This window comes from Sphingomonas sp. BK036 (assembly GCF_004216825.1).
GTDB lineage: Bacteria > Pseudomonadota > Alphaproteobacteria > Sphingomonadales > Sphingomonadaceae > Sphingomonas.
This window is the reverse complement of record NZ_SGXR01000003.1, coordinates 1029224-1086894: the sequence shown is the minus strand read 5'-3', so window position 1 is coordinate 1086894 and position 57671 is coordinate 1029224. Positions and strand designations below refer to the sequence as shown.

46 protein-coding genes (2 of these 46 running past the window's edge) are annotated in these 57671 nt (G+C 66.8%); 26 read left to right on the top strand and 20 right to left on the bottom strand.

The window, feature by feature from the left end:
- The 4 genes from EV283_RS19310 to EV283_RS05025 form a co-directional block, all read right to left on the bottom strand.
- A protein-coding gene (locus EV283_RS19310) for a nuclease (protein WP_207223030.1) crosses the window boundary here: on the bottom strand, positions 1-343 show its start. The gene continues 647 nt to the left of window position 1, outside the view; the window shows 343 of its 990 coding nt (coding positions 1-343); it begins with the start codon at positions 341-343; its stop codon lies beyond the left edge, outside the window.
- Between the two features lie 17 nt (positions 344-360).
- A complete protein-coding gene (locus tag EV283_RS05035) occupies positions 361-1542 on the bottom strand; it encodes a YdcF family protein (protein ID WP_242615784.1) in 1182 nt (393 codons plus the stop codon).
- Positions 1539-4058 carry a TonB-dependent receptor gene (locus EV283_RS05030; RefSeq protein ID WP_130323154.1) on the bottom strand — a complete coding sequence of 840 codons (2520 nt, stop codon included), beginning with the start codon at positions 4056-4058 and terminating at the stop codon, positions 1539-1541. The genes EV283_RS05035 and EV283_RS05030 overlap by 4 nt, the downstream gene beginning before the upstream one ends.
- A 152-nt stretch (positions 4059-4210) precedes the next feature.
- Positions 4211-5224: a N(4)-(beta-N-acetylglucosaminyl)-L-asparaginase gene (locus EV283_RS05025; protein WP_130323152.1), complete on the bottom strand. Its 1014-nt coding sequence runs from the start codon at positions 5222-5224 to the stop codon at positions 4211-4213.
- 199 nt (positions 5225-5423) lie between these two features.
- On the opposite strand from EV283_RS05025, the gene EV283_RS05020 reads away from it, so the two are divergent.
- Both EV283_RS05020 and EV283_RS05015 read left to right on the top strand, forming a co-directional pair.
- Positions 5424-8507, top strand: coding sequence for a TonB-dependent receptor plug domain-containing protein (locus EV283_RS05020; protein WP_130323150.1), 3084 nt, complete (start codon positions 5424-5426; stop codon positions 8505-8507).
- A gap of 137 nt (positions 8508-8644) precedes the next feature.
- On the top strand, positions 8645-8854 hold the full coding sequence (locus EV283_RS05015) for a hypothetical protein (protein ID WP_130323148.1): 210 nt from the start codon (positions 8645-8647) through the stop codon (positions 8852-8854).
- A gap of 118 nt (positions 8855-8972) precedes the next feature.
- Here the strand turns inward: EV283_RS05015 and EV283_RS05010 are convergent, their stop codons facing one another.
- Positions 8973-9242, bottom strand: a complete 270-nt coding sequence (locus EV283_RS05010; protein ID WP_056412501.1) for a hypothetical protein — start codon at positions 9240-9242, stop codon at positions 8973-8975.
- Positions 9243-9434: 192 nt separating this feature from the next.
- Between EV283_RS05010 and EV283_RS05005 the strand changes: the two genes are divergently transcribed.
- From EV283_RS05005 to EV283_RS04995, 3 genes are all read left to right on the top strand, one after another.
- On the top strand, positions 9435-10667 hold the full coding sequence (locus EV283_RS05005; RefSeq protein ID WP_130323146.1) for a hypothetical protein: 1233 nt from the start codon (positions 9435-9437) through the stop codon (positions 10665-10667).
- Positions 10668-10884: 217 nt separating this feature from the next.
- Positions 10885-11235 (top strand): hypothetical protein, encoded by a 351-nt coding sequence (locus tag EV283_RS05000; RefSeq protein ID WP_130323144.1) that lies wholly within the window; start codon positions 10885-10887, stop codon positions 11233-11235.
- 305 nt (positions 11236-11540) lie between these two features.
- Entirely contained in the window at positions 11541-12398 is an 858-nt protein-coding gene (locus EV283_RS04995; protein WP_130323142.1) for a serine hydrolase, read from the top strand.
- A 146-nt stretch (positions 12399-12544) separates the two neighbouring features.
- On the opposite strand, the gene EV283_RS04990 is transcribed toward EV283_RS04995, so the two are convergent.
- From EV283_RS04990 to EV283_RS04970, 5 genes are all read right to left on the bottom strand, one after another.
- Entirely contained in the window at positions 12545-14038 is a 1494-nt protein-coding gene (locus tag EV283_RS04990) for a tryptophan halogenase family protein (RefSeq protein WP_130323140.1), read from the bottom strand.
- Positions 14039-14047: 9 nt separating this feature from the next.
- Positions 14048-15082, bottom strand: coding sequence for a cupin-like domain-containing protein (locus EV283_RS04985; protein ID WP_130323138.1), 1035 nt, complete (start codon positions 15080-15082; stop codon positions 14048-14050).
- A 2-nt stretch (positions 15083-15084) separates the two neighbouring features.
- Positions 15085-15804 carry a SapC family protein gene (locus EV283_RS04980; RefSeq protein WP_130323136.1) on the bottom strand — a complete coding sequence of 240 codons (720 nt, stop codon included), beginning with the start codon at positions 15802-15804 and terminating at the stop codon, positions 15085-15087.
- Between the two features lie 131 nt (positions 15805-15935).
- Positions 15936-19130 (bottom strand): TonB-dependent receptor, encoded by a 3195-nt coding sequence (locus EV283_RS04975; protein WP_130323134.1) that lies wholly within the window; start codon positions 19128-19130, stop codon positions 15936-15938.
- A gap of 569 nt (positions 19131-19699) precedes the next feature.
- Positions 19700-21124 (bottom strand): coniferyl aldehyde dehydrogenase, encoded by a 1425-nt coding sequence (locus EV283_RS04970; RefSeq protein WP_130323132.1) that lies wholly within the window; start codon positions 21122-21124, stop codon positions 19700-19702.
- 170 nt (positions 21125-21294) lie between these two features.
- Here EV283_RS04970 and EV283_RS04965 point away from each other — a divergent pair, with 170 nt between their 5' ends.
- From EV283_RS04965 to EV283_RS04930, 8 genes are all read left to right on the top strand, one after another.
- Entirely contained in the window at positions 21295-22530 is a 1236-nt protein-coding gene (locus tag EV283_RS04965; protein ID WP_130323130.1) for an amino acid deaminase/aldolase, read from the top strand.
- A 69-nt stretch (positions 22531-22599) separates the two neighbouring features.
- Complete coding sequence (locus EV283_RS04960; RefSeq protein WP_165391692.1) at positions 22600-24858, top strand: TonB-dependent receptor; 2259 nt, start codon at positions 22600-22602, stop codon at positions 24856-24858.
- Positions 24855-26021 (top strand): MFS transporter, encoded by a 1167-nt coding sequence (locus EV283_RS04955; protein WP_130323126.1) that lies wholly within the window; start codon positions 24855-24857, stop codon positions 26019-26021. The genes EV283_RS04960 and EV283_RS04955 overlap by 4 nt, the downstream gene beginning before the upstream one ends.
- Positions 26018-27289: a D-arabinono-1,4-lactone oxidase gene (locus EV283_RS04950; protein WP_130323124.1), complete on the top strand. Its 1272-nt coding sequence runs from the start codon at positions 26018-26020 to the stop codon at positions 27287-27289. The genes EV283_RS04955 and EV283_RS04950 overlap by 4 nt, the downstream gene beginning before the upstream one ends.
- A gap of 101 nt (positions 27290-27390) precedes the next feature.
- Positions 27391-27978 carry a TetR/AcrR family transcriptional regulator gene (locus tag EV283_RS04945; RefSeq protein ID WP_162236992.1) on the top strand — a complete coding sequence of 196 codons (588 nt, stop codon included), beginning with the start codon at positions 27391-27393 and terminating at the stop codon, positions 27976-27978.
- A gap of 104 nt (positions 27979-28082) precedes the next feature.
- Positions 28083-28418, top strand: a complete 336-nt coding sequence (locus EV283_RS04940) for a hypothetical protein (protein WP_130323122.1) — start codon at positions 28083-28085, stop codon at positions 28416-28418.
- 3 nt (positions 28419-28421) lie between these two features.
- Entirely contained in the window at positions 28422-29078 is a 657-nt protein-coding gene (locus EV283_RS04935) for an SOS response-associated peptidase family protein (RefSeq protein WP_107956625.1), read from the top strand.
- 107 nt (positions 29079-29185) lie between these two features.
- The gene (locus EV283_RS04930) at positions 29186-29707 is read left to right on the top strand and encodes a hypothetical protein (RefSeq protein ID WP_130323120.1); all 522 of its coding nucleotides are present in this window, start codon (positions 29186-29188) and stop codon (positions 29705-29707) included.
- 101 nt (positions 29708-29808) lie between these two features.
- On the opposite strand, the gene EV283_RS04925 is transcribed toward EV283_RS04930, so the two are convergent.
- The 6 genes from EV283_RS04925 to EV283_RS04900 all read right to left on the bottom strand — a co-directional run bounded on the left by EV283_RS04925 (position 29809) and on the right by EV283_RS04900 (position 37253).
- On the bottom strand, positions 29809-31992 hold the full coding sequence (locus EV283_RS04925) for a penicillin acylase family protein (RefSeq protein WP_130323118.1): 2184 nt from the start codon (positions 31990-31992) through the stop codon (positions 29809-29811).
- 76 nt (positions 31993-32068) lie between these two features.
- Positions 32069-33457 carry an HWE histidine kinase domain-containing protein gene (locus EV283_RS04920; protein WP_130323116.1) on the bottom strand — a complete coding sequence of 463 codons (1389 nt, stop codon included), beginning with the start codon at positions 33455-33457 and terminating at the stop codon, positions 32069-32071.
- Positions 33458-33582: 125 nt separating this feature from the next.
- Positions 33583-34287 carry a dihydrofolate reductase family protein gene (locus tag EV283_RS04915; protein WP_130323114.1) on the bottom strand — a complete coding sequence of 235 codons (705 nt, stop codon included), beginning with the start codon at positions 34285-34287 and terminating at the stop codon, positions 33583-33585.
- Positions 34288-34464: 177 nt separating this feature from the next.
- A complete protein-coding gene (locus EV283_RS04910) occupies positions 34465-34803 on the bottom strand; it encodes a hypothetical protein (RefSeq protein WP_130323112.1) in 339 nt (112 codons plus the stop codon).
- An 80-nt stretch (positions 34804-34883) separates the two neighbouring features.
- Positions 34884-36371 carry a glycerol kinase GlpK gene (gene glpK / locus EV283_RS04905; protein ID WP_130323110.1) on the bottom strand — a complete coding sequence of 496 codons (1488 nt, stop codon included), beginning with the start codon at positions 36369-36371 and terminating at the stop codon, positions 34884-34886.
- 15 nt (positions 36372-36386) lie between these two features.
- Complete coding sequence (locus EV283_RS04900) at positions 36387-37253, bottom strand: MIP/aquaporin family protein (protein ID WP_242615783.1); 867 nt, start codon at positions 37251-37253, stop codon at positions 36387-36389.
- 172 nt (positions 37254-37425) lie between these two features.
- Here EV283_RS04900 and EV283_RS04895 point away from each other — a divergent pair, with 172 nt between their 5' ends.
- The 5 genes from EV283_RS04895 (at position 37426) to EV283_RS04875 (ending at position 45045) form a co-directional block, all read left to right on the top strand.
- Entirely contained in the window at positions 37426-38478 is a 1053-nt protein-coding gene (locus EV283_RS04895; protein WP_165391691.1) for a helix-turn-helix domain-containing protein, read from the top strand.
- A gap of 112 nt (positions 38479-38590) precedes the next feature.
- On the top strand, positions 38591-39682 hold the full coding sequence (locus EV283_RS04890) for an efflux RND transporter periplasmic adaptor subunit (RefSeq protein WP_130323104.1): 1092 nt from the start codon (positions 38591-38593) through the stop codon (positions 39680-39682).
- Between the two features lie 3 nt (positions 39683-39685).
- Positions 39686-42736, top strand: a complete 3051-nt coding sequence (locus EV283_RS04885) for an efflux RND transporter permease subunit (protein WP_130323102.1) — start codon at positions 39686-39688, stop codon at positions 42734-42736.
- Positions 42729-44150, top strand: a complete 1422-nt coding sequence (locus tag EV283_RS04880; protein ID WP_130323100.1) for an efflux transporter outer membrane subunit — start codon at positions 42729-42731, stop codon at positions 44148-44150. Before EV283_RS04885 ends, EV283_RS04880 begins: the two co-directional genes overlap by 8 nt.
- 70 nt (positions 44151-44220) lie before the next feature.
- A complete protein-coding gene (locus EV283_RS04875) occupies positions 44221-45045 on the top strand; it encodes a MipA/OmpV family protein (protein ID WP_130323098.1) in 825 nt (274 codons plus the stop codon).
- 65 nt (positions 45046-45110) lie between these two features.
- Here the strand turns inward: EV283_RS04875 and EV283_RS04870 are convergent, their stop codons facing one another.
- A complete protein-coding gene (locus tag EV283_RS04870) occupies positions 45111-46067 on the bottom strand; it encodes a bifunctional methionine sulfoxide reductase B/A protein (protein ID WP_130323096.1) in 957 nt (318 codons plus the stop codon).
- On the opposite strand from EV283_RS04870, the gene EV283_RS19055 reads away from it, so the two are divergent.
- The 3 genes from EV283_RS19055 to EV283_RS04860 all read left to right on the top strand — a co-directional run bounded on the left by EV283_RS19055 (position 46066) and on the right by EV283_RS04860 (position 47930).
- Positions 46066-46224: a hypothetical protein gene (locus EV283_RS19055; protein WP_165391690.1), complete on the top strand. Its 159-nt coding sequence runs from the start codon at positions 46066-46068 to the stop codon at positions 46222-46224. The genes EV283_RS04870 and EV283_RS19055 overlap by 2 nt on opposite strands.
- Positions 46215-47393: an aspartyl/asparaginyl beta-hydroxylase domain-containing protein gene (locus tag EV283_RS04865; protein WP_242615782.1), complete on the top strand. Its 1179-nt coding sequence runs from the start codon at positions 46215-46217 to the stop codon at positions 47391-47393. Before EV283_RS19055 ends, EV283_RS04865 begins: the two co-directional genes overlap by 10 nt.
- Before the next feature lie 195 nt (positions 47394-47588).
- Positions 47589-47930, top strand: a complete 342-nt coding sequence (locus EV283_RS04860; protein WP_130323094.1) for a hypothetical protein — start codon at positions 47589-47591, stop codon at positions 47928-47930.
- A 95-nt stretch (positions 47931-48025) separates the two neighbouring features.
- Here the strand turns inward: EV283_RS04860 and EV283_RS04855 are convergent, their stop codons facing one another.
- Both EV283_RS04855 and EV283_RS04850 read right to left on the bottom strand, forming a co-directional pair.
- Positions 48026-49318 carry an aspartyl/asparaginyl beta-hydroxylase domain-containing protein gene (locus EV283_RS04855; protein WP_130323092.1) on the bottom strand — a complete coding sequence of 431 codons (1293 nt, stop codon included), beginning with the start codon at positions 49316-49318 and terminating at the stop codon, positions 48026-48028.
- Between the two features lie 15 nt (positions 49319-49333).
- A complete protein-coding gene (locus tag EV283_RS04850; protein WP_130323090.1) occupies positions 49334-49591 on the bottom strand; it encodes a hypothetical protein in 258 nt (85 codons plus the stop codon).
- A 213-nt stretch (positions 49592-49804) separates the two neighbouring features.
- Here EV283_RS04850 and EV283_RS04845 point away from each other — a divergent pair, with 213 nt between their 5' ends.
- Positions 49805-50785 carry a hypothetical protein gene (locus EV283_RS04845; RefSeq protein ID WP_242615781.1) on the top strand — a complete coding sequence of 327 codons (981 nt, stop codon included), beginning with the start codon at positions 49805-49807 and terminating at the stop codon, positions 50783-50785.
- A gap of 363 nt (positions 50786-51148) precedes the next feature.
- Here the strand turns inward: EV283_RS04845 and EV283_RS04840 are convergent, their stop codons facing one another.
- The gene (locus tag EV283_RS04840; protein ID WP_130323088.1) at positions 51149-54232 is read right to left on the bottom strand and encodes a TonB-dependent receptor; all 3084 of its coding nucleotides are present in this window, start codon (positions 54230-54232) and stop codon (positions 51149-51151) included.
- 252 nt (positions 54233-54484) lie between these two features.
- Between EV283_RS04840 and EV283_RS04835 the strand changes: the two genes are divergently transcribed.
- The 4 genes from EV283_RS04835 to EV283_RS04820 all read left to right on the top strand — a co-directional run.
- The gene (locus EV283_RS04835; RefSeq protein ID WP_130323086.1) at positions 54485-54994 is read left to right on the top strand and encodes a hypothetical protein; all 510 of its coding nucleotides are present in this window, start codon (positions 54485-54487) and stop codon (positions 54992-54994) included.
- Positions 54995-55126: 132 nt separating this feature from the next.
- Positions 55127-55801 carry a cell wall hydrolase gene (locus EV283_RS04830; protein WP_130323083.1) on the top strand — a complete coding sequence of 225 codons (675 nt, stop codon included), beginning with the start codon at positions 55127-55129 and terminating at the stop codon, positions 55799-55801.
- A gap of 52 nt (positions 55802-55853) precedes the next feature.
- A complete protein-coding gene (locus EV283_RS04825; protein WP_130323081.1) occupies positions 55854-56417 on the top strand; it encodes a septal ring lytic transglycosylase RlpA family protein in 564 nt (187 codons plus the stop codon).
- Positions 56418-56773: 356 nt separating this feature from the next.
- On the top strand, positions 56774-57671 hold the 5' portion of the coding sequence (locus tag EV283_RS04820; RefSeq protein ID WP_130323079.1) for a helix-turn-helix domain-containing protein. It continues 89 nt past the right edge of the window; only the first 898 of its 987 coding nucleotides appear in the window; its start codon is at positions 56774-56776; its stop codon lies beyond the right edge, outside the window.

Genomic DNA, 57671 nt, shown 5'->3' with positions numbered 1-57671 from the left:
TGCGCTTGATCTTCTCATGCTGTTTGAAGACCGCGATGACGAATTCATAGCGGGAGCGGGGGATCGGCTTCAGGAAGGTGAACTGCTCGCGGAACCAGCCATGGTTCGGATCCTCCGCGATCTTCGAGAAATTCTCGGACGCATTACGCCAGGCGTCGGGCAGCGACGCCGATCCGGCGATATAGTCGACCTGGCGCCGCAGGAAGACCGGGCCGTCGTCAGGGATGGACTCGATCGCGGCGCGGTCGATCACGGCATGCGCGGTGCCACCCCAGGCCTGCGCCGAAGTGGGGATCAGGGTCATGGCAAGACCGGCGATCGTGGCGAGCAGGGCAGGGCGCATCACAGGTTCCAGACGGATCAGGGATCGAGGGGATCGCGCGGGTCGACGCGCAGCGATAGTGGCGACGCGCGAAACGCGAGTTCGGTCGGCGACACCCGCTGGCCGACTTGCCCGGGAGCATAGCCCAGTTCGGCCACATTGCGTTGCGCGAACGCGGCGCTGGCGATCGTCTCGCTCTGGCCCGGATTGCAGACGATCACCGCGTCCTTGTCGAGCGGTGCGCCCAGCGCGACGAGCAGGCGCGTGGCGTTGCGCAAATTGGTCGTGGTGTGCCGGGCATAGGGTTCGACGACGATCGCGTCCGCCGGCACGCCGTAGCGGTCGATCAACGCCGCCCGCATCTGCTCCGCTTCGGTAAAGCGGGTCGCGCGGGGATGCGCGCGTCCGCCGGTGACGATGATGACCGCGATGTCGCCGCGCGCATAGCGCTCCGCGGCGAGGCGGATATGGTATTTTCCAAGCGGGCTGAGTGCGGCGTTGGGTGTCTCCGGCCCGACGCCGGTGACGATCATCGCGCTATAGCGCCACCGCGTCCAGTCGAGTGACCGCGCGCGCTTCACGGGCGCGGTATTCAGTCCAGCCATCAGCGGATCGAACCCGATCGCGTCGGTGCGGTCGCTGACGTCGAGCAGTGCCAGTGCGAAGTCCATGCTGGTATCGAGCGCCTGTATCGATCGCGCGCGCGGTGTGCGCGACAGCCAGTCGGCGGCCTGCAATCGCGCACGCATCTCCATCGGGTCGATCGGGCCTGCCCCATCGATCTGGGGGTATCGCGGCACCTGGCCAAGGCCATAGGTGCGCAGCACGGTGTTGATCCCCTCGATCTCGCGCCTGGCCTGTGCCGCGCTGCCGTCGTCGGCGGAAGACGTGCCTTCCGGTACTGCCGTGGCGAGGACCGAGGTCTCGGACTGGGTCCAGACCAGCGCCTGCACGATGCAGCCCAAATCGTCGGCGCACGCGGCCCGCCGCTCGGCCCGCGTTGCCAGCATCGCCGCGACGTCCGGTTTCGCCTTCAGCTGCGCGACCCCGCCCGGATCCGTGCCGATCGCGTCGAGCAGCGGGAACAGCCGGTGCGACAAGGCGCCGATGACCCGGTCGCTGACCGGGCCCGCTTGTGCGTGAGCGACGACCGGCGCTGCACTGGCCGGCGCGCCCGCAAAGCCGAGGATCGCGGCTGCAAGCGAAAACCCGAACCTCACCAGGATTTACCGACGACGAGACGGACATTCCGGCCGAAGATCGGACGGCCGTAGATCGCTTCGGAGCTGCCCTGACCACTCAACTGATCGGTCCGCGTGTTGCCCTCGGTCAGGCCATGCGCGTTGAACAGATTGTCACCGACTACCTGCACCTGCCACGTGCCATGGCGCACCGTCACGCCGGCGCCGGTCGTGCCGTAGGCCGGCAGCGCGGTATTGTTGTACAGGTCGACGAAGCGCTTCCCCATATAGGTGTAGCGGCCATAGACCGACACCGCGTTGTCGCCGAGATCGAAGTCGAAGCTCGGGCGGATGTTGCCGTAGATCTTGGGCTGCCGAACGATCTGCTTGCCCTCCGCCTGGACGGGATCGGCGCCGGTCGAGCTCCGGAAGTTCTTGTACTTGGGATCGCTGATCGTCAGCGCGCCGTTGAGCGAGAACCATGAGGTCAGCGCGAGCGATCCGTCGAATTCGACACCCTTGACCTGCGCTTCGCCGATGAAGGGGATGTTGACGTCGTTGCGCCCGGTCGACGGGTCGAACGCCAGGAACGAGGCGTTGAGCGGATCGAAATTGGTATAGAAACCGGTGACGTACAGATAGGACCGGCCCGCGGCCAGCTTCAGCCCGGCCTCATATTGATCGGCGATCGTGGTCAGGATCGTCGGGTTGATGCTCATCACCGTCTGCACGCTCGGCGGTGTCTCGAGATGCGAGGCGCGACCATAAACGCCGATGTGCCGGTTGAAGTCGTAATTGGCACCCGCCGTCCAGTTCGTGACGTGCGGCTTGCCCGTCTGGTTGATGATATTGCCCGTAAACGCGCGCGTGGTGTCGTCGGCCAGCGTCGCGCCGTTGCCGAGATCGGCCTGCCCGGTCAGCGCGGCATAGCCGGTGTAGCTGTAGCGCTCGTGGCGGATGCCCGCGTCGAACCGCAGCCCGGGAAGTATTTCCCAGGTGTCGTTGGCGAACAGCGCGATCATCTTCGCATCGGAATTGCCGCGCGTCAGCGTCGCGGCATAGTTGAGCACGCCCTTATCGGTGACGGACCCGATGCGCGTTCCGGCGGCGTTATACGCGATCAGGTCGAGCGTCCGTGGCTTGCCCGCCACCTCGATCAGGTAATTCTGGTAGATCGTCCGGCTGTCCTCGCCGTAAAGGCTGCCATATACACCGAGCTTGAGATCGTGGCTGCCGAAGCCGGTTTCGAACTTCTTGGCGACCGACAGGTTGACCTGGTTCGAATAGAATTTCGAGTGGATGTCGCGGTACTGGCCCTGCAGGACGAGGCCGGAGGCGGCATAGGGATCGTAGACCGTGTCGGTGCCCGCGAGCACATAGCCGAGCGACGCGACGGGTCCGAACGCGGTCGTTGCCCGCGCCCGGTAGCCACTGGCGAAGCTGTTCGCATCGACCGGGTTGGTGGTCGAGTAGAAGGCGTTGAAATCCAGCTTGCCCATCGTGAAGCCGGCCTTTGCCGACACCAGCCAGCCGTGGAACTCCGCGTCGTACTGCGTGCCGATGTTGATCATCCGCATGTGGCGACCATCGGCAAGGTCGCTCGCCTGGTTCTGGACCACGCCCGCGCCATCGCGGTAGCGCAGGTTGACGTTGCGCAGCGCTGGCGAGTTCATCGTGCCGGAGAAATAGTCGATGTAGCGATCGAGCGAGACCGCCGGATTGCGCGGGTCGGCGGTCGGGATCGGCAAATAGAACACGTTGTGATCGTTGACATAGTTGACGCTGAGACGGAGCGAGCCGTTGTCGAGATCGTGCTTGATATTGGCGCGGAACTGGCCGCCCTTGTCGTTGGGAAAGCCGTTGTCGCGGTAGCCGTCGTGATAGCGCACAAAGCCACCGACCGCGTAATAGGTCTTGCCGCCGAGAGGCCCGGACTGGACGATGTCGGCGCGGTAGAGACCGGTGTCGCCGATCGTCACCTGCGCCTTGCCGCGCACCTCGTCGCGCCCCGTCACCTCGATCGCATTGACGATCGCGCCCGAATAGCTGGCATAGACAGGGGCGGGGCCGCCGCGGACGACCTCGACCCGCTCGGTCATCAGATCGGGCTTCAGGATCGCGTCGCCGCGGAAGAACACGCCGTCATTCTCGTGGAACAGCGGCAGGCCGTCCTGCTGGAAACTGACGAAGCCACCATCGTTCGGCAGGCCGCGGATACGGTAGATGTTCTGCACTTCGCCGCCGGTGATCTCGGTCTGGAAGCCGGGCAGCTGGCCGATCAGGTCGGCGAAGTTGACCGGGGCGATCTTCTCTATGTCGGCCTGCGAGACGACGTTGATCGCATAGGACGCATCGAAGCGGCGTTGCGCGCGAGTCGAGCCGGTGACGATGACGTCCCCCTTGCTCTCCTCTGGAGCCGCGGACTGCCCGCTTGCCGGAGCGGGATCGGCCGCCGTCGCCGAAGCCGCATCGGTCGCCTGCGCTCGAGCCGGCATGGCGAAGGCTGCGGACATCGCGAGAAACGCGGTGCCGGTCGCGAGAACGGATTTGAGCATGGGCCCCCCAAGAGCGCTACGCCGCCGAAGCGGCCATCACGGTCCCGTTGGTGTCCAAATGTTACAGCTTCAATTATCGGACCAAAAAAATACCAATTTCGCTAGGGCGTAACTTCTGAAGATGCGGCCGAGACCGGCCTCGCACGCTCCTGTTACGCCTGAAAAAGCGAGCGCGCCTTGCGTATCGATGTCGTTCCGCTCGCATCGGTCACCGCATAGGTAAAACCGGGCAGCAGGCAGTAGGCGCCGACATTGCCGTGCGGGTCGAGCGCGAGGAATCCGACCTGAACGCCCCGGATCGCGTCGCCGCGCAATTTGGCGATGTGGCGGACGACGTCTTCGCACGCCTTTTGCGGGGTGGCGCCGGCGCGCATCGAGGCGACGACGCGTGCCGATCCGGCGACGCGCGTCACTTCCTCGCCAAGCCCGGTCGATGTCGCCCCGCCGACGCCGGCCTCGACGTACAGGCCCGAGCCGACCTGCGGCGAATCGCCGACGCGGCCGCGCATTTTGAACGCCATGCCGGACGTCGTGCACGCCCCCGCCATGCGGCCGTCGAGCGTACGCGCGAGCAAGCCGATCGTGTCGTGATCCAGCGCGCCGCCGGGCGTACGGGTGATACGGTTCTCGCTATTGGCTTCGGGCTGGTACTTCGAAGTCTTGAGCCAGTCGCGCCACGCCTTTTCCGCTTCGGGCGTGAGCAGCTTTTCCTGCGGAAACCCCTGCTCGCGCGCGAACGTCGTCGCGCCTTCGCCGACCAGCATCGTGTGCGGCGTCCGCTCCATCACACGCCGCGCGACCGAGATCGCGTGCGTCGTATTCTCCAGCGCCGCGACCGCGCCGACGCCGCCGGCATCGTCCATGATGACCGCATCGAGCGTGACGTGCCCGTCGCGGTCGGGATAGCCCGAATAGCCGACGCTATGGTTGTTCGGGTCAGCCTCCGGCACCATGCCGCCTGCCTCTACCGCGTCGATCAGCGATCCGCCTGCGCGCATCCTGGCAAAGGCGGCGGCGTTCGCGGCGGCGCCGAAATCCCAGGTGGACAGGAGGATCGCGCCGGCGGCCGCCGGGGTGGAACGCTGCGCGGCGCGCGCGAGGCCCGCGGTAAAGGGCAGTGCGCCAAGGCCGCTCAGCGCCGCCAGCATCGACCGTCTCGTCGTCACAGTTTGATCCCCCGTCCGAATGTCCACCGACGCTATCGCAGCGATCGCCAGGGCACCAGTTATAACGCGATCCCGTAACACCTCATCGCGAATGTATTAGATAGGTATTGTTCGGGTATTGACTAATATGACAAATCCACGAAACCTGCCGTCCGAACCGGTCAAGGCGTCAGGGCGCAGCCGGGTAAGGGATAATCATATGATCTTCGACCAGACTGTGTCGCGTATCGCTCTTGCGGGATCGCTGCTGTTTTGTGCGGTCCCCGCGATGGCGCAGGATGGCGCGGCTGATCCCGCACAGGCTCCGACGCAGGCACCGGATCCGGCACAGACACCGGCACAGGCCAAGGTCGAGGCGGATGCCGCAACCGCGGTTGCCGGACCCGATCGTGCGCCCGCGTCGGACGACACGGTCGTCGTGACCGGATCGCGCATCCAGCGCCCGAACATGACGTCGGCCGCGCCGATCACGTCGGTGACTTCGCAGGACATTCGCGCGCAGGCGGCGGTCAATGTCGAGGACGTGCTCAACCGCCTCCCGCAGGTCGCGCCCGACAGCCAGCAGACCTATGCCGATTCCGACGGCCGCCAGCGCATCAAGCTGCGCAGCCTCGGGTTCGAGCGGACGCTGGTGCTGATCGACGGCAAGCGCATCGGCACGCAGAACGGCCAGGATGTCGGCATCATCCCGCCCTCGCTGCTCGAGCGGGTCGACGTGCTGACCGGCGGCGCCTCGTCGGTCTACGGATCGGACGCGGTCGCGGGCGTCGTCAACTTCGTCCTCAAGAAGGATTTCGAAGGCCTTCAGATCGACGGCAACTATAATTTCTACAACCACAACAACAAGGACACGGTCGTGTCGTCGCTGGCGCGCGCGAACGGGTTCAACAGCGCGCGGGGGCTGTCAAACGACGGCGGCCGCGCCGATATCACGCTCACCGCGGGCAAGAAGCTGTTCGACGGCGCGCTGCGCATCAACGGCTTCGTCAACTACAAGCACACCGATGAAGTGCTGCTGTCGGACCGGTCGAACTCGGGCTGCTATCTCACGCAGACGAGCCTCAACGCGCCGCTCTCGTGCGGGCTGACGCCGAACAGCTCGACCAGCGGGCTGATTTCGCCGCTGGACGGCGAAGGTGTCGCCAAGGGGCAGTATGTCAACAACCCCAACGGCACGCGCACCTTCGTGGCGTACGGTCCCGGCGCGGGCAATGCGTCGAACTATTTCAGCAACTATGCCTATCAGCGGCCGTCGGAGCGGATCAACGCGGGCGGCTTCGTCAGCCTCGACATCGCGCCGGACGCGGAGCTTTACGCCTCGGGCATCTGGTTCCGCGACAAGTCGTCCAACCGCTATCCCGGGATTGCCGGCGGTCAGGTGGACGTCAACTGCAACAATCCGTTCCTTTCGGCATCGCAGGCCGGCACGATCTGCGGCGCGGCCGCCGGCACCGCCGCGACCGCGCCGATCGACGTCCGCTACCGCCTGGGCGAGAACAACGATCAGGCCGATCAGTATCTGAACAAAGGCCTGCGCCTGACGGGTGGTCTGCGCGGCAAGGCCGGCGACGCATGGACCTACGATATCGGCGGCGTCTATGCGCGCAACAGCCAGGACTACACGCCGACCTTCGTCAACCAGGCCAACCTGCAGAATGCGATCACCGTCGGCGGCACGCGCGCCGCGCCGACCTGCGCCACCACCACCGATGCCGCGTGCGTGCCGTTCGATGCGTTCAGCGCGGGCAACACCAATCCGGCGCTGATCGACTATCTCTTCGACCGCGGCACGTCGAAGACCGTCGGCACGCTGTACGACGTGCAGGCCAACGTCACCGGCGATCTCGGTAAATACGGCATCACGTCGCCGTTCGCCGAGCAGGGCGTCGCGATCGCGCTGGGCACCGAATATCGCAAGGACACGCTGAAATCGACCGCCGACGCGGCCTATCGCGCAGGGCTCGGCGGCACCGACACCTATCTCAAGCAGGACGTCTGGGAAGCCAATGTCGAGGTCCAGGCACCGCTCGTCGAGCATAAGCGCTTCGTCGACCTGCTGCAGGCGAACGGCGGCTACCGCGTGTCGAAGTACAGCAGCAATCCGAGCACCTTCAACACCTGGAAGATCGAGGGGCTCTACGCACCGGTCAGCGACCTGACGTTCCGTGCGTCGTTCAACAAGGCGCAGCGCGCGCCGACGGTGACCGAGATCCGGCAGGCGACCAACGTCGAGTTCGCCCGCGGCGGTTCAGGCACGATCAACGATTTCTGCGCCCCGACCGTCACCACCGACGCGAACGGCGGCATCACCTATGGCACGCCGGTCGCCTCGCGCGACGTGTGCCGCGCGACCGGCCTGTCCGATGCGCTGTACGGCAGCCCCACGCTGATCTGTCCGGGTGATGCCTCGACCGGCGCGACGGGTTGCACGGTGCGGTCGGGCGGCTTCACCGCCGAGCCCGAGACCGCCTATACCCAGACCTACGGCCTGATCGTGAAGCCGCATTTCATCCGCGGGCTGGTCTTCTCGGTCGATCGCTACCGGATCAAGATCAACGACTCGCTCGGCTATAACGATTACAGCTACTATACCGACGGCTGCCAGCGTTCGAACGGCGATGCGTTCTTCTGCCAGGGCATCGTCCGCAACCCCGGCACCGGGACGCTCTACTCGCCGGCATCGGGTAACCCGACCACGGGCTATATCCGCCAGGGTACGACCAACTATTACACCTCGATCGCGCAGGGTTGGGATTTCCAGGCGCAATATGCGCTCGACCTGGCGACGGCAGGCAAGATCGACTGGAGCTTCAACGGCTCGCTGACGACCTTTGCCGGCGGTCAGGATTCGCCGGTCCAGCCCGAGCGCAACTGCGTGGGCTATTACGGCAATGGCTGCGGCCAGCTGATCCCGAAATGGTCGCACGGCCTGCGCACGACCTATACGACGATGGACAAGGTGTTCAGCGCGTCGTTCAACTGGCGCTATGTCGGTTCGCTCACCAATGCCGACAATTCGGGCGATCCGGCGATCGGCGGTACGCCCGAGCGGGAACGCACGAGCTATTACCACATCGCACCGCAGAGCTATTTCGACCTCGCGCTCAACTTCGCGATCGACAAGGCGTTCTCGCTGCGGCTGATCGCGAACAACCTGCTCGACAAGAGCCCGCCGATCGTGCCGGACTCGTACAATGTGGCGCTCGCGCGCACCAACACGATCCCCTCGCGCTACGACTCGCTCGGCCGCAACATCGCAATCGGCGCCACCGTCCGGTTCTGACGCGCACGACAAGACATGGAGGGCTCGTCGGCGACGGCGGGCCCTTTTTCGTGTCGGCGGGTCGCGCGCGGCACGGATTCGCTTTTTGATGCCGTGCCACATTGACCCGAAGGAGCATCGAAGGCCATCAGCGGGCTATGACCAAGAGCAAGGGACGTACCGGCGCACATGCGCGTGCCAATATCCAGCCGCCGCCGACACCCGTCGAAGTGGACGCGGCCAAGCGCGAGGTGGCGCAGATCGAAGGGCGTCTTGCCGGCCTGGCGTCCGGGCACCCGTCGGTGAAAATCTGGAAGTCCCGCCTCCGCCTGGCCCAGGCCGTGCTCGCGCGGGCGCCGTCCGGCTGAGACACCGGCCGCGCTCTGCGCGTGCGGGACGCAAAAAGGGCATCCGAGTCGCCCCGGATGCCCCAATTACACAGGCCGCTTGGAAGCCGCCTGACTGAACGTCTAAGACCCCAGGGTCTTAGATGCCGTTCGACAGATTGGTATCCGCGTCGTTGGTGCGCATGTCGTCAGCCTGGTTCTGACCGGTCGCGCGCACGGCGTCGGCCTTGTTCTCGAGCGTTGCTTCGGCGGCTTCGTTGCCCGTGGCGTCGGCAGCGTCTTCGAGGTTGTCGGCGACGGCTTCGGTGTTCGACTCGATCTTGTCAGCAGCCTGCTCGCGCGGGCTGGTGTTGCAGGCTGCGAGCGAGAGCAGACCGGTGGCGACGGCGACGGCGAAAATTTTCTTCATGATCAACCCTTTTCTTGGTGGCGTACGGATACACGAGCACGGTTCGAATTCAACGCCTATCCGACGGATGGGGTATGGCTGGTGAGCGGCGCGCCAGGTCTTGGGCCGGTGCACTTCGTTCGTTTCGGTTGCGACTCCAGCGTGCACGCGGCGTGGCCTGCGCTATCATTTCCCGATAGTGGGAGGACAGCGATGAGTCGGAGCACACAGCCCAATGATGGCTTGACGGGATTGCGGCCGGTCGTGACGCCGCCCCCGTTTGGCGTGATGCCCAATGCGGCGCATCAGGATGCGCTCGGTTTCATGAAGGCGGACACGTTCGCGCTCGCGGTCGTCGAGTTCGACGACCAGGGGCGCTGCTATGATCGCGCTCAGCTCGACACGGTGTCGGACCGAGTCGAAACCATGCGGACCGGGCGCGAGGACGTTATCCTGCTGCTGTTCGTCCATGGCTGGAAGCATGACGCGCGCAGCGATGACCCGAACCTGTCGTCATTCCGCGTGGTGCTGGCGCAGACCGCTGCCTATGAACGATCATCGGCAGCCGCCGCCGGCGGTGCGCCGCGCCCGGTGATGGGGATCTTCGTCGGCTGGCGCGGCCTGACGGCCTATGGCCCCAGCGACATCGTCGCCGATACGACCTTCTGGGGACGCCAGGCCGCCGGGCACCGGGTCGCGGTTGGCTCGGTGCGCGAATTATTCGGTCGCCTGCGCCATTATCGCAACTCGCGCCTCAAGAATGGCGGTGCGCCGCTGCTGGTCATCGCCGGGCATAGTTTCGGCGGCATGATCGTCTATTCGGCGCTCGCCCAGTCGCTGATCGAATCCGCGTCGGCACCCGTCGAGACGGTCATCCCTGCTTTCGCCGATCTGGTCGTGCTTGCAAATCCGGCCATTGAGGGCGCGCGCTACCTGCCGATTTACGACCTGGTCTCCAGCACGGCGTTCAAGGGGCGCACGAACGTGCAATTGCCGGTCTTCGTCTGTATTCAGGCGACCAGCGACCAGCCGGTCGGGACGTTCTTTCCGATCGGCAACTTCGCGAACCGGCTGGAGGAGGCAACGATCGGCGGGCTTGAGGAACGCTGCGTGACTCACGCGATCGGTTTCATCGACGAATTCCGCACGCACAAGATCGCCGGACCGGACGGCAACGCCCCGTTCGTGCTCACGCCCCCGCAAATCGAGCAGCCCGATCCGTTCTGGGTCGTCGCTGCGGCAAAGGCGGTGATCGACGGGCATAGCGGTATCTGGCAGGCGCCGTTCCTGTCGTTCCTCAAGGCGCTGGTCTTCCAGCAGGTCGCCCGCTCGCAGGCGACGACCATCGCTGCAGCCTCTTTGAACGACGCCATCGCCGCCAGGAATGAGAAGGCGCCGAGCACCGGCGGCAATCTCGCCGAATTCGCGAAGGAAATCGGGCTCTGAGCCTCACGCTGGACTTGGTTGCGCCGGCCTTCTGCTGCCCCTTGGGGGGCGAGGCCGGCAGTTTGGCCACTGTGTCACGTCGCTGCATCTGCGGCTGCTGCTGGTGAGCAGGTCTTCGCCGAATTGGGCAGGGAACCGCGCTGGCCGCCGGCAGTAGTAGTGTGTAGCTAGTGTACGCGAAGGTGTATGTCTCGCCGGCCTGTATTGGAGAACGGATGTGAAGATCATTCTCACCGCGCTGATTGCGATGTGTGCAACATCGCCGTCCTATGCACAGTCCTCACCTTACCGAGGCTCGCCAACGCTAAGTCCGTCGTTGATGGCTTCGCCAGAAGCCGGAACACGCGTCGCTGACAGCCTGCCGGGTCGAAGCTCGCTCGAGACGCCGACGATGCGCAGGCAAAAGCGTAACCAGGCACTTGCGTTGCGGGAAGAGGCGTTGAAACTACAAGCGCAGGACGGCGGGACGCTGTCCGAAGACCATAAGCGCTATATTCAGCGCAAGTCTGCGGCAATACTTTCCTATACCGATACCCGAGTACCTGGGTTGGTTCAGCCCGCAAGGTAGACCGCAAGGGAACGCTTTCCACGACGTCGCTATGCAACCTCCAACCCGATCCGCCGCTGCCCAGGACGCGGATGTACTGGAGGCGAGCAAGCCAATGCGATCGGGTGTTTCCAAGCGCCCGGCGGTCAAGGACCGGAACGTGCTGCATGGCTGGCTCGGGCGTCTTGCTCGCGAACTTGCCGCGCGGTACCTACACCGTCCTGACGACCCACGGCCGTCCGGACTTTATCGGCATGTGACACGAAGTGTTCAGGCTTGCGCACTATGATGAGCGTGTCCCTGAAGGACACACCCGAGGACGATCGATGCGCGTGCCCCTGCTTACCCGTCTGCTTTTGTCCAGTATCGCCGCAAGCCTCCTCGTCCCGGCACCCGCGGCCGCCAGCTCGCCCGAGCTGATCGGGCTCGAGCGTGAGCTGAGCAAGCTGATCGCGGCGCGCTCTGGTGACTATGGCATCGCCGCGCTCGACCTGCGCGACGGCTCGACGGTCTCCATCAACGGCGACACCCCGTTCCCGATGGCGAGCACGGTCAAGATCGCCATTGCCGCCGCCTATCTCGCCGAGGTCGATCAGGGCCGACGCAGCCTGGGCGACATGATTGCGGGCCGCCCCGCGGCGAAAGTCATGGAGCTGATGATCATCCGCAGCGACAACCAGGCGACCGACCAGTTGCTTGCCGCGCTTGGCGGCCCTGTCGCGATCCAGCGGTGGCTGTCGTCGCAGAATATACCGGGCATCCGGATGGACCGGAGCATCGCCCAGTTGCTTCGGGAGCGCGGCCACCTTGCCGACATCAAGGATGTTGCCACGCCGATTGCCATGGTCACGCTGTTGAACAAGCTCGACAACGGTACCGTATTGGCCCCGCAGAGCCGCGCCTTCCTGCTCGGACTGATGGGCCGATGCGCGACGGGAACCCGCCGGATCCGCGCGCTGCTTCCCGCAGGCACCCGGGTCGAGGACAAGACGGGCACGCTGGACGGTATCACGAATGACGTGGGGTTCATCACCATGCCCGACGGCCGCCGCGTGGCGATCGCGGTGTTCGCGCGCGGTGGACGCGATCGGCAGCCCGTCATCGCCGAGGTCGCGCGCGTGATCTACAACCGCTTTGCGGACGGTGTTCGCAACGCGCTCGCAATCTTCATGCAGATGCGCTGATCAGGGTTTAGCAGAGCATCACGCCGGCAATCCGGGGCGCTGGTGGACCGTGCGCGGCTCCGGACTCTCGGGGCGGCCGCGTAGCGAAGTCGAACGCCGCGATCGGTCCGAGCCCGCTCGCGGCGTTCGGGCCGACCGATCGGATCCTACGCGGCGCGCGGCGGTCTCAGAAGGTGGCGATCGAGAAACTGCTGGTGCGTCGGCATGGCTGCGACGACATCGGTGATGTCGCTGCGCATCTTGGCGAGCACGCCGGTGAGTTGCGGCCCACCCATGATGGTGCCCAGGCGGTGGTGATCGCGTGGCATCAGCCGCTGGCCGAGCATCACCTGCACCCAGCTGGCGACGCGGAACAGGTCCTCGCCGCCCTGATAGGCCTGCGCGGCCTCGGCGAACAGCGCGATGCGCTCGACCAGCGTGTCGGGGATCGGCATGTCCCGCCGCGCCGCCCAGAATGGCTCGGGCCGTTCGTTCAGGTGATAATGGAGGATGATGAAGTCGCGCACGCGCTCCAGCTCGGCCTGCGCCTGTTCGTTGAACCGTGTCACCGCCGCGGGTGCGATGCCGCCGAACGGAAACGCCTGCATCAGCCGCGTCACGCCGGTCATGACGAGGTGGATGCTGGTCGATTCGAGCGGCTCGACGAACCCGCTGGCCAGGCTGAGCGCGACGCAGTTCCCCATCCACACCTGCCGCCGGCGACCGGTGCGGAAGCGGATCAGCCGCGGTTCGGTCAGCGGCGCGCCGTCGATCGCGCCCAGCAGCCGCGCATGCGCTTCGTCGTCGGACAGATGCTCGCTGGCATAGACCAGGCCATTGCCCACGCGGTGCTGCAACGGAATCCGCCAGCGCCAGCCTGCGTCGTGCGCGATCGCGCGCGTGTAGGGATGCGCGGGGCCGGTCGCCGCGCTTTGCACCGCCAGCGCGCTGTTGGTGGGCAGCCAGTGCGACCAGTCCTCATACCCGGCGGCATAGGTGCCCTCGATCAGCAGCCCGCGGAAGCCGGTGCAGTCGATGAACAGGTCGCCTTCGACCCGCTCGCCCGAGTCAAGGACGAGCGCTCGGATGAACCCGGTCTCGCCGTCGCGATCGACGCTGGCGATGCGTCCCTCGATCCGTTTCAGCCCGTTCGCCTCGCTGCGCGCGCGCAGGAAGCGGGCATAAAGACCGGCATCGAGGTGATAGGCGTAGTGGATCTCGCCTTCGCTGGGGAGCGCGAACCGCTCCGCCTTGGCCGCCTGAAGCTCGAGGCAATAGTCGCCGATCTCGCTCGGATCGCCCGCGGCTTTGGCGGCAAGCCAGAAATGGTGAAAGTCGCCCATCCAGGTCGATTTGCCGAGGTCGCCGAACGAATGGATGTAGCGATCGCCGTCGCGCGCCCAATTCTCGAACGAAATGCCGAGCTTGAACGTGGCTTGCGTCGCGCGCATGAATTCGCGCTCGTCGAGGCCCAGGATCGCGTGGAAGGAGCGCATCGTCGGGATCGTCGCTTCGCCGACGCCGATCGTGCCGATCTCCTCGGATTCGACCAGCGTGATGTCGAGCAACTGCCCCAATTGCCGTGACAGAGCGGCGGCGGCGAGCCAGCCTGCGGTGCCACCGCCGGCGATGACCACTTTCTTGACGCGCTGCTCGGTCATGATCGGCTCCTATCGATTGATGCGCTGGAGGATTTTGGCGCGCAACCGCCGCGCCGACATCGCATCGAGCGGCGCAAGCTCGCCTCGTGCAAGCTCGGGCAGGTGCGCCCCCGCCTGGTCCGCGGGACCGAACACATAATGGTCGAACATCGCGCGCCACGCCTGCTTCTCGTGATCGGGTCGGTCGCGCAGCGACAACAGGCCGTGGAGCAGCGTGTTCATCGGCGTATCCATGAACCGCGGCACCGCGTTCCACCAATAGTTGATCATCACGTTGAACGCGTCCAGCGCCTCGACATTGTGCCACCACAAGGCCGGGTAGAGCAGCACGTCGCCGGGCTCGATTTCGGCGATTTCGGCATGCGCCAGCGCCTCGGCGAAGCGCGGGTAGCGGTCGAAATCGGGCGCGCCGAGGTCGACCATGCTGACCACCTGTCCGCCGGGCGTCGGCTCGAGCGGTCCGGGATAGAGGTTGGCGACCTGCTCCGGCGGGAACAGCGTGAAGCGCCGCCGGCCGACGAGGCAGCACGCCAGGTTGTTCGACATGTCGTAATGCGTCGAGGCGATCGTACGATTGCCGATCCAGATGCTGACCAGCGGTGGGTGCTCGGCGAGCTGCGGATCGCCGAACGGCAATGCCGCCTGCGCACGAAGGCCGGGCAGATACAGGTCGATGTCGGTCGAGCCGATATAGATGGTGGGGGCATCCGCATCGTCGAGGGTGGTGAGGATCTGATCGAGATAGCCGGACAGCGACCCGCTCTCCCGCCTGAAGTTCAGCCCAGCGCAATCGTCGGCATAGCCGAAGCGGCCGCCGATCACCGGATCGCCCAGATACGCGGTGACCGGACGCCCCCCGTCGAACTGCTTGAGCCACGTCATCGCCGGCGCGGCACCGTCCAGCCCGACCGCCACCAGCGGCAGGTCGCGCGCAATCCCGCGCAGGATCACCGGGCGGCCGTCGGCGACCAGATCGGCGACGGGCACGCTGGCCGCGTCCGTGCCTTCGATCACACGCGTGCGGCGCGTGATACCGGCTTCCATGCTCAACCGATCTCACTCAGCAGCGGCTGCTTGCGGGCAATCAACTGCTGGATATTGCCGAGCGATGCCGCGGCGAGGATGGCGAGACGCAGCACGCCCGAGGCATGCAGCCGCTCGAGCGGTTCGCCCGTCAGCGCGGCCATCTGCTCGATGTCGACGACCAGCACGTCGGGAATCGTATAGCGACGCTCTTCGCTGACATCGACGGTGAGCGTTACCGGCGTCAGGAGCCCGGCCTCGTCGAGCGCGGCATAGGCGGCCGGCGCGGTGTCCATCCCCTCATACAGCAGGCGCAACACGCCGGTGACATGATCGAGGTACGGCGTGTTGCCGCCATGTTCGAGGAAGAGCGGCAGCCCGGCATCACCGCCGACGCGCGTGTCGTCGAGATCGACCTGCAGCATCGGCTCGCCAATGTCGTCGCCGGGTGCGCGCACCATCCCGATCGAGAAGGGGCCGCGCTGGTGACTGGCGGGCACATAGCGGCTCGTCCAATAGTCGTCGGCGAGATAGAGATTCTCGTCGCGGTCGAGGCCCAGCAGCGCATAGGCCTGCACGCCCTTGTCGCGACGGCGAAAGATGATGGCGAATTCGCGCTGCACCTGCTCGAACTCGGCGGGGAAGATCAGCGCCTGATTGGCGGCGTCGCCGAACGCGGCGCCCGCGCGCGGGGTTATGCGCAGATCGGCATGGTCGATATTGTTGATCTGTACGAGGTTCATCCGCTCCGGTCCCGCTTTTCCACAAACTCTATCAGCGCGGTGGCGACCGACAAAAGAAAAAGGCCGCTGCAGCACGTCGCGGCGGCCCTTCTCGCGTGTCGGGCGTGGACCGAGATCCACGCCCGCAGTCGTCAGAAGCGGTAGCGCGCGCCGAGATAGAAGCGGGGCTTGAGTTCCTGCACATAGACCAGGTTGGTCTCGGTGCGGGCATATTGGCGGAACGGCTCGCTCGTCAGATTGACTGCCTCGAGCGAGACCGAGATGTCCTTCGTGACGTCGTAGCTCAGGCTTGCATCCAGGGTCCCGAACGCGGCGGTGAAGAGCGGGTTGCGGTTGACGCCCTGGTTGGTCGCGGCGAGATATTTGTCGCGCCAGTTATACGACACGCGCGCCGAGATACCGTTCTTGTCGTAGATGGCGGTCAGGTTGGCGCTGTCGCCAAGGCCCGTGAGTGCGAAGATGTTGACGTTCGGATCCGCATAGGGGTCCACGTTCACGTCGCCGCTGACCTTGGTGTACGAGGCGGCAAAACCGAAGCCGGTATCGCCGAAGAAGTTGGTCCAGGCGATTTCGAAGCCGTGAATATTGGCCTCGCGGTTGTTGATCGGCTCGCTGATCGCAAAGTTGACGAGCGGATCGTTGGAGTCGCCGACCAGGTTCACGTCGAGCGCGAGCTTGTTGTAGAACGCACCGTTGAGCTTACCCGTGGCCGGGTCGAGCGCGCCCTGAAAGGCTGCCGTCGCCGCTGCCCTGTTACCCGCATTCTGCTGGAGCAGCGCGGTATAGGCGAACAGGTTTTCGTCGGTCTGGGCGATTCCGTTGGAGCGGAGATAGTCCAGCGCCGTACCCGACCGCGACCCTACTGCGCCCGACCCCGGATCGCGCAGCCCGAACAAATTGCCGCTCGACACCTGGTTGCCGACGAAGTTGCGCACGTTCTTGTTGAAGAAGCCGACCGACACGAAGCTGGTTGGCTTATAGTACCATTCGACCGACACGTCGAAATTGTCCGACACCAGCGGCAACAGCCCCGGATTCTGGCGCGATGCAGGCGCTGCGCCCGCGCCGAGCGCCGTTGGGCGGTTCGGTGCGTTCGCCGAGACCGAGGCGAACAGATTGCCATAGTCGGCCCGCGCGAGCGTCCGGCTGAACGAGGTGCGCGCGACCACATTGTCGAGCACCTCGATGTTGAAGTCGAGCGAGGGCAGCAGGTTGTCGTACTTCGCCTTGACGTTCACCGCGCCGCCGGCGGCGCCGCCGAGGACCGCGAAGTCGTTGTCCGACTGCCATTCGAGCGCAGTCGGGATCGACTGGAGTGCCAGCGAATTGACCCTGGTCTGCTCGTACCGCGCGCCGATCAGCGCGTTCGCACGGCGCCCGCCAATGTCGCCGGTCCAGTTCAGCTGGCCATAGACCGCCCAAGTCTTCTCGCCGACCGTATCGTCCGTCGATCCCACCAGGACCCGGCCACGCCCGGGGACGTTCGCGTAATAAGGCGAGAAGACGTTGAGCAGGTCGACCGCGTCCCCGCGGAACGCGACCAGTGCCGAACCGGTCGACGCCGGATCGAACTTGTCGAATTTGCAGGTCAGGCAATAGGTGCTGACGAGATCGCCCGCGAGCTGGCTGACGAGCCCGGTGTCGGTGATGCCCCAGTCGCCCAGCAACTGCTGCGTGTTGGAACTGGCCGAGCGGGTCTTCGCATCGACATAGTTGCCGCCGAACACGAAGCGGCTCTCATTGCCCAGATCCCAGCCCAGTTCCGCGTTGAACTGATTGACCCGCGATTCCTGCTCCGAGAAGATCTCGCGAGCGATCTGCGTACCCATGTCGCCGATGTCGAGGATGTTGTTGCAATTGCCGCCGCGGCCGCCGTTGGTGGCGTTGCAGTCGTTCAGCGTTTCCGACTGTTGCGGGAAGCCGCTGGTGAAGTCGACCTTGTGCGTCGCGCGGACCGGGGCGCCGATCGAGATCGTCGTTGCCGACGTGCCGTTCGCATTGTCCGGATCGGTGGTCGATTTCGAATGGTTCGCGTCGAGCTTCAGCGACAGGGCGTCGGTGAAGTTCCACTTCAGATTGCCGCCGAACGAGTACAATTCGGTCTTCGTAGCGAAGCGCTGCTGCTCGTATCCCTTGTCCGCCTGCTTCGACTCCGCCAGGATCACGGCGGACTGCATCTGCTTGTTGTCGTCGAACGTGATTTCGGTGAAGGGCCGCTGGAACCAGTTGGTCTGCTCGCTGCGCTCGTCGCTCAGCTTGTTCCGGGCATACAGGCCGTCGATCGTGATCTCGAGACGGTCGGTCGGCTTGAACTGGATGTTCGCCTGGCCATTGAGCCGCTCGCGACGGTTCTCTGAGAACTGGTACCGGCTGTCGTTCGGGATCTGCACATAGGGCGTGGTTGGCGAGTTCGTGATCTTGGTCGCCGCATCCGTGTACACGCCGTTGCGCGCCAGGACATCGGCCACCGGCACGATGTTCCAATAGTTCGGATTGGACTGGACCGACGTCGATTCGCGCAGCTGGTAGCTGCCGAAGACGTTGACGCCGAAGGTTTCGCTCGGATTCTTCCAGTTGATCAGACCCGACAGTTCGGGCGTGACCTTTTTGAGGTTGGCCTCGGCATTCTCCACCGAGGTGTCATACAGCGCCTTGGCGCCGATCGAACCCGACAGGCCGTCCTCGCGCGCATCGAGCGGGTGGCGGGTGACGACGTTGATCGCCGCGCCGATGCCGCCCGACGGGATGTTCGCCCGCCCGGTCTTGTAGACCTCGAGCGTGGCGACGCCCTCGGATGCGAGGTTCTGGAAATCGAACGAGCGGCCGGTGCCGACCGCGAACGCGTTGCCGGTGCTGGTATCGATGCTCGTCGAGGCGAGCTGGCGACCGTTCAGCGTCACGAGGTTGAAGCCGCCGCTGAACCCGCGGACCGCGACCTGAGAGCCTTCGCCATTGGCGCGCGTGATCGACACGCCGGTGATCCGCTGCAGCGATTCCGCCAGGTTGGTGTCGGGGAACTTGCCGATATCCTCGGCCGAGATCGCGTCGACGACGCCTGCGGAATTGCGCTTGATGTCGATTGCGCGATTGAGACTGGCCCGGATCCCGGTGACGACGATATCCTCGGTCGTGCCGGCCGTGCTGTCACCGGGTGTCCCGGAGGGGGCCGCCGTCGATTGGCCGGACGGCTGCACGGCGATGGATTGATCGACCTGGCCGGTTGGCGCGGTGCCCGACTGCGCGATGGCGGCGCTCGATGCCGCGAGGCCTGCCATGACCGCGATGGTCGATACCGAATGCGCGAGCGCGCGCGGAACTGTGATCATAAATCCTCCCCCGATACCCGGCCGCCCTAATCAGACCGGAATGCACACGGTCGTTGCCGCGTATGATAAGGCTACCATTGGGCGGGGCAGTGTCAACATCGGAAACATGGGGGGCGACCTGCGCTTTAACTGAAAGTTATTTGGGTTAATCGTAGGGGCGAGAAAAGCGTGTTTGATTCCATGATTTTAGCCGTAACCTTGCTGCTCGGCTTCTACGAGGCAGCAGTGGGGCCCTTCGCGATTTCCTACGAACATTTGCAACGTGTGACATCGCGGGCACTATTATGGCGCGACCGTGATTGATCCACGTAAAGAGCGCTATCTAGTCTGAGTCGATAGGCCGCGGACGGTTGGTGTTCATCTTGTCGTCCGATACGGCGCTTCTTCGTTGAAGAGTGTGGTAGCGGTACAGGGCGGGGCCGTCATGGAAGCGCCGCGGTCGCGTACGTCGTTCCCGCCGCTCTATAGCGATCGCCAACTTTGGTCGCGGCGCTGCGCCGGGAGCTGGGGATTCCCCAAGGCGGTGGCGCAACGCGTTCCAACGAACCGCACAGCCTCGCCCGCGACCTTCACCGGGTGTCACCGATCGGCTTCAGCCCTGCGAGCAGGCGCATCGTCAGTCGCGCGGTCGTCCCCCATGGCGGCCCGAGGCGTTCGAACATGGTGATCGGTCCGGCCTTGTGCACGGCGCGCGCGTGACTGAACCGGAGGAAGCCGTCATGGCCGTGATACGCGCCCATGCCGCTGGCGCCGATCCCGCCAAAGGGCAGGCTGTGCTGCGCGACGTGGAGCAACGTGCTGTTGATCGTGACGCCGCCCGACGTCGCGCCGTCGAGGATCCTGCGCTGCATCGCGGCGCCATCGGCGAAGCAATATAGCGCGAGCGGGCGCGGGCGCGCACGGACGAACGCCAGCGCCGAGTCGAGCGTAGCATAGGGCTTTACCGGCAGGACCGGGCCGAAGATCTCCTCGCGCATCAGTATGCAGTCGTCGGGCGCGCCGAGCACGACCGTCGGGGCGATACGGTGCCCGGTGGGTGGCGCCGACGGATGCGTGAGGATTTCGCCGCCGCCGCGCCGCGCCTCCTCGATCGCGTCGACCAGTCGCCGATGGTGCCGCGCGTCGATGATGTTGCTGTAGTCGCCATTGCCCTCGATCGTCCGATAGCGCTGGAACGCTGCCGACAGCACGGAGTCGGCAAAGTGTCGTGCCGAGGCTGCCGGGACTAGCGCGTAATCGGGCGCGACGCAGGTCTGGCCGGCGTTCAGATAGCGACCAAAGGCGATCGACCTGGCGGCGCGGTCGATCGCGAAATCGGGGGCGACGATCGCCGGCGACTTGCCCCCCAGCTCGAGCGTCACTGGCGTCAGATGGTCGGCGGCGGCGCGCAGGATATGGCGACCGACATTGGTCGATCCGGTGAAGACGAGGTGATCGAGCGGCAGTCCCGACAGCGCCTGCGACACCGCGACGTCGCCCGGCACGACGGTCAGGCGGTCGGCGTCGAACCGCTCGGCCACCAGACGCGCGAGGACGGCGGCGAAGGCGGGGGATGCTTCGGACGGCTTGATCAGCACGCGGTTGCCCGCGGCCAGCGCGTCGATCGCGGGCCCGAGCGTCAGGAACAGCGGGTAGTTCCACGGCGCGATCACGCCGACGACGCCGAGCGGTTCGTACCGCACCCAGGCGCGACCCGGTTGCAGGCTGAGGTCGACGCGGCGCGGGGCGTCGCGCATCCACCGCGTCAGACGCGACCGCGTGTGGCCGATCGCCGTCACGAGCGGCACGATCTCGAGGATATCCGTTTCTGCCTGCGACCGTCCGCCGAAATCGTCTGAAATCGCGCGCACCAGCGCGGCGCGCCCGTCGATCAGTACCCCGCGCAGCGTATCCAGCAGCGCCTGACGGACCGGCGCACTCGCCGCGGTCTGGTCCCGCGAGGCGCGATGTTGACGATCGAACGCAGTTTGCAACGCCTGCAGGTCGGGGGTCATGGCAATCCTCTCGATCAGGGTCGCGTCGGCGACGTCCCGAGATCCTATTGCGCGCCAAATCGCATAACAAGAGCGATGATCATATTTAGGTATAGCGAGGATCACAAACGCTGATAGGATGATCGCATCGACTCGCCAAAGAGGTCGGTGGAACGATGGGGAGCAGGACGATGGTCAACCGCGACACGGTGCCGACAGCAAGCGCTGGTGCGTCGACTCTCGATCCTTATCGGCGCTTCGCAACCGCGCTGTCGGGGCTGCGGCTTCCTGCCGCGTTCGTCGATCTCGATGCGATCGACCGCAACGGCGAACGACTGGGCGCGCGGGCGCAGGGCGTTCCCGTCCGCCTCGTCACCAAGTCGATCCGCTCGGTCGCGATGCTCCGCTATTTGCTCGACCGTTTTCCCTATTTGCAGGGCTTGCTGTGTTTCTCGCCCGCCGAGGCGGCGTGGCTGGCGTCGCAGGGATTCGACGATCTCGTTATCGCCTATCCGACGGTCGAGCCCAGCGAGATCGCGCTTGTCGCGGCGGCGGTGTACGGCGGTGCCTCGATCACGCTGATGGTCGATCATGCCGACCAGCTCGAGGTCATCGACCGTTGCGCGGCCGCGGCGGGGACGACGCTGCCCCTGGCGATCGACATGGATGCCTCGACCCGCTTTCCGGGCCTGCACTTCGGGGTCTATCGGTCGCCGGTCGCGACGGCCGAGGCGGCACTCGCGCTGGCTGCGGCGATCGCACGACGGCCGCATCTCCGGCTCGACGGCGTGATGGGCTATGAGGGGCAGATCGCCGGGCTCAACGACGCGGTTCCCGGCCAGGCGGTGCGCAACCGCATCATCCGGACGCTGAAGGCGCGATCGATCCGCGACGTCCATCGGCGGCGCGGCGCGATCGTCGCGGCGCTCACCGCCGCGGGGCATCGGCTGCGCTTCGTCAACGGCGGCGGCACGGGCAGTTTCGAGAGCACCGCGCGCGATCCGAGCGTCACCGAGCTGGCGGCGGGATCGGGCTTCTATCTGCCGGGGTTGTTCGACCATTATGCCGTCACTCTCGGCGAGCCCGCGGCGGGGTTTGCGCTGCCGGTGACGCGTCGCCCGGCGCCGGGGATCGTCACCTGTGCGGGCGGCGGCTATCCCGCGTCCGGCCCGATCGGTCCGGATCGCCTGCCCAAGCCGTGGCTGCCGACCGGGGCGACGCTGATCGAGAACGAGGGCGGCGGCGAGGTGCAGACGCCCGTCCGGCTCGACACCGCCGACGCGCTGCCGCTCGGCGCGCCGGTCTTCTTCCGCCACGCCAAGGCCGGCGAGCTGTGCGAGCGGTTCGACACGCTGCTGCTCGTTCGCGGCAACGCGATCGTCGACCGAGTCGCGACCTATCGCGGCGACGGACACTGCTTCTTCTGACCTTCAAACACAGGCGGGCCGTCGACCGAACCCGCGAGGACTGACGCCAACGCAAAAAAGGGGATGACGATGATGAAACGGTCTGTCTTGCACCATAGTGTAGTCCTCGCCGCGCGCGCCATGTCGGCCGAGGCGCACGCGCAGCAGACCGCCGCCGACCAGCCCCCCGCGGTCGCCGACGGCGATATCGTCGTCACCGCGCAGCGCCGATCCGAACGCCTCCAAGACGTGCCGATTGCCGTCACCGCGATCACCGGCGACGATCTGCGCGAACGCCGCATCGCCGACGTGCTCGACCTGTCGGGCCGCGTTCCCGGGCTCCAGATCCGCTCGGCGGACAATGGCGCCAACCCGCGCATCTTCATCCGCGGCGTCGGCCTCAACGACTTCAACCCGGCGACGGCGAGCGCGGTCGGGATCTACGTCAACGGCGTCTATGTCGCTTCGACGCTCGCACAGCGCGACGCGTTCTTCGATCTGGGACAGGTCGAGGTGCTGCGCGGACCGCAGGGCACGCTGTACGGCCGCAACACGACGGGGGGTGCGATCAACGTCACGACTCGCCAGCCGGGCAATACGCCCGAAGCCGATCTGTCGCTCGATTATGGCCGGTTCAACGCGGTGACGCTGCAGGGCGGGATCAGCGCGCCGGTCGCGACCGACCTGCTGGCAGTGCGCATCGCCGGCCTCTATCAGCGCGACGACGGCTATATGCGCGACACGCTGACCGGCGACCGCGGCAACAATGTCGACCGCTGGGCGCTGCGGGGCAGCGCGCATTTCACGCCGTCGAGCACGATCACCGACGACCTCACCGTCAATGCGAGCCGTTCGACCGGCGGATCGCTTCAGGCCTATGCGCGCACGCTGATCCCGCAGACTGCGGCGGCGACCGGCGCCGACGGGCTGTGCACGCCCGCCTTCTACACCTCGGGTCAGTGCACCAACATCCTCGGCTACGCCAACACCAGCCGCAATCTGTACGAAGGCGCGTATAGTTTCGAGGGGCGGGACCGGGTCAGCCTGTTCGGCACCGGCAACACGCTGTCGCTCGATCTCGGCCCGGTCAGCCTGATCGCGGTGACCGGATTCCAGCACGCCAGCCGCAACGACCAGGAGGATACCGACGCCAGCCCGGTGCCGGTTATCGCCGCCTCCTATATCACCCGGCAGGACACGTTCAGCCAGGAGCTTCGGCTCCAGTCGAACGGTCACGACCGGCTGCGCTATGTCGCCGGCGTCTATTATGCGCACGATCTGATCCGCAACGACTCGTCGCTCGACGTGCTGCCGGTCCTGCGCGCTCCCACGCCCGACAATCCGAGCGGGGTCGATCTTGCCGCGGGGATCGGGGACTTTGCCTGGCCGTCGCGGCAGGTGACGAACAGCTATGCCGGTTTCGGCCAGGTGGATTTCGACGTGACGCCGCGGCTGACGCTGACCGGCGGGCTGCGCTATTCCGCCGACCGCAAACGCTTCGACTATCGCGCCGAGGCGGCGGCGGGAGCGATCGCGCTGTTTACCTTCGCCGACACGAAGACGTTCGGGTCCTGGTCAGGGCGTGCCGGGCTGCAATATCGGTTCACCGACTCCGCCAACGTCTATGCGAGCTATAATCGCGGGACCAAGAGCGGCGGCTTCTTCAGTGGTTTCGCGCAGGATCCATCGCTGATCGGCCCCTACAAGGACGAGACAGTCGACGCGTACGAAGTCGGTGCCAAGACGCAGTGGCTCGATCGACGCCTCGGGCTCAACCTGTCCGCCTTCTACTACGATTACAGCGATCTGCAGGTCTACACGTCGGTGGTGCAGGGGCTGATCACCACGCAGCTGTTCACCAACGCGTCGGCAGCGCGGATCTACGGTGCCGAACTCGAACTGACCGCGCGACCGGTCGACGGGCTCAATCTCAGCGCCTCGACCTCGCTGCTCAGCGCGACCTATCGCGACTTCATCTCGCAGGGCGCGGATTATTCGGGCAATCGCTTGCCCTCGGCGCCAAAGGTCAGCGTCCAGGGCAGCGCGGAGTATCGCAGGCCGATCGGCACCGGCGCGGTGATCGCCCGCGCCGACGTCTCCTATCGCAGCAAGGTCTTCTTCGACACGAGCAACGACGCCCGGCTGGGCGACCGCGCGCGCGCGTTCGTCGACGGGCGGCTCGGGTGGCAGTTCGCCAAGGACCGCTACGAGATCGCTTTGTGGGTCCGCAACATCTTCGACGTGCCGGTCATCTCCGACATCACGCCGCTGCCCGCGCTCGGCTTCGACGCCGTCGTCGTCGGCCGGCCGCGGACCTGGGGCCTGTCGCTGCGGGCGAACTATCGATGACCGCGAGCGGCACGACCCGCTCGGCCTATGTCGCCGCTTTCGTCGTCGGGGTGTACGGCATCCTGATGGCGGGCCTTGCGCCGCTGCTGCTCGGCACGCTCGTCGCGGAGGGGCATCTGACCGCGGCGCAGCTCGGGCTCGCCGCCACGGCTGAGCTGGTGACGATGGGCCTTGCCGCGGGCGCGGCCGGGTTCCTGGTCGAGCGCGTGTCGCCGCGGCTGCTCGCCTTGGGCAGCGTCGTGGCGATCATGATCCTCGACGTCGCGACCACCCGCGCGACCGGCGGGACCGTCACCCTGCTGCGTGCGCTGGCCGGCGCGCCGAGCGGCGTGCTGATCGCGCTGGTGACCGCGATGATCGTCCGGTCGGCACAGCCCGCGCGGCAGGCGGGCTTCTATCTCACCATCCAGACCGTGGCGCAGCTCGCGTGCGCGGCACTGATCGGTGGACTGGTCGCGCAGAAGCACGGCGCGGCGGCGGGATTCCTCACGATTTCCGCGCTGGGGGTGCCGGTGGCGATCGTCGCGCTGTGGACGCCGACGCGACTGGCGCGCTTCGTCGGGGAACAGGGCATGGGGCTTCCCGATGTGTCAGGCTGGCTGGCGCTCGCGGCGGCGTTCTGCTTCTTCGCGGGCATCCTCGGCATCTGGATCTATCTCGAACCGCTCGCACGCCAGGCCGGACTGTCCGCCGACACCGGCGGACTGGCGATCGTGCTTGCGCTGGCGGGACAGGTCGTGGGCGGCGTGCTCGGCGCGGCCACGGTGCAGCGCTGGCCATGCCGCGTCGTCCTGCTCGGGTCGATCGCAGTGCTGGTCGCGGCGTCGGCGATCTTCGCGACACTGCCGGGGGCGAGAGTCTTTCTGGCGACCGCGATCGGCTTCGGCATGCTGTGGGCGTTTGCGAGCCCGTATTTCACCCGGCTGCTGATCGATGTCGATCCGACGCACCGTGCCGCGATGCTGGGATCGGCGGCGCTGCTGCTCGGTTGCGCGACCGGCCCGACGGTGGCGTCGCTGACCGTCAGCGATGCCGATGTCCGCGGTTGCCTTACGCTCGGCACCGGGCTGCTTCTCGTCACCGGCGGAATCGTGCTGCTGCTTCCCGTTCTCCGGCGCGCGGACCGCCCCGCATTCGCCGCGCACTCGAAAGACCGATCATGACCCTATGGACCAACTGGTCGGGCAGCGTCGTCGCGCATCCCGCCACGCTCGCCAAACCCCGCGGGCTCGACGAACTGGCCAAGGTTGTCGCCAGCGCGCGGCAGGTCCGGATGGTCGGGGCAGGGCATTCCTTCATGCCGCTGTGCCAGACCGAGGGGACGCTGATCTCGCTCGCCGATCTCGAAGGCGGGATCGAGGTCGCCGCGGATCGCCGCTCGGTCTGGGCCCCCGCAGGCTGGAGTCTCGCGCGACTGACCGACGCGCTCTGGGCCGAAGGGCTGTCGCTCTACAACCAGGGCGACGTCAATCCGCAGTCGCTCGCGGGGGCCGCCGGCACCGGTACGCACGGCACCGGCGAGACGCTCGGCAGCATCTCGACGCAGGTGACCGGCGTCCGCCTGATGCGCGCCGACGGCACGCTCGTCACCTGCGACGCGCAGACCGAGCCGGAGCTCTTCCAGGCGCAGCGTCTCGGCCTGGGCCTGCTCGGCATCGTGGTGGCGATGCGCATTGCGGTGTTGCCCGCCTATCATCTCGAGGAACGCGTCGAACGCTGGCCGCTCGACATGGTGCTCGACCGGTTCGACGACCTGACCGCAGCATCGCGGCATATGGAATTCTGGGTCTTCCCATATGCCGATCACGTCATCCTCAAGCGGCTCCATCCGGTCGAACCCGAAGGCCCGTATCGCCACGCGAACGACGTCAACGAGGGCGCGTTTCGCGTCGCCTGCAACATCTCCCGCCGCGCGCCCGCGCTGATCCCGACGCTCCAGCGCGGGATGATGCGCGCGATCGGCGGTCCCAAGCGACGCGTCGGCCCGGCCTATCGTATCTTCGCGCAGGATCGGACCGTGCGCTTCGAGGAGATGGAATATGAGGTGCCGCGCGCCGACGGGTTGGCGACTTTGCGCGAAGCGCTCCGCTACGTCCGGCAGGCGCGGCTGCCGCTCGCCTTTCCGTTCGAAGTCCGCACCGTCGCCGCCGACGACATCTGGCTGAGCCCGTTCCACGCCGGGCCGTGCCTGTCGATCTCGGTCCACCAATATGCCGGCATGCCGTGGCAGGAGGAATTCGCGGCGGTCGAGGCGATCCTGCGCGGTGCCGGCGGCCGTCCGCACTGGGCCAAGCGGCACAGCCTGGATTTCGAGGGGGCGACCCGGCTCTATCCCCGCCTGTCCGATTTCCTGCGGGTACGGCGCGGCGTCGACCCGGAAGGCAAGTTCGTGAATTGCTTCTTCGATCAATTGTTTGCCATCGGTGCGTGATCGCGTCGATTGGCAAGCGCAGGTTTGCCTTTGCCGATAGGGTAAGCCAGAGCGCAGCCACCATGGTCGAACCCCGTCGCCTACCCATGCAGGAGCGCAGCATGCGCCGTCGCGAGGCCATCCTCGTCGCGGCGCAGGATCTGCTCGTCACCGAAAACCCCGAGGATCTTGCGATGCGCGAGGTGGCGCGCCGCGCGGACATCTCGATCGGTTCGCTCTACCAATATTTCCCGTCCAAGCCCGCAATCCTGCGCGCACTGGTGATGCGCAATCTCGACAAGGTCGGCGCGCTGCTGCGGGGCGAAGTCAACGCGCTGCTCGAGGATCATGCCGGCCGCCCGACGATCGCGCAGGCGGTCGACCGGATCATCGACGCCTATGTCAGCCATTATCGCAGCCATCCCGAGGCGATCGCGGTCTGGGCGGGCGCACAGGCCGATCTCGAACTGCGCCGGCTCGACGTGATCGACACGCGCGCGACCGCCGACTTCATGGTCGCGCCGATGATGATCCTGCTGTCGTCGTCCGATCGCGACGCGATCCTGTCGGTGGCGTTGCTCATCACCGAACTCGCGGGCCATGCGGTACGGCTGGCGCTCGCACTGGAAGCGCCGCTGACCGACCGCATCGTCGCGCAGTTCAAGACGATGGTCACCGCGGTCCTGGAGGCCAATCGCGAGCCGAATTAGGTTGCGGTCCGCCGTTCGCAGCGACGCCGGGGACCGCAGGCTCCCGCCCGCCCGGCCGCCACGCGATATTGCATCGGCGGATGAACCGGGCTTAGGCTGCGGGGATGGAAAACACCGCATCGCCGCTCGACCTGTTCACCCTCCTCGAAATCGCATTGGAGGAGCGCAACGAAGCCGCCGACGCCTTCGACCTGTTCAAGCAGGATGCGGTCATGGCGCATGCCCCCGCGCCCGGTGACGAGCCTCTGGTCACCAGCGAGGATGCCGCAGAGGCGGCGGCGGAAGAAGTCGACGAGTTCAGCGCGGACGTGCGAGAGCTTTTGACCAACGCCTCCGATACCGACCTGACCGACGCCTATCGGCAGTCCGGCGGCGAGGTCGGCCATCCGGTGGCCGAAGCGCTGCTCGGCGAGATCAAGCGCCGCGGCCTCAAGGGCTGATCGGTGTGTAATCGTGCCCGGTTCAGCGGCGAACCCGAGACGATCATCGAGCATTTCGGCGCGGACTGGTTGGCGGACAAGCCGATGGACAACCGGTTCGATCCGCAGGAACTGCGGCCCTTCGGCCGGGCCTATGTCGTGCGCAACGACGCGGGGCGCCGGGGCCTGGACGTGATGGAATGGGACGTTCTTGCAGGCCAGGCCAAACAGGCCGGTCGCAAGGTCGCGCAGACCAACGTTCGTACGCTCCATCTTCCGCAGTGGCGCTCGCTGGTGAGCGATCCGGCGAACCGTTGCCTGATCCCGCTGACCGAGTTTTGCGAATGGGCGCGCCAACCGACCGACCTTGGCGACGGCAAGAAGCCGATCAAGGGCGAGATGTGGTTTGCGGTGACCGACCAGCCGGTGTTCGCGATCGCGGGCTTCTGGCGACAGGTCGACGACCAGCGCTATTTCGCGATGGTGACGTGCGACGCGAACGCGCTGGTGTCGCCGATCCATCCAAAGGCGATGATCACGATCCTGCGCCCGGACGACCACGAGCGCTGGCTCACCGGCAGCTATGACGACGTCCTGGCGCTCCAGCGTCCCTATCGTGCCGAGGCCATGACCGTGCGCGGGCCGGTGTTCCCGACCCGCCAAGCCGCTCCGCTCGCCTGAGTCTCCCATTCGAGGTTACCGCGGCGCTAACCCTCATTTTGGGGAACGATCGTCCTGCGACACGGCTTTAAGGGGTATCTGCAACCCGGTCGTCGACAGGAATTACCATGAGCACGAACCTCGTATCCGCTGTTTTCGACACCCATGCCGACGCGGAACGCGTGCTGGCCGAACTGCGCAGCGCAGGCGTGAACGACAGCGCGATTTCCGTCGTCGCGCAGCATGACGGCAAGACCGCGACGACCGACGGCAGCGGCAATGACACGCAGGAATTCGTCGGCAAGGTCGCGGCCGGCGCGGGTATCGGGACGTTGCTCGGCATCGCTGCGCTCGCCATCCCGGGCGTCGGACCGCTGGTCGCGGCAGGCGCGATCGCATCGGCGGCGATTCCAGGCGCGGCGATCACCGGCGCGGCGCTCGGTGGCGCGGTAGGCGGGCTCGAAAAGGTCATGACCGATCACGGCGTCAGCCGGGTCGACGCCAGCTATTACGAGGGCCGCATCAACCAGGGCGGTGTCTTCGTCTCGGTCGATACCAGCGCAGCGAACGTCACGCCCGAAGCCGCCGCGGACATGCTCGCGCGCGCTGGCGGACACAGCGCAACGCGGACGAAGGTGGCGGTCGCATAACCCCCAGCCATCTGGTCGAGATAATAGAGGGCGCTCCCGGTGGGGGCGCCTTTTTTCATGCGCCGACCCGGCGCCGATGCGGGGCTCGCCGCGCGTCGCGTTTAGCGTCCCGGACGATAGCTTCGTTCGATGTGCCCCTTCAGCTCTTCGGGATAGAAATAGACCGGGCGCAGCTGTCCTGTCGCGTAGCGCGCGGTCTGGTCGGCGAAGTGGCGCGATGCGGTGCCGCCACTCTGGCCGCCCGCCATCACCGCCATCGCCTTCACGCGCGGACCGAATTCGACGATCGCGACGAAGCTGTTGCCGCTGGTGCCGTAATAGCGCGTCGTGCCCGGCCAGGTCTTCGCGCCGAACGAGGCGAGGCTGCCCCATTGCGCCGAGGCGAAGGGCACGGGGATCGACGGTTTTGCGTCGTCGAAATGCGGCGCGATCGAATCGTCGAGCCGCTGGAACCGGTTGATCTCGCCCCACGGCACCTGCCAGCCGCCAAAGTCCCTCGTCAGCCGGTCGACCGCGGCCGACAGCGCGGCGAGCTTCGCGTCTGCACCGACCCGCGTGGCGATATAGTCGGGCACGTTCATCCGCTCGGCCTGCGCGAAACCGCCGACCTCGCGCCACAGATGGTCGCCCCAGAACACCGCCAGGCTGGTCGCGGCGGAGTCCTGCCCCCAGCGGCGATCCCATCGCTTCAACAGCGCGATCGGGGCCGCGAGCGCCGCGCGCCGTGGATCGCGGGCGGGCAGGGCGTCCCACGCCGCGACGAGGCCGGGCAGCAGCTGCGCAAAGGCGGGCAGATAGGAATCGAACGCCGCGTCCCGCAGCGTGTCGGCCGTCCAGCCGCGCTTGCCCGTCAGCAACAGGTCGGCATGCACGCCGCGCGCATTGCCGCCGACCTGGTCCATGTAGCGCGGATAGTCCTTGGCCCTGGGGCTGTCCGGTCCGGCCGCGCTCCAGGGCCAGTCGTTGGTGTTGTGCACCCAGCCGGTCCGCGGGGCCGCGACGCTCGGCAGGCTGGCAAGGCCGTGCAGGCCGTGCCAGTCGGTCGCCGGATCGCTGCCATCGACGGGTCGGGTATAGTCGAACCGGTCGCTGCGGACCGGCATGAACTGCGGCATCAGGAATGCGATCTCGCCCTTGCTGTCGGCGAACACCGTGTCGTTGGACGAGTTCGCCTTGCGCTCGGCGACCGCCAGATAGCTGGCCAGGTCGGTCGCCTTGGTCCGCAGATAGCTTTGCTCGAGCGCGGGGACCGGCTTCCACATCAGCGCGGTGGCGATCCAGCGCCCCGCTTTCATCGCCACGATCGGGCCGTGATGCGTGCGATAGGTGGTGAAGCGCCGCGCCCCCGACGTCCCGTCGGCCTTGCGAAAGCGCAACGTCACGGACCGTGTCCCGACCGACCGCTGCGCCGCGCCGTAGCGATAGGCATAGCCCTGCCCACGCCGCACGATCCGCTCGGCGAACTCGTCGATAGTGTCGACGGTCGAGGAGGTATGCATCCAGCCGGCCTTGGCGTTGAATCCCTGGTAGATGAAGAACTGGCCCCAGGTGCTCGCGCCATAGGCGTCGAGGCCTTCGCCGCTGGTCATCTGCGCTTCGGAGCGGAAGTAGAAGCTGGTGTGCGGGTTGATGAGCAGCAGCGCGCGGCGGTTCGCGGTCAGCTGCGGGGCGATCGCGATGCCGTTCGATCCCGACGGCTCGCGCGGGACCATGCCCAGCTCCTCCGGGGTCGGCGGGGTGGGCGTGCCGTAGAAGGTCTTCAGGTCGCTGAGCGAGATCCGCTCGATATCGCCGCCGATGCTGCCTTCGGTGAAGCTGAGCGCCATCCACGGCTCGAAGCGCGTCAGGACCCGGGGCTTGGTCTGCGGGTGCGTCGCCAGATAATAGTTCAGCCCGTCCGCCCAGGCCTGCATCAGCGTGCGCAACCAGGCGGGACTGGCGGCGTACTGCACTTTCAGATCCTCACGGTCGACGAACAGCCGCTGGCGCAGATCGGCCCAGATCGCCTCCTCGCCCTCGGCTTCCGCGGTGCGGCCGAGCGCGGTCAGGTAATTGGCCTCGATCCGGGGAAAATCGTCCTCGGCCTGCGCGTAGATCAGGCCGAACACGGCATCGGCATCCGACGTCCCGCGGATATGCGGGATACCCCATTCGTCGCGCGTGATCGTGACGCGCGCGGCCTGCGCCTCCCACCGCGCCGGCTCGGTCGGCGGCGGGCTCGGGGCCGTCGTCAGCAGCGTCAGCAGGATGAACGGAGTGCGCGCGCGCCGGAGAAGCTGATCCATGCGCACAGCCTAAGACGCGCGCGGCGCAAACACCATGCGTCGGCGAACGACCGGTGCCCCCTACGCCCCTACGCCCCTACGCCCCTACGACCGCGCCGATCTTCGGCAGCGGCGCGTCGATTCGGAACACGACGCCCGCCGGATGAAATTCCAGCGACGTTTCGCCGTGGAAATAGGAGCGGAGCGAGCGTTCGATCATCCTCGAGCCGAAACCCTGGCGAGTCGGCGGAAACACCAACGGGCCACCCTGTTCCTGCCACAGGAACGTGAAGCGGCGCTCGTCCGCATCGGGGTCCTGCTCGCAGGCCCACGCGATCGTCACCACCCCGGTCTCGTTCGACAGCGCGCCATATTTGCACGCATTGGTCGTCAGCTCGTGCAGCGCCAGCGTCAGCGCGAGCGCGAGTTGAGGCCCCAGCTCGATATCCGGCCCATCGAGCGTGACGCGATCCTGGAGGCCGTCGATCGAGGTAAGACCCGCCGTGGCGACATCGCGCAAGGTCGCCTTCTGCCACGCGGTCGCGGTCAGGATGTCGGTCGCCTTGCCCAGCGCGACGAGGCGTTCGGAGAAGATGGCCGTGGCGAGCTCGACGCTGTCCGCCTTGCGGAACGTCTGGTTGGCGATCGACTGGACCAGCGCGAGCACGTTCTTGAGCCGGTGGCCGAGCTCGCCGTTCAGCAGGCGCTGCTGCTCCTGCGCGACCATCAGTTCGGTCGTGTCGCGGGATACGGCCAGGATCCGGTCGGGTGCGCCGTCAAGGCCCAGGATCGGCGACACCGACACATCCCACCATTTGGGCGTGCCCGCGAACGTGTCGGCCTTGCCGACGAAATGGCTGGGTCGCCCCGCGCGCGCTGCCGCCAACGCGGCGACCGCGTCGGCATTGCCGTCGCCCTGCCAGAAATCGGGCCAGGGGCAGCCCTGCACGGCGTTGATGTCGCCGATCTCCATGACCTTCATGCCGCCCTCGCTCATGAAGGTCAGCTTGCCGCCGAGGTCGAGGACCTTGATGCAATCGGTCGAGCTGGCCAGCACGCCCGACAGGAACGCGGCGCGTTCCGCCAGGTCGGTGGCGAGCTGACGCGTCCGCCGCACCCCGGCGCGCAATTCGCCCGCCAGCAGCGACACGCCGACCGCGACCAGCAGGAACATGAACGACCCCGCCCATTGCGGCCCCGTCAGCCATAGCTCCACCGACGGGCTTCCGATCGACCAAGCCGCGAGCGCCATCGCCAGCACGCTCGCATAGAGCGCGGGCGCTTCGGCAAGAGTCAGCCCGATCAGCAGGATCGCCGGGATGAACAGCAGCCACGGCACGAGCGACGTGACGAACAGGCTGCGCAGGAGCGCAACGGTCACGATCAGCAGCGTGCAGGCGAGGTACCGGGTGAGCCGCGGCAGCGGATGATCGATCGACCAGGCGATGATGCCGTCGAAAAAGGGCAGGCCTTCGGTTCGTGTCATCGCGCGCGTCCGTTACGGACAGCCCTTTTTGGCGATCCCTGCGCGCTGCATAGCGCAATGTCGCCCGCCCCGTCACCGGCGTTTGTGACAGGGCGGCGTCGCCGTGTTTCGCGGGCGCCGAACCGTCAGTCGGGCGCGTTCACCGCATAGCGCAGGTGCACCGCGCCGCCATCCAGCGGTTCGCAGCCGAGCAGCGACAGCGTCACCTTGCCTTTCAGCCCGTCGCCGGCGGCAACGATCCGCTGCGCGTCATCGCCGCCGTCCAGCGCCGGTGCGACGACGATGCTGAGTTCGTCGACCAGCCCTGCAGCTAGGAAGGCGCCGTTAATGCCGGCCCCGCCTTCGAGCACCAACGTCTCGATCCCCAGCTCGCAACGCAGCGTTGCAAGCGCATCGGCAAGATCGATCTCCTTGCCGGCGGAGACGAGATAGGAAACGCCGTTCGCGGCGAGTTCGGCGAGGTGCGTATCGTCGACGTCGCCGCCCAGCAGCACGACCACGTGATCGCCGCCGATATCGGGCTTGGAAAAGTGCAGCTTGCCCGACCGGTCGGGTGCGATCGCAAAGGACGCGGCGTCGCGGGCCTGGAACAGGAACGGCCGTTCGACGCCGCTCGCGTCGCGCGGTGGCTGCGGCTCTCCCTTCGCCATCTCCGCCATGGTGACCCGCCCGACGATCCAGCCGTCCGCACCGAGGCGATCGTGGAGCGCTTCATAGGCACGCGTCCAGTCCTTCACCGTCCCGTCGGGGCTGTCGGTATAGCGGCTGGGATGCAGCCCGCCGTCGATCGACGAGGTCATGTGGCAGATGATGCGCGGACGATCGGTCATTGGTGAAACTCGCTGGGAAAGATCGCCCCTTAACGCGGTGAAGCAAGTCAGGTTCAACGGTCCCGAGGTCGTCATCCGCTTGGCGTGCGCGCTTCGTCATCACGACGGTTCAGGCGCCAGGCCAAGCGGAACCCGGCAGAGTCCCGAAATAGCCGATGCCGTGCGTCGCGACGTTCGTCAGCGCTGTTTCTTGGTCGTCGTCGCCGTGAAATCCGGGTCCTTGTTCGCCACCCAGTCGACGAACTTGCGCACCGCGGGGTTGGCCAGCAGGCTCTCCACATCCATCGCGTGACGCTGCAGCTCGGAATTGGTGAAGTTGGCGGTCAGCGTCTGCTGGCAGATCGGGTGCATGGGGACGACATCGCGACCGCCCCGGCTCTTGGGAACGGGATGGTGCCAGACGATGGTCTTGCCGGTCGGCCGGCCGCACAGCCAGCACGCGATCACGGGCACCGGTTCCTCCGCGGTGCTCTCCGGATCCTCGTACGGGCCGTGTTTCGAATGCTTGCGGGCCATCTGTTCAACCGAATGCTTGATCCTGCGGCGGTCCTTAGCGGGCGCGCCGCGCGTTTCACAGCGTTACCGGACGGGCAGCGTCAGGGCTTCTTCCGCGAACTCGTCCGGTCGACGGCATCCTGCCACCCCTCCATCAGGCTGGCGCGTGCATCGCGGGTCATCGCCGGCGTGAAGATGCGGTCTTCCTTCCAGGTGGCGGCGATATCGTCGGGACCGTTCCAGATCCCCACCGCCATGCCGGCCAGGAAGGCAGCGCCCGCCGCGGTCGTCTCGATATTGGCCGGGCGCACTACGTCGGTGTCGAGCATGTCGGCGAGGAACTGGCAGAACCAGTCGTTCGCCGCCATCCCGCCATCGACTCGGATCTGGCGGGCATCGCGCGCGCCGTCGGCGACCATCGCGTTCATCAGGTCGGCGGTCTGGTACGCGACCGATTCGAGCGCGGCGCGCGCGATGTGCGATCCGGTCGCGGCGAAGGTGAGGCCGGTGATGCTCGCGCGCGCGTCGGGATCCCAGTGCGGCGCACCGAGGCCGACAAAGGCCGGCACCATGTAGACGCCGCCATTGCCGTCCAGCTTGGTCGACATGTCGTGCGTGTCGGCCGCACGGTTGATCAGCCCCAGCCCGTCGCGCAGCCACTTCACCGCCGCACCCGCGACGAAGATCGATCCCTCCAGCGCATAGGTGATCTTGCCGTCGAGCTGATAGGCGATCGTGGTCAGCATGCCGTTCTTGCTCGTCACCGCCTCCTCGCCGGTGTTGAGCAGCACGAAGCAGCCGGTGCCGTAGGTCGATTTGGCATCGCCGCGCTGGAAACAGGCCTGGCCGACGACGGCGGCCTGCTGGTCGCCCGCCATGCCGCCGATCGGGACGGGCTTGCCGAGCAGGTCCGCGGTGGTCTCGCCGAAGATCGTGCTGTTGTCCTTCACCTCGGGAAGCAGGCTCTCGGGAATGTCGAGCATCCGCAGCATGTCCTGGTCCCAGGCGCCCTTGTGGATGTCGAACAGCAGGGTGCGCGAGGCGTTGGACGCGTCGGTCGCATGGACCTTGCCGCCGGTCAGCCGCCACAGCAGGAAGCTGTCGATCGTCCCGAAGGCGAGCTCGCCGCGCTCGGCGCGCGCGCGCATGCCCTCGACCTCGTCGAGGATCCATTTGAGCTTGGTGCCCGAGAAATAGGGGTCGAGGATCAGCCCGGTCCGCTCGCGTACCAGCGGTTCGTTGCCGTCCGCCTTCAGCTGCGCGCACAGCTTGGCGGTGCGGCGATCCTGCCAGACGATCGCGTTGTGGACGGGCTTGCCGGTCTTGCGATCCCACACCACCACCGTCTCGCGCTGGTTGGTGATGCCGATCGCGGCGACCGTGCCGCCGTCCGCCTCGGCCGCCTCTTTCAGCGTCGCGACGGTATCGCGCCAGATGTCCTCGGGATCATGCTCGACCCAGCCCGATTGCGGATAATGCTGCGCGAATTCGCGGCGTACGGTCTGGCGGGGCACGCCGTCGGTGCCGAACGTCATGCTGCGGGTCGACGTCGTCCCTTGGTCGATCGCCAGGATGATGGTCTCGTTCACGGGGTCAGTCCTCGATTATTGTGGGCCGGCGACAGGCATGTCGCGCGGCAGGAAAGGCCGGATCAGCAGGTGTTGCACGCCGCCGCCGATGATCGCGCCGATCAGCGGGCCGGCGATTGGCGCCCACCAGTAATTGCCGACGCCGGGAAACGCGGACGTGTCCCATCCCATCAGCCATGCGAAGGTACGTGGGCCGAGATCACGCGCGGGGTTGATCGCCCAGGCCTCCAGATACCCCATCGACGCGCCGATCACCGCGACCAGCAGGCCGATCACGATCGCGCCGAAATTGGCCTGCGGTGCCATCGTGTTGAATTCGTCGGTGATCGCAAAGATGCCGAAGACCAGGATCGCGGTCAGGATGATCTCGTCGATGAAGCCCTTCATCGTCGTCACCGCGAGACCCGGCGCGGTGAAGAACACGCCCGCGGCGCCGCCGCCTGCCCGCGTGAGGTTCTGCGTCGCGTTGTAGTGATCGATCACGTTGTAATACAGCGCATAGACGATCGCCGCGCCGAGGAACGCGCCGACGAGCTGCGCGCACCAATAGGGCAGGACCTTCTTCCACGGAAACCCGCGATACAGCGCGAGCGCCAGCGTCACGCCCGGATTGGCATGCGTCCCCGAGACGGCGCCGGTGACGTAGATCGAGATCGACACCGCCATCCCCCAGGTCATGCAGACCCCCCAATAAGCGGTCTTGTACGGGCTTGGATCATAGAGCGTGTACATCGCGGCGACCGACAGGCCGAAGGTCATCACGATGCAGATCGCAATCGCCTCCGAGATCAGCTCGCCGACAAAGGCCTTGCGCGGCGTCATCGACGCGGCCGGATCGGTCGTTGCCGGCGATAGGGCCTGCGCCGCCTGCTCGATTGGCATCCTGTGCTCCTCCTTGAACGCCGTCGACCACCTTGCAGGCGGCCGTGTTCGCCAACGCCCTTGTACCGGCACGAAGACCATTGTCGACCGGTGCGGATGCGGTCCGGCTGGACATACCCACGGCATCATGGTTTTCGCCAGCGATGATCGATCCCACGCCCCGTCGTCAGCCGTGATCGCGCAGGTGGACCTCCTGTTGCGCGGCGGGGCGATCGGCTTGCTGATGCTGGCGGCGGTGGTGTTCGCGCGCGCGCCGGCGTCCCTGCCGAGCCGGTTCGGGCTGGCACTGACGCTGTGCACGGTGGTGGGGACGTTGGCAGGCTTGCCGCATGCGCCGACCGCAGTCGATCCGCTGCTGGATCTGGGCGCGAGCGCCGCCATTCCCTTGTTCTGGCTGTTCGCGCGCGCCTGGTTCGACGATGCGTTTCGCCCCAAGCCGGTCGACATGGCGCTGGCGGCGGCGTTTCTGGGGTGCACACTGTACGCCGGATTGCAGGGGCGCGGCCTCGCAGCGCCGATCCGCGGGCTGGATATCGCGGTCTATCTGGCCGGGATGGCGTTTGCGATCCATGCGCAGTGGCTGGCGTGGCGCAATCGGCAGGGCGACCTTGTCGAGCCTCGCCGGCAGGCGCGAACGGTCTTCGTGGTGTCGGTCGGGCTCATCATCCTGTGGCTGTTGGGCAGCGAGATCGTCGGCCGCGCGACCGACGAACTCGCGCTGTCGGGCATGGCGTCCGCAGCCGGGCTGTTCATGGGCGCGTTCGTCATCACCGCGCTGCTTTTCGGATTGCGGCATCCGGAGGCGTTTCCGACCGCGCTTCCCCGGGCGACCGGGGACGATACCGTGCCAGAGGCGGTCACGTCGCCCGAACCGCTCGACGCAGCGCTCGGCCAGAGCCTTGCCCGGATGATGACGCAGGACCGCGCCTATCGCGATCCCGAGCTGACGATCGGCACGATCGCCGCCCGCGTCGAGACGCCCGAATATCGCGTGCGCCGCCACATCAACGGCGGCCTCGGCTATCGCAACGTGAGCGATTACCTTAACGAGCACCGGATCGCCGAAGTCCGCAGCGCGCTGGCCGACCCGGCGCAGGCCGACGTGCCGATCCTGACGATCGCGATGGATGCGGGGTTCGGCAGCCTGGTGATGTTCAACCGCGTGTTCAAGGAACGTCTCGGCGAGACCCCGAGCGCGTTCCGACGGCGGCATCTCGACGGCTAGGCCCGTCTGAACCCCGGTCGTTTTCGAAAACGACCGGTCGATTTCGAGGACTGGCAGGCCGGGACGGCCACGAATCGGCAGGGCGATCCGCGTTCACCAACGGGACGCGACGATGCCGAAGATTCTCCACTCGACCACCCGGCTGATTGCCGCCGGTTTGACCCTGTTATCCTGCGCCGGCTGCTCATCCGAGCCCGTCGCATCGCCCCGGTCCGACGCCACGCTGGTCGATGTCGTCACGATCCACCATGCGGGCGGACAGACCTCCACGTTCGACGGCACCCTGCGCCCGCGCCGCGATATCGCGCTCGGTTTCAAGACGGGCGGCCGCGTGCTCGCTTTGACCGTGCAGGTCGGCGACCATGTCCGCGCCGGGCAGGCTCTCGCCCGGCTCTCGCGTACCGAAGCGGTCGCCGATAGCGGGCAGGCACGCGCCGAGCTGGCGGCCGCGACCGCCGAGGCGACGCGCGCGAGCGAAGCCGCCAGCCGCGCGACCGGGCTGGACGGGATCGGCGCGCTGTCCGCGGCGGACGTCCGCGACCGCACGCTGACCGCGACCGCCGCCGCGGCCAAGCGCAACGCGGCGCATGCCGCATTCGACCGCAGCCGCGCCACGCTCGCGGACTCGGTACTGGTCGCACCCGAGGACGGCGTCGTGACCGAACGCGCGGCCGACTCCGGCACCGTCGTCGGTGCGGGCACTACCATCGTCCGCCTCGCCGCGGGCGGCCCCGAAATCGAGGTGCAGCTGCCCGAACGCGTGCGGGTGACGCGCGGGACGATGGCGGATGCGAGCTTCTGGTCCGCGCCGGGCCTGATCGCCGAAGCACGGCTGCGGCTAGTGGGGCCCGCCGCGGATGGCGCGCTGCGGCTGCGGACCGCACGGTTCACGGTGCTCGGCGACGTCTCGCAGATCCCGTTCAACGGGTCGGCGACCGTCACGCTGCGGATGGCCGATCCCAAGGCGACGATCCGCGTGCCGCTGACCGCGCTCGGCGCGGAAGGGCCCCAGCCGCACGTCTGGTCGCTGTCGACGAGCGGCGACCGGGTGCACCGCCAGCCCGTCCACCTGATCGATCTGCGCGGCGACGATGCGATCGTCTCCGGCCTGCCCGACGGCCAGCGGATCGTCGCGAGCGGTGGCGACACGCTGTCCGAAGGGCAGCGCGTCGTCATGGCCGGCCTCGTCGCAGGCGGCAACTGAGCGATGGACCGCTTCAATGTGTCGCGCTGGGCGATCCGTCACCCCGCGCTCGTCGGGTTCCTGATCGCGCTGTTGTTCGCCGCGGGCGCCGCGCAGTTCTTCACGCTCGGGCGCGATGAAGATCCCACCTTCACGCTGAAGGAGATGATCGTCGCCGCGTCCTGGCCAGGTGCGAGCCCTGCGCAGATGCGCGCGCAGGTCGCCGATCCGATCGAGCGCCGGCTGCGGGCGACCGAAAACCTCGATTTCCTCCAGACCTATTGCGGCGACGGCCGCTGCGCGATCCGCGTGTCGCTGACGGATGGCGCGCCGAAGGACCGCGTCCCGCTGATCTGGCAACAGGTGCGCAAGCAGCTGAAGGATATCGAGCCTGCTTTGCCCGCGGGCGCGTCGGTCGCTGCCGACGACGATTATGCGGACGTGTACGGCTATGTCTTCACGCTGACCGGCGCGGACAATGCGCGGCTCGTGGCGCTGGCCGAGCAGGCGCGCGACGCGATGCTGCGCATCCCCGGCGCGGGCAAGGTGCAGATCACCGGCGAGGTGCCGCGCCGGCTGTTCGTCGATCTCGACTCACGCAGGCTTGCCGCGATGGGGCTGTCGCCCGACACCGTCGTGCAGGCACTGGCCAGGCGGAGCAGCGTCGCGCCCGCGGGCGTGGTCGAGCGGTCGATGCGCGTCCCCGTTCGCATCGGCAGCGCCGTCGACGGCATCGATGCGGTCGAGAATACCGCGGTATCGATCGCCGAGGGCACCGCGAAGGTCGGTGACCTCGGCACGGTCAGCAACGGCTATGCCGATCCGCCGGACGGGCTGGTCCGCCATGCGGCCAAGCCTGCCGTCGTGCTGGCGATCGCGATGACGCCGGGGGCGGACGGTCTCGGATTCGGCAAGCAATTGTCGCAGGTCGCCACCGCGTTCGGCCGGACGTTGCCCGCCGGGGTCACGATGACTCAGGTCGAGGACCAGAGCCAGAATATCCGCGAGGCCGTCGACGCGTTCCTCATCAAGTTCTTCTGCGCCTTGTCGGTGGTGCTGCTCGTCGCGTTCGTGACGCTCGGGTGGCGGACCGGCGTCGTCGTCGCCCTGTCGGTGCCGCTGACGCTGGCCATCGTCGCGCTGTTCATGGGCGCGACCGGGATCGGGCTCGAGCGTATCTCGCTCGGCGCGTTGATCCTGTCGCTCGGCCTGCTTGTCGACGATGCGATCATCAGCGTCGAGGCGATGGTCGTGCAGCGCGAACGCGGCGCGACGCGGGCCGATGCCGCGGCCTATGCCTGGACGCACACCGCGTTCCCGATGCTGACGGGCACGCTGCTGACAATCGTCGGCTTCCTGCCGGTCGGTTTCGCCCAGTCGACGACCAGCGAATATGCCGGCGGCATCTTCTGGGTGACCGGCTCTGCGCTGCTGGTGAGCTGGGTCGTCGCGGTGGTGTTCACGCCGTATCTGGGCGTGCGGCTGCTGCCCGAGGCGAGCGCACAGCACGATGCCGCGGCGATGTACGACACGCCGGTCTATCGCCGGCTGCGCAATGTGGTCGATGCGTGCATGGCGCGGCGCAGGACGGTGGTGGCCGTGACCGCGGCGCTGCTGGTGGCGAGTCTGGCGGGCGCGATGCTGGTCCGGCAGCAATTCTTTCCGATTTCCGACCGTCCCGAGATCATCGTCGACGTCAGCCTGAGGCCGGGCGCCTCGCTGTCCGCGACCTCCGCCGCGGTGAAACGGCTCGAAGCGAGCGTGGCCAAGGACCGCGATGTCGCGCAGCTCGACAGCTATATCAGCCAGGGCGCGCCGCGCTTCTACCTGCCCTACGGCCCGACGCTGCCCGATCCCGCGACCGCGACGATGGTGCTGGTCGCACGCGATCTCGGCGCGCGCGAACGCGTGATCACGCGGCTGCTCGCGAACCACGCGTCGCCCGAGGCGAAGCTCCACATCCGTCGCCTGTCGCTTGGGCCGAGTGCGGGCTTCCCCGTGCAATATCGCGTGATCGGCCCCGATCCGGCAGTGTTGCGGACGGTGTCCGCGCGGATCGAGGCGGTGTTGCGGGCGACGCCGGGAACGACCGCGGTGCAGGCGGACTGGGGGACGCCCTCGGTCGCGATGCGGCTCGATCCCGACGACGACCGCGCCGCGCGGCTCGGGCTCGATCGCGCGACGCTGGCGGGGAATGTCGCGACGATGCTGTCGGGCCAGCCCGCGGGCGACGTGCTGCGCGGCACCAAGCGGATCGGCATCGTCGTGCGCGGCACGGCGGCGGATCGCGGCGATCCCGGGCGGCTCGCGGACATGATGGTGACGACGCCGCACGGTCCGGTGCCGCTCGGCCAGGTCGCGCGGATCGGCGTGACCACCGAACAGCCGATCGTCTGGACGCGCGACGGTGCGCTGTGCATCACCGTGCAGGCGGACATGACCGGCGACGTCCAGGCCGCCGACGTGGTCGCGGCGGCGGAGTCGCGCGTCGCGGCGATCGCGCAGGCGCTGCCCGCCGGCTACCGGATCGAGGACGGCGGCGATGGCGAGCTTGCCGCCAAGGCCAACGACGCGATCTACCGGCTGCTGCCGATTACGCTCGGGCTGATGCTCCTGCTGCTGATGATCCAGTTGCAGAGCATCGGCCGCACGCTGCTGGTCCTGGCCACCGCCCCCCTCGGCGTGATCGGCGCGGTGGTGGCGCTGGTCGTGACCGGCGCGCCGTTCGGGTTCGTCGCGTTGCTCGGGCTGATCGCGCTCGCCGGCATGATCATGCGCAATTCGATCATCCTGGTCGATCAGGTGCAGCACAACCAGGCCGAGGGGATGGACCTGCATGCGGCGATTCGAGCCGCCACGATCGGCCGCTCGCGCCCGGTCGTGCTGACCGCGCTGGCGGCGGTGCTGGCGTTCATTCCGCTGTGTTTCAACATCTTCTGGGGGCCGATGGCGATCGTGATGATCGGTGGCCTGATCGGCGCGACGATCCTCACGCTGGTCGCGTTGCCCGCACTCTACGTGCTCGCCTTCGATCGCCCCGCCCGCCCCATGAAGCAGGACGACCGACATGCATGATCCGAAGCTTTCGCGGGTAGTGCCGCTGATGCTCGCCGCCGCGCTGGCCGGTTGCACGGTCGGGCCCAACTTCACGCGACCGGCCACGATCCTGCCGCCGGTCTGGCAGGCCGCGCCTGCCGCCCAGGCACCGAGCGACACACGCTGGTGGCGCAGCTTCGGCGATCCGGTGCTCGACGTGCTCGAGGCACGCGCGGCATCGGCGAATCTCGACATCGCCGCGGCGATCGAGCGGCTCACCGCCGCACGGATCGAGCGCGGGCAGGCGCGCGCCGCGGGTGCGCCGCAGGTCGAGGGTCAGGCCGGCTACAGCCGCGAGCGCGTCGGGACGGCCGGCATCGCGTCGGTCACGCAGACGCTGCTCGGCGTCACCCCGACGACCACGCCGCCAAAGGGCGTCGACTTCGATCTCTACAGCGTCGGCATCGGCGCAAGCTGGGAGCTCGATCTGTGGGGCGGCCATCGTCGCCAGGCGGAGGCGGCCGCGGCCTCGGTCGACGCGAGCGACGCCGCCGCGCGCGGCGTGCGGCTGTCCGTCGAGGCCGAGGTGGCGCGCACCTATTTCCAGCTGCGCGGCCTGTGGGACGAGCGCCGCATCGCGCAGGCGGGCGCCGCGATCGCCGAGCAGAACGCCGCGATCGCGCGCGCGCTGCTGGCCCGCGGGCTCGCCACGCCGATCGATCTTGCCGGGGCCGAGGAGACGGTGCGAAGCTTGCGCGGCGATGCCGTCGACCTCGACCAGCAGGCGGCAAGCGCGACGCGCGCGCTGGCGGTGCTGGTCGGCGACACGCCCGACACCGCCCCGTTCGACCGCAGCGTGCTGCCACCGCCGGGCCCCCTCCCGGCCAGCGCGGTGCGCATACCCTCGGAGGTGGCGCGGACACGCCCCGACATCGTCGAGGCCGAGGCGCGGCTTCATGCGGCGACCGCGCAGATCGGCGTCGCCACCGCCGATTTCTATCCGAAGATCAGCCTGACCGGGCTGTTCAACATCGACGTGCTGAACCTTGCCGATTTCGGCTGGGATGCGCGCAGCACGAGCATCGGCCCGGGCCTGTCGCTGCCGATCTTCTCGAGCGGGCGGTTGCAGCGGCAACTCGACCTGCGCCGCTCGGAGGAGCGTGCCGCCGCGCTCGCCTATCGCCAGACCGTCATCACCGCGTGGCGCGAAGTCGACGATGCGCTGTCCGCGACCCGCGCCGCGGCCGAGCGGACCAGCCTGTCCGCCCGCGACCTGCAGGCCCGGCAGCAGACGGTCGCGATGGTGCAGGCCCGGTATGCGCGCGGCGATATCGGCGCGTTGCCGGTGCTCGACGCACGCCGGGCCGCACTGTCGGCGGAGCGCGCCGCGGTGCGCCAGCGCGTCGCCGCGCTGCTCGCGCACATCCAGCTCCAGCGTGCGCTCGGCGGCTAACGGCGCGCCGCGCGCCTCATTTTTCCAAAGAAGGACCTCATCGATGCTCCCTATCCGTACCCGGGCCCTCATGCTCGGCAGCACCTTGACCGCCTTTAGCGCGATCCCCGTCCGCGCGCAGGACGGCCCCGCCAATCCGTACCGCAATACCGTGACGGTCGGCGTCGGCGTCGCCGCATTGCCCGATTACGAAGGCTCGAACGACTATCGGATCACGCCCGCCCCGGCGGCAGTCGGGACGATCAAGGGCTATGGCTTCGTGCTCGCGGGCAACCAGTTGAGCGTCGATCTCGTCAAGAACACGCCGGGACCGGTCTGGGATGTCCAGGCCGGACCGATCGCGCAGCTCAATTTCACGCGGAGTTCGTCCGGCAGCATCGACGACCTGCGCGTCCGCGCGCTCGGCAAGCGCGGCACGGCGGTGGAGCTCGGCGGCTATGTCGGGCTCGGCAAGACCGGCGTCCTGACCAGCGCGTACGACACGCTGTCGGTCACGCTCGGCTATCGCCATGACGTGAGCGGCGTCCATGACAGCGGGATCTGGAGCCCCGGGATCACCTATGTCACGCCGCTGTCGCGCAAGGCCGCGATCGGCGTGTTCGCGTCCGCCGACATCGTCGAGCGCGGCTATGCGCGGACCTATTACAGCGTGTCGGCGGCGCAGAGCGCGGCCAGCGGACTGCCGGTATATGGCGCGCACGGCGGCCTCAAGAACTGGACGCTCGGCGCGATCGGCAGCTATTCGCTGACCGGGGACCTGCTGCACGGCGTCAAGATCGTCGGCGGCGGCACCTATGGCCGCATCGAAGGCGATATCGCGCGCAGCCCGCTCGTCGCGGTCGCGGGCGCGCGCGACCAATGGCTGGGCACGCTCGGGCTCGCCTATACCTTCTGACGACGTCGGCGTGTGTCCTGCCAAGGCAGCGGGGCGGGGTGGCCGGAACCGCCCCCGATCCGCGCTCACGCCGCTTCGGCGCGGCGCGGCAGTTTCCAGTTCGGGCGGACGAAATGGCAGGTATAGCCGTTCGGCTTGCGCTCGAGATAATCCTGATGCTCGGGCTCGGCCTCCCAGAAATCGCCGACCGGGGAGAGCTCGGTGACGACCTTGCCCGGCCACAACCCCGACGCCTCGACATCGGCGATCGTGTCCTGCGCCACCGCCTTTTGCTCGGCGTCGGTGTAGAAGATCGCGGACCGATAGCTGGCGCCGCGATCATTGCCCTGGCGGTTGACCGTGGTCGGATCGTGGATCTGGAAGAAGAATTCGAGCAGTGTCCGGAAATCGGTCCGCGTGGGATCGAAGACGATCTCGATCGCCTCGGCATGGTTGCCGTGATGGCGGTACGTCGCGTTGGCGACCTCGCCGCCCGAATAGCCGACTCGCGTCGACACGATTCCGGGCAGCGCGCGGATCAGGTCCTGCATCCCCCAGAAGCACCCGCCGGCCAGCACCGCACGCTCAGTCTGGCTCGGCATGTCCTCGACCTGGTCGAGATACGCGGCATAGCCTTGCTCGGCCATCTCGGCGCGCGGCACGAAGCGCAACGCCGCCGAATTGATGCAATAGCGCAGCCCGCCGCGACTGCGCGGACCATCCTTGAAGACATGCCCCAAATGGCTGTCGCCGTGCGCCGAGCGAATTTCGGTGCGCGGAATCAGCATCGACCAGTCGCGCTTCGACGTGATGGTGTCGGGCGCGATCGGCCGGGTAAAGCTGGGCCAGCCGCAGCCCGATTCATATTTGTCGGTACTCGCGAACAGCGGCTCGCCCGAGACGATGTCGACATAGATCCCCGGCGCCTTGGTGTGGAGCAGAGCACCGGTGCCGGGGCGTTCGGTCGCATTCTCCTGCGTCACCCGATATTGTTCGGGGGTCAGCGCGGCGATGGCATCTTCGGTCTTCGAATAGGTGGGCATGAACGCACTCCTCGATCGCCATGTGGTGAGCCCACAGGATGCTGTCGAGGTGCGGCCGATGCGCGCGGTCGCCTCGCCGCCGCGGATCGCGATGGTCCCTGTCCGGCCGAACCGCTACGGTGCCGCCGATACGCAGTGTGAGACGCCATGCCCCTGACCAGATCCCAAGCCGAACTACTGGCCCGCGAGGGCATGGCCGCGCTGCGCAACGGCAATGCTGCGACGGCATATGACAAGCTGCTGCTGTTGCAGGGCGGCGCGCCCGGGATCCCCGCGCCGTGGTTCCTCATCGCCCAGGCCGCCCAGGCGCTCGGACGCGATGAAGAGGCAGATGCCGCGCTCGTGAAGTTCCTCGCGGTCGAGCCCCGTCATCTCGCCGCGCTGCTGACGATGGCGGCGCTCAAGGTCCGGCGTGGTGACGATCGGGCCGCGCAATCCTTCTACCGCACCGCGCTCAATGTCGCAGCGCAACCGGGGGCGACCGTCCCGCCCATGCTCGTTCCGATGCTCCGCGCCGGCGAGACGTTTCTGGCGGAGGTTGCGAGCCGCTTCACCGAGCATCTCGACCAGATTTTGGTCGGCACGCGTGGCGCGACGGGCAAGCACAGCGCGCGAACGCAGCAGGCGCTCGATCTGATGGCGGGGCGGACCGAGCTCTATCTGCAGCAGCCGTCGATGTTCTATTTTCCCGGGCTCGCGCAGCGCGCCTTTTTCGAGCGCGAGGAGTTCGCCTGGGTCGCAGCGATGGAGGCCTCGACCGCCGCGATATGCGCCGAACTCGACCGGGTGCTGGCGACCGACGACGGATTTGCGCCCTATGTCCAGTCCACGCCCGATCGTCCGGCGCCCGCGAACCCGTTGCTCGACGATCCGAGCTGGAGCGCGTTCCAGCTGTGGCAGGCCGGTACGCCGGTCGAACCCAATGCGTCGCTATGTCCGCAGACGATGGCGGCTCTGGCGTCCGCGCCGATCCCGGTCATCGCCGGGCGTTCGCCGATGGCGATCTTCTCGCGGCTCAAGCCCGGCACGCATATCCGCCCGCATCACGGAATGCTCAACACGCGCCTCATCTGTCACCTCCCGCTGATCGCGCCCGACGGCTGCGGACTGCGCGTCGGCGCCGAGACCCGCCACTGGAAGACAGGCGAAATGCTGATCTTCGACGACTCGTTCGAGCATGAGGCGTGGAACCGCGGTCAGGAAACCCGGGTCGTCCTGCTGTTCGAGATTTGGCGCCCGGAACTGACCCCCGACGAACGCGCCGCGCTGACCGACATCTTCGAAGCGATCGACACGTATCAGGGGGCCGCCGTCGATACCGGCTGAAGCGGGTGGATCGATCGGATATAGTCCTTGGTCGGCGCTTGAACGATCGTCGTCAGAGCTGTCGTCATCAATTACGCGTTGTGGCTCAGGCCGATTGATGGTTTCGTGTCACGTCTGAAAAACAGATCTTGCCAATCTGCTGGCGCGCGGAAACCTATCCTTGGCCCGTCGGTTGGTGGATTGAGGAGAACGGCCATGAAATCCATCATGATTCTCGGACTGCTTGCCTGTGGGAGCGCATCGTCTGCGCAATTCATCGTATCCGGCCCCTACATCGCCCCGGGATCTACCTCTTCTCAATTCGCGGCCTATCAAGGCGTTTCCCCTCAGGCTTTGGGCTCTGCGGCGGCAAGCGACGGCATCACGCCGACGATGCGCAGACAGCGCGAGGAACGCGCCCGGCAAGTCTACGCCATGTTCCCCGAACTGAGGGACGAGATGACACGGGCGTCGCCAGACCGCGCTCGATACATGTACGCCAAGGCCGAGCATAAAGCGATCTGGGCCAACGTCCGGGCAAAGCGCATGGTCGACTGAGCCTGGACCGACCTTGGCGAAGGTGCTGCGGGAATAACCCTTGGCTTTCGCCCGGTCGGGCCAGCGTCACGAGCGCTGACGCCGTACCGACCTGATCAGTCGACAATCTGCCCGTTGTCTCCCAACCGCGTCCCGAGCGCGCCGAACAGATGGCGCAGCATCGTTCGTTCGACCTCGGTGAGATACGGGTTCCACACGTCGATGATCAGGACGGCGCGGATCGAATCGCTGTCGTTCCACGCCTCATGCTCGATCGTGTCGTCGAACACGAAGGCCTCGCCCACACGCCATTCGCGCGTTTCACCGCCGACACGGAACGCGCAGCGATCGGGGACGATCAACGGCAGATGGACGATCGACCGGATGTTGCTGACCCCGGTATGCGGCGGCAGGTGCGTCCCCGGTTTCAGGATCGAGAAAAACGCAGTCGGGGCCCGTCCGGGGATATCGGCGAGCGGCAGGCTATCGAGGATCGCCGCGGTTTGCGGGCACCGGGCACATAGCTGGTCGTTGCGCACGCCGTAGCGCCAGAGATACTGGACACTCCAATTCGCCGAGTGATCGAGCGCGCTCCACAAATTGGGCGGCGTCCCCGGCGTCATCGTGACATAGGGGGTGAAGTCCGGCGCAGTGTCCGCCAGCAGTGTTTGCAGTTCCGCCAGGATGGCAGGTGTCGCGGCTTCGAGTTGTGCGAGCCAGTCGAAATGGTCGCGCGCGAAGAACTCGTCGGCAGGCAGGAACGGGAAGTGCAGCCCGTGCGGGGCAGGGGCATAGATCTTGCGGCGGCCCAGCATGGCATCGATACACGCATCAAATCGAGATTGCTGCCCCGTGTCCGCGCCGTCGCGCAGCGGTTGCAGTGCGGTATCGACATCGTCGGACAGCGCTTGCGTCAGCCCCGCGATCCGGTCGGTCGCGCGTGCCAGCAACTGGTCGAGCTCTGGGGGACGACGCTGCATCGACTGGATGATCGTCGCCACCCCGCCCCAGCGAAATGCGGCGGCCGACGTGTCCGCAGTCCGCTCGAACAGCTCCGCGATCCGGACGTTCGCCATCAGGTTGCGCTGGTCCAGCGCCAGCGCACGCTCCAGCGCCGCGCGTTCCGCATCGGCATCGCCAAGGCCGCGATGCGCGCTCGCCAGGTTCATCCACAGCGGCGCGGCGGTCGGATCCGCGGCGGCCGCGCGCGTGAAATAGCTCGCGGCACGCCGGTCGTCGCACCCCAGCGCCGCCATCCCAACCGCGTTCAACGCCACGGGATGATCGGGCTCGCGCGACAGGATCGCCTCGAACGCCGCGGTCGCGCTCGCTCGGTCTCCGGCGCGTTGCGCCCGATCGGCGTCGCGCAGCAGCATATCCACGGACCGCTCTGGGGTGCTGTTCGTCATCGACTGCGCGTACGGTTACGGCTGCGTGCCGGCGGAGGCGCGGCTCACCATGTCCTGACCCGTGGCGCGCGCATTCTGCGCGATCTGATCCCATTCCAGCCGTGTATGACATTCGCGCCGCGTTTCGATCAGCGAGCCGGAGGGTGCCGATCGCTTGCAGATCTTGCGTTCGGCGGCAGGCGTCGCGCCGCCTTGTGGCGTGGGGGCGGATTGTTGCGGCGCCTGCACGCTGGCCATGCCCAAAAGCGCCAAACCGATGACGAAATGTCCCATCAATGTCCCACCTTAACGCCTGATTCGAACCCGTATCATGATCGATTCGCAGCCGCGTACAATCGCAAACTGGCCGATTTTGCGACAGTCTTTCGCATGGCGATACTCCCCCCAATATGCGATCCCCACGCGATGAGCATTCCGCCGCGTTTTCCCCTGCCCGTCGATCGGGCCGCAGCAACAGACGCGGCGAAAACCGCCGATCCCCGGTGGTTGGCGCATCGCTATGATCCCGATCACGACGCGGTCCACCTGATCGACGCGGACCGCGCGGTGCGTGCCTCGGCGACCTTCCTGACCGACGAGCATCTGCCGTCCGCAGCGCAGCCGGTGATCGTGTCGCGCAAGCTGGCGCGTGATGCCGTCCAGCGGCGCGATCCGGTGCATTTCGTCTTTCACTCGGCCTATTGCTGTTCGACGTTGCTGGCACAGGCGCTCGACCATGTCGGTGTGGCCTCGACGCTGAAAGAGCCCGTTATCCTCAACGATCTGGTCGGATGGCGACATCGCGGCGGCGATCCTGCGCGCATCGGCGACGTGCTGGACAGCGCGCTGACGCTGCTGGCGCGCGCGTTCGTGCCGGGGGAGGCGGTGGTGATAAAACCATCCAACGTCGTCAATGCACTGGCGCCCGCCATGCTGTCGATGCGTCCCAATGCGCGGGCGATCCTCCTATACGCACCGTTGCCCGTCTATCTGACGTCGATCGCGCGTAAGGGCATGTGGGGGCGGTTGTGGGTGCGCGAGTTGCTCGCCAAGCAGCTTGCCGACGGGATCGTCGACCTGGGTTTTGCACCGGACGACTATTTCCGTCTGACTGATCTTCAGGTGGCGGCGGTAGGCTGGATCGTCCAGGCGGACCTGTTTGCCGGGCTGGCGACGCGGTTTCCCGGGCGGGTCCGGTCGCTGCAAAGCGAGACGCTGCTTGCGGCACCGCGACAAGCGCTTGCGGCGATCTGCGCCCTGTTCGGACTGTCGGCAGACGCCGCGACGATCGACGCGCTCGCGCAGAGCAAAGCGTTCGGCCGCAACGCCAAGGCCGGCACCGCGTATCAAGCCGCGGATCGCGATCGCGACCGCAGCGACGGCGCGGTGCTTCACGCCGAGGAGCTGGACAAGGTGCTGGCCTGGGCAAACGCCGTCGCGCGCAATGTCGGCGTCGCGATGGACCCGCCGGCGCCGCTACTGGGCTGATCGGCCGGCGCTGGCCGCCGGGTCGGAGCGTTTTAGGCATCGAGGTCTGCTAGGGGGCATGACGAGACTGCGTTCGCGACATTTCCAGTCGTACAGCGCAGCGCTGCCTGACAAATAACCGACCAACACCGTATTCCGCGAAATTCGCATTACCGTATGCCCGACGCGGCCGTTTCGTGCCGCGGTCGATCGGCCGCGGCTTGTCTGCGCCATGCGTGCTGTTTCGTAGCGTCTGCGGGGCGTATCGGACAGTGGCACTGGCGCGCCGAGATCGTCCGCACAAGGCCGATCTGAGAGCCTGGCCGATGCCAAAAAAAAGGGCGACTCCGAAGAGCCGCCCCCCCAAATGATTCCGGAAAGATCCTAGAAGTGCAACCGCGCACCAACCGCGAAGCGACGGCCCAGCGCGTCGTAGGTCGACGGATAGGTGTTGCCGCTGTTGTACGAGGTCGAACCGACGGTCGAACCCACGATCGGCGGGTCCTTGTCGAGCAGGTTCTGAACGGTAAACGTTAGGTCGAAGTTCTCGGCAACACCGATGCGCGTCGTGAAATCGAAGTAATCGCGCGCCTTGATCCGCCCGAAGTTCACGGTGTTACCGTTGAACGTCCCAGCGAACGCCGGACCATTGCCATTTTCGCTCGTGACGTCGTCCGGCTCCTGCTTCACGCCGTCGATATGCCGCCAGAGAACCGACACGTCGATATTGTCCGCGAACGTCAAGGTCGCGCGGGTATTCCACGAGAACTCCGGCTGGATCGACGGGCAGTTCACCGAGTAATAGCCGACGCAGTCGCGGTTGAGCGACGTCGGGGTAGCCTGGAACTTCGAAGAGTTGGTCCAGTTACCCGTGAAGCTTAGCGCCAGCTTCGCAAAGTTCAGATCGGTACGGTAGTTGACGCCGAGATCGATACCGTCGGTCTTGAGCGTGCCCAGGTTCGACAGCGACAGGAGCAACCCGCTGGTCGTCGATGGATCGCCGAACAGGTTCCCGGTTGCTGGATCGCGGCCGATCGAGGTGCATGCCGCGCTGGTTGCGCTGGCTGCCGTGATGTTGCCGAAGCATGCCGCGATCGCATCGCCCGGCGTCGGCGTCGTGATCGCCCCCTTCACCTTGATGTTGTAGTAATCGACCGTGACCGAGAAGCCCGACAGGAGCTGCTGCGGCTGGAGGACCAGACCCAGCGTGTAGCTGTCCGACTTTTCAGGACGCAGCGCCAGGTTACCGCCGCTGGTTGCGGCAGGCTGGCCGGCAGGATCGGCGATGATGCTGCCGATGCTGCTGGCAGGCGCACCCTGTGCGCGGCAGACCGCGGCAAGGTTTGCGTTCGTCACCGGCGCGCTTCCGGCGCACGGATCGGTACCCAGGTTGGTGAGCCCCGTCGACAGCGGCGAGAACAGCTCGCTGATGTTCGGTGCGCGCACGGCGCGCTGGTACATGCCGCGAACCTTCAGGCCGGTTGCGGGCTCCCAGCTACCGCCAGCCTTGTAGGTGGTGGTATTGAAGCTTGGCGAGGTCGGCGCGAACACCTTGTAGTGCGAATAACGGAGACCGGCTTCGAGCGTCAGGCTCTGGAAGAACGGACGATCCTGGACCAGCGGTGCGATCAACTCGCCAAAACCTTCGATGACTTCGAAGCCACCGTCGATGTTGGGAGCAGCACCGCCGGCGCCGCCGAGCTCGCCTGCAGTCTGCGCCAGCGTGTCCGAACGCTGCGATGCGCGATACTTGCGATACTCGCTGCCGGCAGCGAAGCCGACCGAATCCGTCGCGAAGGGCGATGCGAACCCGAAATCGCCGTTCAGCACGGCGCGTGCCTGGGCAAGCGACGTCCGGATCGTGGTCGTGCTTTCGCCGGTAATGTACGGGATTTGGTCGGCAGAGATCGAGTTGTCGGGACCGAACACGTTCAGGGGAACGCAACCCGACCCCGCGGTCAGCGACGCGCCGTTGGGCGCACCGCCGAGACAGGTGGTGGTGTTGGTCGCGTACACTGCCGAGCGAACCCGCGACGTCAGGACATAGCCCTGCAGCGTCTGGGTGTTCTCCGACTCGCCGTAACCACCCGACACGTCCAGCTTGATTCCGTCGGTGATGCCGACCTTCATGCCTGCACGGTAGTCGAAGATGGTGGTCTGGTAGTTCGAGATACGCGGACCGACTTCGGTCGTGCGACGCGCCAGATTGGTCGTGATCGTGCGGAAGTTCGGGTCGGTCGGGTTCACTGCCGTTGCGGCCGCGTTGCACTGCGCCACGGTGATCGGCTGGACGCCGGTCAGCGTTGGGTTGGTATCAGTTGCCGCGCAGAACTGCGCGCGGGCAGCCGCTGGGAGATACGGGTTCGACAACGGAATGACGACTGACGAGTTAAACACGCCCGATGGCGCGATGATCGTCTGGACGGTGTTCTTCGAGAACAGGCCGCGCGTGTAGACCTCGACGGTGTCCGACACGTCGTAATGACCCGCGCCGTACATGTTGAAGCGCTCGAATGGCGTCTGGAAGATGTTGTACGGGTTGAAGTTGAACGCCGCGTACGGTGCGACCAGGGCGCCGGTGGTCGGGTTTATCTGGCGCGTACCGCCCAGCGAGAAGCGCGACGGGGTCGCGGTGCTCGAACCGCCGGTCAGGCCGCTGAACGAATCGACGTTGTTGACCGCATAGTCGCGCTCGCCCTGATAAACCGGGTCGGACTGCTGGTAGCCGATCGAGAAAACCGCGTTGCCGCGGCCGTCATCGAAGTTCGCGCCGATGGTAATGTCCGCACGGACATAGTTGCCATCGCCACGCTCGGTGATCTGGTTGGAAACCGAAGCATCGACACCCGAGAAGTCCGAACGCGTGACGAAGTTGACAACGCCGGATACGGCGTCGGCGCCATAGGTCGTTGCTGCACCGCCGGTCAGCGCGTCGACGCGCTCGACCAACGCGAGTGGGATGTTGTTGAGATCGACGCGGCCGAGCAGACCCGAGGGCGCGATGCGGTTGCCGTCGATCAGGACGACGTTACGGAATGAGCCCAGGCCGCGAAGATCGACATAGGATGCGCCGCCATTGCCGTTGTTCACGGCCGAGCCGATGCTCGGTACCGCGCCGGGCAGCGTGCGCAGGATGTCTTCTGCGGTATTCGACTGGCGGAGCTGGATTTCCTCCTGACCGATCACTTGGACCGGTGCCGACGCGATCAGCGCCGGGTTCTTGATCAGCGAGCCGGTGACGACGATGTCGCCCTGGCTGTTCTCGGTGGTCGGTGCAGCTTCCGACGTCGTCATGCCGACTTCGCCCTGCGCGTTGGCGCCCGGGGTGGTGGCTGGAGTCGCAGTCGCGCCGCCGGCGCGAATGCCCGAAGTGTCACCCTGGACCTGCGCGAACGCCGGTGTGGCGAGCGATGCCGCTCCCATGAGCAGCGTGGTCGCAAGCAGGTGAGTGCGCGCAGCAGATTTCATAGTGACCCCTTAATGTGCCGGCGTTTGACCGTGCATCAACACCGGAGAATTTCCGGTCATGCCGAGAATTATCGACCGATCGTGGCACTCTGCAACGCATATAATCGATTCGGCCCTTTCGCAGTTTCGTTTGCGTCGCTAGCGTGACATTACCGCAACATAATATCGCTGAGGACACCGGGGGGACACAAACGCCCGGCGCGCGGCTACAGGGGTTGTCACATGCGTCTTTTGAAGCTCATCCGGTTCTCCATGCCCGTACTTTTGGGGACGGGGCTCGTCTTTGGCGGGGCAGCGAACGGCCAATCGGGAGCGGATTCGTCCAAGACGTTGGACACGCTCGCGAATTGTCAGGTTGTTGTCGCAGATGCCGCCAGGCTGGCCTGCTTCGATGCTGCTGCGACGCAAATCGCGAGTGCGCGCAAATCGGGCAGCCTGCTGGCGCTCGATCGCGGCAAGGTGATCGAGCACAGGCGGCAGCGGTTCGGACTCGCGGATGCCGCGCAGAGTCCCCTGGACGGCGGCGAGGCGGACCGGCTGACCAAGGTCACCGAGGTCCGGACGACCATCACGAGCGCGAAGCCGTCGAGCTATGCGCGGTTCTCGCTGCAACTGGCGAACAACACCGTCTGGGAAACGATCGAGCCGCTCAAGGTCCAACCGCGTCCCGGCACCGCCATCATCGTCAAGCAGTCGGGCTTTGGCGGCTTCAAGGCGACGATCAGCGGCGAACGCCCCATCCTCGTCAAGCGCCAACGCTGACCGCGGACCTGGCGGCGATGCGCTACGCCTTGCAGAGAACGCCGCATCGACCCCAATGACGCGCGCGTCGCGGCCAGCCGCCCGGTCCGAACGCTCTTCCCCAATGCCCCGTTTCCCCGATACGGGGGCGGCATGACGAAGCGACGCGCTCAATCCTCGGTATCGCGCGTACGGGGCCGGGGAGCGCCGCGGCGCCCGTCGTCGGAACATTGGCTGCTGTTGCTCGGTGTCGCGGTCGTGGTGGCGGCGATCTTCGGGTCGCTGACCGACCTGCCATGGCCTGCCGCGACGCTCGATCAGCGACGGCCACAACGCCTGACGATGGCAGAGGCGCGCGCGTCCAACGCACGGGTGCCGGTCGTGACCGCGAAACGCCGCGCGGCGGCGCGGTTCCGGTTCAAGGGCGGCCCCGCAGCGCGCGAACAGGCGACCGAATGCCTCGCGACGGTGGCGCTCTACGAAGCCGGTGAGGATCGCGACGGGCAGCGCGCGGTGATCCAGGTCGTTCTCAACCGCGTCGGTGCTGCGGGATTTCCCAAGACCGTGTGCGGCGTCGTGTATCAGGGCGCGACGCGCAAGACCGGGTGCCAGTTCTCGTTTTCATGCGACGGCTCCGTGACGCGCAGGCCCGAACATGAGGGGTGGGAGCAGGTCAGGCGTGCCGCGCGTCGCGCGCTCGCCGGCTATGTCTATGCGCCGGTGGGCCGCGCCACCCATTATCATACCGACTGGATGGTACCCTATTGGCGCGCCTCGCTCGTCAAGGTCGCGACGGTGGATTCGCACATCTTCTATCAACGGCGATGATGGCGCGTATATCGCGCGCTTCACGTCAGCCTGCTTGCCGACAGGATCCGACATGATGGTTTCAAGACCCGCCCTCCTGGTCGCAGGACTGGCGGTCGCGCTCACGGGATGCGCCGGCGGCACGTTCCGGCCGGTCAGCGACGCGCCCGTCGCTCTCGGCGCCGCGTATCACGTCAAGGGCACGACCTATGTGCCGGTCGCCGACCCGGGCTATGACGTGCTTGGCTATGCCAGCTGGTACGGATCGGAATCGGGGAACCGCACCGCCAGCGGCGAACGCTTCCGCGCGGACTGGATCACCGCCGCACATACCACGCTGCCCTTGCCGACCTATGTCGAGGTCACCGCGCTCGATACCGGGCAGCGTATCCTCGTACGGATCAACGATCGCGGCCCTTTTTCGGGACGCGCGCGGATCATCGACCTGTCGCGAGCGGCCGCGGCACGGCTCGGCGTCGCCGCCACCGGTTCTGCCGCGGTGCGCGTGCGCCGCGTCGAACCGGCGGAGTCCGACCGCGCGCGGCTGCGCAAGGGCAAGCCCGCGCATGCCCTCCCGCCGATTTCCGAACGCGAACGGCTAAACCTGCGACGGCAGCTTGCCGCCGCGGGCTTCTGATACCCCTCCGTCACACTAGGCAACAGGCGGGCGCGAGCCGCTAAAACAGCTGGTCTTGCGACGATGCCGCAAAATCTTGCTATGTAAAGTCAAGCGGTTGGCTCGTGGGGCGCTGGAAATATACGCGACGCAACGATAGCGTAGCTAATCTTTCGCATCTGCGGCATAAGCCGAACGAGGGGGCTCAAGACGATGACGATTGCAATCCCGTGGCGATAAGCCCGGCTATAAGCGATAGTCCTATCCTAACCAAGCCTTGCCGGCAGGGGCCTGACCCGCATGCCATATTGCCAGCCGCGGGGCCCCGTGCGAACCGTGCACTATAAGGCACTATACCCTATGTTAAGGTCTGGAGAATGAAGGCAGAACAATTTGGCGGTGCAACGCAGTCACGCGGTGCCGCCGCGTCAGTGATCGAAATGCCGGCCGGGCTTCACGTCCGCTACGAAGCCCCCGACCGAACGCTCGCCGAATGCATCACCGGCTACGCAATCTATGCGGCAGAGGATCGTGCCGCGATGGTCAACTGGTATCTGCCGTCGCCGCCGATGATATCGATCGTGCTCGATGCCGGCCCGATCACCGTATCACTCGGCAATCATCGGTTCGGGCCGCTCGATGCGGTCAGCCTCTACGGGCCGACCAGCCGCGCGTTCCGAACGGTGACGCATGGCGGGATCGCGGTGGGGATCGGGATCAGCGCGCTGGGCTGGGCGCGCATGACGCAGCGCCATGCCGGCGATTTCTACAATCGCGTCGTGCCGCTGAGCACGATCCTCGGCGCGGACTTTGCGGAGCGGCTGCGCGAGGGGCTCGACGTCCTCGACGATCCGGCTTCCATCAAGCCGTTGCTTGATGACATGCTCGCGCCGCTGTTCGCGACCCCGCATCCGCGCGAGCCGCTGATCCGGGCCTTCACCGCGCTGACGATCACCGATGGCGTGATCGAGATGAAGGACGTCGCCGACCGCCTGGGGGTGCCGACGCATGACCTGCGGCGTGTGGCGACGCGGTATTTCGGCATGCCGCCCAAGATGTTGCTACGCCGCGCGCGGTTCCTGCGATCGTTCATCGGCCTGATCCGCGACGAGGGGCTCGGCGATTATTCGAAGATCGACAGCAGCTATTTCGACGCGTCGCATTTCCTGCGCGATGCCGGGACGTTCCTCGGCACGACGCCGCGGCGATTCCTCGCGGCGGAGACGATCTTCCTGCGTGCGAGCCTTCGCGCGCGGCTGATGGTGCTGGGGGCGC

Excerpts from the sequence above, each read along its gene's own strand:
- EV283_RS05030 (WP_130323154.1), bottom strand. The coding sequence starts at position 4,058 with ATGCTCAAATCCGTTCTCGCGACCGGCACCGCGTTTCTCGCGATGTCC.
- EV283_RS05020 (WP_130323150.1), top strand. The coding sequence starts at position 5,424 with ATGATCTTCGACCAGACTGTGTCGCGTATCGCTCTTGCGGGATCGCTG.
- EV283_RS05015 (WP_130323148.1), top strand. The coding sequence starts at position 8,645 with ATGACCAAGAGCAAGGGACGTACCGGCGCACATGCGCGTGCCAATATC.
- EV283_RS05010 (WP_056412501.1), bottom strand. The coding sequence starts at position 9,242 with ATGAAGAAAATTTTCGCCGTCGCCGTCGCCACCGGTCTGCTCTCGCTC.
- EV283_RS05005 (WP_130323146.1), top strand. The coding sequence starts at position 9,435 with ATGAGTCGGAGCACACAGCCCAATGATGGCTTGACGGGATTGCGGCCG.
- EV283_RS04995 (WP_130323142.1), top strand. The coding sequence starts at position 11,541 with ATGCGCGTGCCCCTGCTTACCCGTCTGCTTTTGTCCAGTATCGCCGCA.
- EV283_RS04990 (WP_130323140.1), bottom strand. The coding sequence starts at position 14,038 with ATGACCGAGCAGCGCGTCAAGAAAGTGGTCATCGCCGGCGGTGGCACC.
- EV283_RS04985 (WP_130323138.1), bottom strand. The coding sequence starts at position 15,082 with ATGGAAGCCGGTATCACGCGCCGCACGCGTGTGATCGAAGGCACGGAC.
- EV283_RS04980 (WP_130323136.1), bottom strand. The coding sequence starts at position 15,804 with ATGAACCTCGTACAGATCAACAATATCGACCATGCCGATCTGCGCATA.
- EV283_RS04975 (WP_130323134.1), bottom strand. The coding sequence starts at position 19,130 with ATGATCACAGTTCCGCGCGCGCTCGCGCATTCGGTATCGACCATCGCG.
- EV283_RS04970 (WP_130323132.1), bottom strand. The coding sequence starts at position 21,124 with ATGACCCCCGACCTGCAGGCGTTGCAAACTGCGTTCGATCGTCAACAT.
- EV283_RS04965 (WP_130323130.1), top strand. The coding sequence starts at position 21,295 with ATGGTCAACCGCGACACGGTGCCGACAGCAAGCGCTGGTGCGTCGACT.
- EV283_RS04960 (WP_165391692.1), top strand. The coding sequence starts at position 22,600 with ATGATGAAACGGTCTGTCTTGCACCATAGTGTAGTCCTCGCCGCGCGC.
- EV283_RS04955 (WP_130323126.1), top strand. The coding sequence starts at position 24,855 with ATGACCGCGAGCGGCACGACCCGCTCGGCCTATGTCGCCGCTTTCGTC.
- EV283_RS04950 (WP_130323124.1), top strand. The coding sequence starts at position 26,018 with ATGACCCTATGGACCAACTGGTCGGGCAGCGTCGTCGCGCATCCCGCC.
- EV283_RS04945 (WP_162236992.1), top strand. The coding sequence starts at position 27,391 with ATGCGCCGTCGCGAGGCCATCCTCGTCGCGGCGCAGGATCTGCTCGTC.
- EV283_RS04940 (WP_130323122.1), top strand. The coding sequence starts at position 28,083 with ATGGAAAACACCGCATCGCCGCTCGACCTGTTCACCCTCCTCGAAATC.
- EV283_RS04930 (WP_130323120.1), top strand. The coding sequence starts at position 29,186 with ATGAGCACGAACCTCGTATCCGCTGTTTTCGACACCCATGCCGACGCG.
- EV283_RS04925 (WP_130323118.1), bottom strand. The coding sequence starts at position 31,992 with ATGGATCAGCTTCTCCGGCGCGCGCGCACTCCGTTCATCCTGCTGACG.
- EV283_RS04920 (WP_130323116.1), bottom strand. The coding sequence starts at position 33,457 with ATGACACGAACCGAAGGCCTGCCCTTTTTCGACGGCATCATCGCCTGG.
- EV283_RS04915 (WP_130323114.1), bottom strand. The coding sequence starts at position 34,287 with ATGACCGATCGTCCGCGCATCATCTGCCACATGACCTCGTCGATCGAC.
- EV283_RS04910 (WP_130323112.1), bottom strand. The coding sequence starts at position 34,803 with ATGGCCCGCAAGCATTCGAAACACGGCCCGTACGAGGATCCGGAGAGC.
- EV283_RS04900 (WP_242615783.1), bottom strand. The coding sequence starts at position 37,253 with ATGCCAATCGAGCAGGCGGCGCAGGCCCTATCGCCGGCAACGACCGAT.
- EV283_RS04890 (WP_130323104.1), top strand. The coding sequence starts at position 38,591 with ATGCCGAAGATTCTCCACTCGACCACCCGGCTGATTGCCGCCGGTTTG.
- EV283_RS04885 (WP_130323102.1), top strand. The coding sequence starts at position 39,686 with ATGGACCGCTTCAATGTGTCGCGCTGGGCGATCCGTCACCCCGCGCTC.
- EV283_RS04880 (WP_130323100.1), top strand. The coding sequence starts at position 42,729 with ATGCATGATCCGAAGCTTTCGCGGGTAGTGCCGCTGATGCTCGCCGCC.
- EV283_RS04875 (WP_130323098.1), top strand. The coding sequence starts at position 44,221 with ATGCTCGGCAGCACCTTGACCGCCTTTAGCGCGATCCCCGTCCGCGCG.
- EV283_RS19055 (WP_165391690.1), top strand. The coding sequence starts at position 46,066 with ATGAACGCACTCCTCGATCGCCATGTGGTGAGCCCACAGGATGCTGTC.
- EV283_RS04870 (WP_130323096.1), bottom strand. The coding sequence starts at position 46,067 with ATGCCCACCTATTCGAAGACCGAAGATGCCATCGCCGCGCTGACCCCC.
- EV283_RS04865 (WP_242615782.1), top strand. The coding sequence starts at position 46,215 with ATGCCCCTGACCAGATCCCAAGCCGAACTACTGGCCCGCGAGGGCATG.
- EV283_RS04860 (WP_130323094.1), top strand. The coding sequence starts at position 47,589 with ATGAAATCCATCATGATTCTCGGACTGCTTGCCTGTGGGAGCGCATCG.
- EV283_RS04855 (WP_130323092.1), bottom strand. The coding sequence starts at position 49,318 with ATGACGAACAGCACCCCAGAGCGGTCCGTGGATATGCTGCTGCGCGAC.
- EV283_RS04850 (WP_130323090.1), bottom strand. The coding sequence starts at position 49,591 with ATGGGACATTTCGTCATCGGTTTGGCGCTTTTGGGCATGGCCAGCGTG.
- EV283_RS04840 (WP_130323088.1), bottom strand. The coding sequence starts at position 54,232 with ATGAAATCTGCTGCGCGCACTCACCTGCTTGCGACCACGCTGCTCATG.
- EV283_RS04835 (WP_130323086.1), top strand. The coding sequence starts at position 54,485 with ATGCCCGTACTTTTGGGGACGGGGCTCGTCTTTGGCGGGGCAGCGAAC.
- EV283_RS04830 (WP_130323083.1), top strand. The coding sequence starts at position 55,127 with ATGACGAAGCGACGCGCTCAATCCTCGGTATCGCGCGTACGGGGCCGG.
- EV283_RS04825 (WP_130323081.1), top strand. The coding sequence starts at position 55,854 with ATGATGGTTTCAAGACCCGCCCTCCTGGTCGCAGGACTGGCGGTCGCG.